General features: G+C 32.2%; 57 protein-coding genes and 1 other RNA gene (2 of these 58 cut by a window edge). 32 read left to right on the top strand and 26 right to left on the bottom strand.

The genetic code is table 11. The annotated features are described in order from the left end of the window. From AC2D8I_RS05505 to AC2D8I_RS05550, 10 genes are all read left to right on the top strand, one after another. Positions 1–180: the 3' end of an MBL fold metallo-hydrolase gene (locus AC2D8I_RS05505; RefSeq protein ID WP_484704989.1), read on the top strand. The gene continues 792 nt to the left of window position 1, outside the view; the window shows 180 of its 972 coding nt (coding positions 793–972); its start codon lies off the left edge, out of view; its stop codon occupies positions 178–180. A 59-nt stretch (positions 181–239) separates the two neighbouring features. Continuing rightward, positions 240–638, top strand: a complete 399-nt coding sequence (locus tag AC2D8I_RS05510) for a DoxX family protein (protein WP_484704990.1) — start codon at positions 240–242, stop codon at positions 636–638. Between the two features lie 160 nt (positions 639–798). Continuing rightward, a complete protein-coding gene (locus AC2D8I_RS05515) occupies positions 799–1,668 on the top strand; it encodes an MBL fold metallo-hydrolase (RefSeq protein WP_484704991.1) in 870 nt (289 codons plus the stop codon). A 358-nt stretch (positions 1,669–2,026) separates the two neighbouring features. After that, positions 2,027–2,587 (top strand): YceI family protein, encoded by a 561-nt coding sequence (locus tag AC2D8I_RS05520; protein WP_484704992.1) that lies wholly within the window; start codon positions 2,027–2,029, stop codon positions 2,585–2,587. Between the two features lie 560 nt (positions 2,588–3,147). Continuing rightward, the gene (locus AC2D8I_RS05525; RefSeq protein ID WP_484704993.1) at positions 3,148–3,954 is read left to right on the top strand and encodes a helix-turn-helix domain-containing protein; all 807 of its coding nucleotides are present in this window, start codon (positions 3,148–3,150) and stop codon (positions 3,952–3,954) included. A 114-nt stretch (positions 3,955–4,068) separates the two neighbouring features. Further along, entirely contained in the window at positions 4,069–5,238 is a 1,170-nt protein-coding gene (locus AC2D8I_RS05530) for an MBL fold metallo-hydrolase (protein ID WP_484704994.1), read from the top strand. Between the two features lie 212 nt (positions 5,239–5,450). Continuing rightward, entirely contained in the window at positions 5,451–6,641 is a 1,191-nt protein-coding gene (locus tag AC2D8I_RS05535; protein ID WP_484704995.1) for a metallophosphoesterase, read from the top strand. A 134-nt stretch (positions 6,642–6,775) separates the two neighbouring features. Then, positions 6,776–7,681, top strand: coding sequence for a hypothetical protein (locus tag AC2D8I_RS05540; RefSeq protein WP_484704996.1), 906 nt, complete (start codon positions 6,776–6,778; stop codon positions 7,679–7,681). A gap of 66 nt (positions 7,682–7,747) precedes the next feature. After that, positions 7,748–8,899, top strand: coding sequence for an MBL fold metallo-hydrolase (locus AC2D8I_RS05545; RefSeq protein WP_484704997.1), 1,152 nt, complete (start codon positions 7,748–7,750; stop codon positions 8,897–8,899). 204 nt (positions 8,900–9,103) lie between these two features. Then, entirely contained in the window at positions 9,104–9,967 is an 864-nt protein-coding gene (locus AC2D8I_RS05550; protein ID WP_484704998.1) for an AraC family transcriptional regulator, read from the top strand. 324 nt (positions 9,968–10,291) lie between these two features. Here the strand turns inward: AC2D8I_RS05550 and AC2D8I_RS05555 are convergent, their stop codons facing one another. After that, a complete protein-coding gene (locus tag AC2D8I_RS05555; RefSeq protein ID WP_484704999.1) occupies positions 10,292–10,432 on the bottom strand; it encodes a hypothetical protein in 141 nt (46 codons plus the stop codon). Positions 10,433–10,867: 435 nt separating this feature from the next. On the opposite strand from AC2D8I_RS05555, the gene AC2D8I_RS05560 reads away from it, so the two are divergent. After that, on the top strand, positions 10,868–12,832 hold the full coding sequence (locus AC2D8I_RS05560; RefSeq protein WP_484705000.1) for a YgiQ family radical SAM protein: 1,965 nt from the start codon (positions 10,868–10,870) through the stop codon (positions 12,830–12,832). A gap of 115 nt (positions 12,833–12,947) precedes the next feature. On the opposite strand, the gene AC2D8I_RS05565 is transcribed toward AC2D8I_RS05560, so the two are convergent. Together AC2D8I_RS05565 and AC2D8I_RS05570 are read right to left on the bottom strand one after the other, a co-directional pair. Continuing rightward, positions 12,948–13,889, bottom strand: a complete 942-nt coding sequence (locus AC2D8I_RS05565; protein WP_484705001.1) for a DUF4421 family protein — start codon at positions 13,887–13,889, stop codon at positions 12,948–12,950. 40 nt (positions 13,890–13,929) lie between these two features. Next, entirely contained in the window at positions 13,930–14,604 is a 675-nt protein-coding gene (locus tag AC2D8I_RS05570) for an SIR2 family NAD-dependent protein deacylase (protein ID WP_484705002.1), read from the bottom strand. A 128-nt stretch (positions 14,605–14,732) separates the two neighbouring features. Between AC2D8I_RS05570 and AC2D8I_RS05575 the strand changes: the two genes are divergently transcribed. Then, positions 14,733–15,386 (top strand): TrmH family RNA methyltransferase, encoded by a 654-nt coding sequence (locus tag AC2D8I_RS05575; protein WP_484705003.1) that lies wholly within the window; start codon positions 14,733–14,735, stop codon positions 15,384–15,386. Positions 15,387–15,409: 23 nt separating this feature from the next. Here AC2D8I_RS05575 and AC2D8I_RS05580 read toward each other — a convergent pair whose 3' ends face one another. The 4 genes from AC2D8I_RS05580 to AC2D8I_RS05595 all read right to left on the bottom strand — a co-directional run bounded on the left by AC2D8I_RS05580 (position 15,410) and on the right by AC2D8I_RS05595 (position 19,848). Continuing rightward, the gene (locus tag AC2D8I_RS05580; RefSeq protein WP_484705004.1) at positions 15,410–16,195 is read right to left on the bottom strand and encodes a carboxypeptidase-like regulatory domain-containing protein; all 786 of its coding nucleotides are present in this window, start codon (positions 16,193–16,195) and stop codon (positions 15,410–15,412) included. 88 nt (positions 16,196–16,283) lie between these two features. Then, entirely contained in the window at positions 16,284–18,092 is a 1,809-nt protein-coding gene (locus AC2D8I_RS05585; RefSeq protein WP_484705005.1) for a DEAD/DEAH box helicase, read from the bottom strand. Positions 18,093–18,404: 312 nt separating this feature from the next. After that, a complete protein-coding gene (locus AC2D8I_RS05590) occupies positions 18,405–18,980 on the bottom strand; it encodes a non-canonical purine NTP diphosphatase (protein ID WP_484705006.1) in 576 nt (191 codons plus the stop codon). A gap of 154 nt (positions 18,981–19,134) precedes the next feature. Next, positions 19,135–19,848, bottom strand: a complete 714-nt coding sequence (locus AC2D8I_RS05595) for a peptidylprolyl isomerase (RefSeq protein ID WP_484705007.1) — start codon at positions 19,846–19,848, stop codon at positions 19,135–19,137. A 37-nt stretch (positions 19,849–19,885) separates the two neighbouring features. Here AC2D8I_RS05595 and AC2D8I_RS05600 point away from each other — a divergent pair, with 37 nt between their 5' ends. Both AC2D8I_RS05600 and AC2D8I_RS05605 read left to right on the top strand, forming a co-directional pair. Next, positions 19,886–20,524, top strand: coding sequence for an NUDIX hydrolase (locus tag AC2D8I_RS05600; RefSeq protein ID WP_484705008.1), 639 nt, complete (start codon positions 19,886–19,888; stop codon positions 20,522–20,524). A gap of 49 nt (positions 20,525–20,573) precedes the next feature. Next, on the top strand, positions 20,574–21,377 hold the full coding sequence (locus AC2D8I_RS05605; protein ID WP_484705009.1) for a lysophospholipid acyltransferase family protein: 804 nt from the start codon (positions 20,574–20,576) through the stop codon (positions 21,375–21,377). Between the two features lie 400 nt (positions 21,378–21,777). Here AC2D8I_RS05605 and AC2D8I_RS05610 read toward each other — a convergent pair whose 3' ends face one another. From AC2D8I_RS05610 to AC2D8I_RS05620, 3 genes are all read right to left on the bottom strand, one after another. After that, the gene (locus tag AC2D8I_RS05610) at positions 21,778–22,413 is read right to left on the bottom strand and encodes a hypothetical protein (protein ID WP_484705010.1); all 636 of its coding nucleotides are present in this window, start codon (positions 22,411–22,413) and stop codon (positions 21,778–21,780) included. A 4-nt stretch (positions 22,414–22,417) separates the two neighbouring features. Then, entirely contained in the window at positions 22,418–22,912 is a 495-nt protein-coding gene (locus AC2D8I_RS05615; RefSeq protein WP_484705011.1) for an RNA polymerase sigma factor, read from the bottom strand. A gap of 366 nt (positions 22,913–23,278) precedes the next feature. Continuing rightward, positions 23,279–23,674, bottom strand: a complete 396-nt coding sequence (locus tag AC2D8I_RS05620; protein WP_484705012.1) for a DUF2721 domain-containing protein — start codon at positions 23,672–23,674, stop codon at positions 23,279–23,281. A gap of 606 nt (positions 23,675–24,280) precedes the next feature. On the opposite strand from AC2D8I_RS05620, the gene AC2D8I_RS05625 reads away from it, so the two are divergent. The 4 genes from AC2D8I_RS05625 to AC2D8I_RS05640 are packed head-to-tail and all read left to right on the top strand — an operon-like array spanning position 24,281 to position 29,242. Next, complete coding sequence (locus AC2D8I_RS05625; protein WP_484705013.1) at positions 24,281–25,414, top strand: alpha-xenorhabdolysin family binary toxin subunit A; 1,134 nt, start codon at positions 24,281–24,283, stop codon at positions 25,412–25,414. A gap of 10 nt (positions 25,415–25,424) precedes the next feature. After that, entirely contained in the window at positions 25,425–27,902 is a 2,478-nt protein-coding gene (locus AC2D8I_RS05630) for a hypothetical protein (RefSeq protein ID WP_484705014.1), read from the top strand. Next, a complete protein-coding gene (locus AC2D8I_RS05635) occupies positions 27,883–28,590 on the top strand; it encodes a hypothetical protein (RefSeq protein ID WP_484705015.1) in 708 nt (235 codons plus the stop codon). The genes AC2D8I_RS05630 and AC2D8I_RS05635 overlap by 20 nt, the downstream gene beginning before the upstream one ends. A gap of 10 nt (positions 28,591–28,600) precedes the next feature. Beyond that, positions 28,601–29,242: a hypothetical protein gene (locus AC2D8I_RS05640; protein WP_484705016.1), complete on the top strand. Its 642-nt coding sequence runs from the start codon at positions 28,601–28,603 to the stop codon at positions 29,240–29,242. A gap of 290 nt (positions 29,243–29,532) precedes the next feature. Here the strand turns inward: AC2D8I_RS05640 and AC2D8I_RS05645 are convergent, their stop codons facing one another. The 6 genes from AC2D8I_RS05645 to ssrA all read right to left on the bottom strand — a co-directional run bounded on the left by AC2D8I_RS05645 (position 29,533) and on the right by ssrA (position 33,466). Continuing rightward, a complete protein-coding gene (locus AC2D8I_RS05645; protein ID WP_484705017.1) occupies positions 29,533–29,982 on the bottom strand; it encodes a DUF1569 domain-containing protein in 450 nt (149 codons plus the stop codon). Between the two features lie 138 nt (positions 29,983–30,120). Further along, a complete protein-coding gene (gene arsB, locus AC2D8I_RS05650) occupies positions 30,121–31,155 on the bottom strand; it encodes an ACR3 family arsenite efflux transporter (RefSeq protein WP_484705018.1) in 1,035 nt (344 codons plus the stop codon). A gap of 3 nt (positions 31,156–31,158) precedes the next feature. Further along, positions 31,159–31,791, bottom strand: coding sequence for an arsenate-mycothiol transferase ArsC (locus AC2D8I_RS05655; RefSeq protein WP_484705019.1), 633 nt, complete (start codon positions 31,789–31,791; stop codon positions 31,159–31,161). Between the two features lie 22 nt (positions 31,792–31,813). After that, positions 31,814–32,296 carry a DUF6428 family protein gene (locus AC2D8I_RS05660; protein WP_484705020.1) on the bottom strand — a complete coding sequence of 161 codons (483 nt, stop codon included), beginning with the start codon at positions 32,294–32,296 and terminating at the stop codon, positions 31,814–31,816. Further along, positions 32,290–32,622, bottom strand: a complete 333-nt coding sequence (locus AC2D8I_RS05665; RefSeq protein WP_484705085.1) for an ArsR/SmtB family transcription factor — start codon at positions 32,620–32,622, stop codon at positions 32,290–32,292. Before AC2D8I_RS05665 ends, AC2D8I_RS05660 begins: the two co-directional genes overlap by 7 nt. Positions 32,623–33,069: 447 nt before the next feature. Beyond that, positions 33,070–33,466, bottom strand: a transfer-messenger RNA (tmRNA) gene (gene ssrA / locus AC2D8I_RS05670). Between the two features lie 185 nt (positions 33,467–33,651). Between ssrA and AC2D8I_RS05675 the strand changes: the two genes are divergently transcribed. Then, entirely contained in the window at positions 33,652–34,857 is a 1,206-nt protein-coding gene (locus AC2D8I_RS05675; protein WP_484705021.1) for an NAD(P)-dependent oxidoreductase, read from the top strand. Positions 34,858–34,929: 72 nt separating this feature from the next. Here AC2D8I_RS05675 and AC2D8I_RS05680 read toward each other — a convergent pair whose 3' ends face one another. From AC2D8I_RS05680 to AC2D8I_RS05720, 9 genes are all read right to left on the bottom strand, one after another. Beyond that, positions 34,930–36,813: a redoxin domain-containing protein gene (locus tag AC2D8I_RS05680; RefSeq protein WP_484705022.1), complete on the bottom strand. Its 1,884-nt coding sequence runs from the start codon at positions 36,811–36,813 to the stop codon at positions 34,930–34,932. Positions 36,814–36,886: 73 nt separating this feature from the next. Next, on the bottom strand, positions 36,887–37,552 hold the full coding sequence (locus tag AC2D8I_RS05685) for a DUF1361 domain-containing protein (RefSeq protein ID WP_484705023.1): 666 nt from the start codon (positions 37,550–37,552) through the stop codon (positions 36,887–36,889). Next, the gene (locus tag AC2D8I_RS05690; RefSeq protein ID WP_484705024.1) at positions 37,545–37,922 is read right to left on the bottom strand and encodes a ribosomal maturation YjgA family protein; all 378 of its coding nucleotides are present in this window, start codon (positions 37,920–37,922) and stop codon (positions 37,545–37,547) included. The genes AC2D8I_RS05685 and AC2D8I_RS05690 overlap by 8 nt, the downstream gene beginning before the upstream one ends. A 4-nt stretch (positions 37,923–37,926) precedes the next feature. Then, positions 37,927–38,568 carry a SanA/YdcF family protein gene (locus AC2D8I_RS05695; RefSeq protein ID WP_484705025.1) on the bottom strand — a complete coding sequence of 214 codons (642 nt, stop codon included), beginning with the start codon at positions 38,566–38,568 and terminating at the stop codon, positions 37,927–37,929. 3 nt (positions 38,569–38,571) lie between these two features. Further along, positions 38,572–38,859 carry a hypothetical protein gene (locus AC2D8I_RS05700; protein WP_484705026.1) on the bottom strand — a complete coding sequence of 96 codons (288 nt, stop codon included), beginning with the start codon at positions 38,857–38,859 and terminating at the stop codon, positions 38,572–38,574. Continuing rightward, the gene (locus AC2D8I_RS05705; protein ID WP_484705027.1) at positions 38,849–39,328 is read right to left on the bottom strand and encodes a Coq4 family protein; all 480 of its coding nucleotides are present in this window, start codon (positions 39,326–39,328) and stop codon (positions 38,849–38,851) included. Before AC2D8I_RS05705 ends, AC2D8I_RS05700 begins: the two co-directional genes overlap by 11 nt. A 362-nt stretch (positions 39,329–39,690) precedes the next feature. Beyond that, complete coding sequence (locus tag AC2D8I_RS05710; protein ID WP_484705028.1) at positions 39,691–41,070, bottom strand: DUF4153 domain-containing protein; 1,380 nt, start codon at positions 41,068–41,070, stop codon at positions 39,691–39,693. A gap of 51 nt (positions 41,071–41,121) precedes the next feature. Beyond that, a complete protein-coding gene (locus tag AC2D8I_RS05715; protein WP_484705029.1) occupies positions 41,122–41,415 on the bottom strand; it encodes a winged helix-turn-helix domain-containing protein in 294 nt (97 codons plus the stop codon). Between the two features lie 68 nt (positions 41,416–41,483). Continuing rightward, the gene (locus AC2D8I_RS05720) at positions 41,484–42,092 is read right to left on the bottom strand and encodes a hypothetical protein (RefSeq protein WP_484705030.1); all 609 of its coding nucleotides are present in this window, start codon (positions 42,090–42,092) and stop codon (positions 41,484–41,486) included. Positions 42,093–42,244: 152 nt separating this feature from the next. Here AC2D8I_RS05720 and AC2D8I_RS05725 point away from each other — a divergent pair, with 152 nt between their 5' ends. From AC2D8I_RS05725 to AC2D8I_RS05735, 3 genes are all read left to right on the top strand, one after another. Beyond that, the gene (locus AC2D8I_RS05725) at positions 42,245–42,604 is read left to right on the top strand and encodes a hypothetical protein (RefSeq protein WP_484705031.1); all 360 of its coding nucleotides are present in this window, start codon (positions 42,245–42,247) and stop codon (positions 42,602–42,604) included. A gap of 11 nt (positions 42,605–42,615) precedes the next feature. Beyond that, complete coding sequence (locus AC2D8I_RS05730) at positions 42,616–42,972, top strand: DUF1801 domain-containing protein (protein ID WP_484705032.1); 357 nt, start codon at positions 42,616–42,618, stop codon at positions 42,970–42,972. Between the two features lie 490 nt (positions 42,973–43,462). Beyond that, the gene (locus AC2D8I_RS05735) at positions 43,463–44,038 is read left to right on the top strand and encodes a hypothetical protein (RefSeq protein ID WP_484705033.1); all 576 of its coding nucleotides are present in this window, start codon (positions 43,463–43,465) and stop codon (positions 44,036–44,038) included. 111 nt (positions 44,039–44,149) lie between these two features. On the opposite strand, the gene pepT is transcribed toward AC2D8I_RS05735, so the two are convergent. Beyond that, positions 44,150–45,388, bottom strand: coding sequence for a peptidase T (gene pepT / locus AC2D8I_RS05740; RefSeq protein ID WP_484705034.1), 1,239 nt, complete (start codon positions 45,386–45,388; stop codon positions 44,150–44,152). Between the two features lie 137 nt (positions 45,389–45,525). On the opposite strand from pepT, the gene AC2D8I_RS05745 reads away from it, so the two are divergent. The 10 genes from AC2D8I_RS05745 to AC2D8I_RS05790 all read left to right on the top strand — a co-directional run. Beyond that, entirely contained in the window at positions 45,526–46,557 is a 1,032-nt protein-coding gene (locus AC2D8I_RS05745) for a quinone-dependent dihydroorotate dehydrogenase (protein WP_484705035.1), read from the top strand. A 99-nt stretch (positions 46,558–46,656) separates the two neighbouring features. Then, a complete protein-coding gene (locus AC2D8I_RS05750) occupies positions 46,657–47,274 on the top strand; it encodes a LysE family translocator (protein WP_484705036.1) in 618 nt (205 codons plus the stop codon). Positions 47,275–47,415: 141 nt separating this feature from the next. Then, on the top strand, positions 47,416–48,282 hold the full coding sequence (locus AC2D8I_RS05755; RefSeq protein ID WP_484705037.1) for a hydroxymethylglutaryl-CoA lyase: 867 nt from the start codon (positions 47,416–47,418) through the stop codon (positions 48,280–48,282). 156 nt (positions 48,283–48,438) lie between these two features. After that, positions 48,439–49,647, top strand: a complete 1,209-nt coding sequence (locus AC2D8I_RS05760) for a DUF4856 domain-containing protein (RefSeq protein WP_484705038.1) — start codon at positions 48,439–48,441, stop codon at positions 49,645–49,647. Positions 49,648–49,743: 96 nt separating this feature from the next. Continuing rightward, a complete protein-coding gene (locus AC2D8I_RS05765) occupies positions 49,744–50,847 on the top strand; it encodes an imelysin family protein (protein WP_484705039.1) in 1,104 nt (367 codons plus the stop codon). 30 nt (positions 50,848–50,877) lie between these two features. Beyond that, positions 50,878–52,680 carry a thrombospondin type 3 repeat-containing protein gene (locus AC2D8I_RS05770; RefSeq protein ID WP_484705040.1) on the top strand — a complete coding sequence of 601 codons (1,803 nt, stop codon included), beginning with the start codon at positions 50,878–50,880 and terminating at the stop codon, positions 52,678–52,680. Between the two features lie 80 nt (positions 52,681–52,760). Further along, complete coding sequence (locus tag AC2D8I_RS05775; protein WP_484705041.1) at positions 52,761–54,128, top strand: HTTM domain-containing protein; 1,368 nt, start codon at positions 52,761–52,763, stop codon at positions 54,126–54,128. Continuing rightward, on the top strand, positions 54,109–56,535 hold the full coding sequence (locus AC2D8I_RS05780) for a TonB-dependent receptor domain-containing protein (protein WP_484705042.1): 2,427 nt from the start codon (positions 54,109–54,111) through the stop codon (positions 56,533–56,535). The genes AC2D8I_RS05775 and AC2D8I_RS05780 overlap by 20 nt, the downstream gene beginning before the upstream one ends. A 4-nt stretch (positions 56,536–56,539) precedes the next feature. Further along, the gene (locus AC2D8I_RS05785; protein ID WP_484705043.1) at positions 56,540–57,595 is read left to right on the top strand and encodes a Fe(3+) ABC transporter substrate-binding protein; all 1,056 of its coding nucleotides are present in this window, start codon (positions 56,540–56,542) and stop codon (positions 57,593–57,595) included. 3 nt (positions 57,596–57,598) lie between these two features. Then, a protein-coding gene (locus AC2D8I_RS05790) for an ABC transporter permease (protein WP_484705044.1) crosses the window boundary here: on the top strand, positions 57,599–57,671 show its start. It continues 1,571 nt past the right edge of the window; 73 of the gene's 1,644 nt are visible here — the first part of the coding sequence; the start codon lies at positions 57,599–57,601; the stop codon falls past the right edge of the window.

The raw sequence follows: 57,671 nt of genomic DNA on the forward strand, positions 1-57,671 counted from the left end.
ACAGCTCAAGCTTTAATTTTGAAAACGCGAGGATTAACAAGTGGAGGTTTTGCTTCTACAGTTCAAGAGGTTGTTGATGAATTAGATTTACTTTACCCTAATTTGGCAATGGGGGCTTTAAGACTTTCTTTACCTGATGCCTTTTTTCCAGGTGATCCAGGAGCGGTTTGGTTTAACTAAAAACGGAGAGTAAAAATAAAATACATTTCTAATACTTATATAATATAAAATCAATAATGATGGATAAAAATAACGATGTAGGACTTCTAATTCTACGTATTACGCTCGGAGCATTAATGCTATTACACGGTTTTGCAAAACTTCAAGGAGTTTCTTTTATAGAAGGAATGCTGTCTAAAATAGGATTGCCATCTTTTTTAGCTTATGGTGTTTATTTTACTGAAATTATAGCGCCAGTATTAATTATATTAGGCTATCGAACACGCATAGCTGCTGCTTTATTTGCTGTCGGGATTCTGTTTGCTATATTATTAGCACATCCATCAGATATTTTTACATTGAATCCTTATGGTGGTTGGGCTATTGAGTTATTAGGATTGTATTTGTTTGGAGCTATAGTGTTATTTTATACGGGTTCTGGTAAATATGCAGCTTCCTCCACCGATAAATGGGATTAGTGCTAAAAGAGGCGTTATCGTTCTTCCTTTTTAGTCTCTTTTTTATATTTGGATGTGCTAAAATACTATTGAAATAACTTGACTAAAAGCAAAGGGGGGTATGTTTAATGCGTAGGAAGGCAGTCTTTTAAATTTATATTTTAATTAAAATTTTACATTTATGTATTCATTAGTATTCAAAGGACTCGTATTCTTTTTTTTTATGATTACTTATATTTCAGGTTATAGCCAAGAGGCAAAGGTTCAAAAAATATCAGAAAACGTATACGCTATTTTTATTAATTATTATAATTCTTTGGTTGTTATAGGAGATAAAGATGTGCTTTTAGTTGATCCTGCGAATACTCTACGGGCAGAGGAACTAAAAAAAGAAATAAGAAAACTAACAGCATTACCTGTTAGGAAGATTGTATTAAGTCATGAGCATTACGATCATATTGGAGGGACAGCAGTTTTTCCAGAAGCACAAATTTATGTGCAAAATAATGCGCGTTCTATTTTTAAATTAAATGTATTGGGAACAGCACCTCTAAGAATTACAAATTGGTTTGCTTCCCAAGCAACAATTATGATGGGGGAAACTAGAGTCGATTTAAAACATTATGCAGCTGGAGATGGAGTGGCATCAACAATCGTTTGGCTTCCCAATGAAAAAGTGACTTATGTAGCCGATATGTTTGAAACTGGAGCTCTTACGCATCAGGATTTTTTAGAAGACAGTAACTTATTAGGGATACGGCTAATATTAAATAAGTTAGTTGCTTTAAAACCTATATCTGTTGTAAACGCTCATTCATTAGACTTAGACCCTAAACACTTAATTAGAGCTTCTACATTTCATAATGATTTATATAATGCTGTTGCTCCTACAATAATTAAAGCGTCAATTAAAGGTAGCCTTGCTGTTAGTAAAGCAGCTGAAAAACTTATAAAAATGGTGAAATTAGAACATTATAATGATCTAAAAAATTATGACCATTTACCGACTCATATCCATAGGATGATAGCCGCAATTTTTCATGGAGGATAGAGTTCATTATTCTTTTTTAAAATTTTATACAAAGAAGATCTAAAAATAAAACGATGAGGGTAGAACTCCTGTCGTTCGCAGATTTTTTTTTCTAAAAGCGAGCTGAATATAGATTTTTGAACTCAATTTTGTTTTATTAATTTATGAGTTGTTAAGACTTTAAATTAACGTCTAGTTTAGTCTTTTTGAATTATTCCCTATAGTGTTAAGAGACCCTCGCTATGATACTAAGGAAATAGTTCAATGAGATGTTATTTGAGACGTATTAAGGAGCCCACTGTTTTATAGAAGGATTTGAAAAGATTTATTAAGACAAAAAAATAGTTAATAATATTAAACTTTAAACACTGAATAAATAATGAAAAAAGTAATAGCAACATTAATAATCCTATTATCATTAACCAATGTAGAGGCGCAAAAAAAATGGAAAGTAGATTTGTCTCATTCGTCTATTCGTTTTTCGGTAAGTCATATGCTTATATCTGAAACCACGGGGAATTTTAAAGACTTTCAAATTACCGCTCAAGCTAATGAAGCTTTTGATAATCCTAGTTTCACGGTAAGTATAAAGTCAGAAAGTATTGATACCGATAATAGCATGCGTGATGATCATCTTAAAAAAGAAGATTTTTTTGATGTAGAAACATACCCCGAAATTATTTTTAAAAGTAGTGCTTTTACACTGTTAGATAATGGAATGTTTGAAGTGACAGGAATTATTACTGTTAAAGGAATAAGTAAACCAGTTATATTTAATGGCAAATTGAATGGGGTAATAGATAATCCTAGAAATGGCGGTAAAAAAGCAGGATTAAAATTAAGTACTACCATACAAAGAGAGGATTTTAATATAGGAAAAGGAGTTAGTTCTATTGGTGATACTGTAGCAGTTCTTATAAATTTAGAAATGGATTTATAAACAATAAGCGTGTTAATTAGATGGTTTGTAAACCCTTTAGAGTAAATCCTAAGGGGTTTACTTCTTTTAGATTGCTAGTTGCCTAAGTAATAAAAAAACAAGAGTGGTCTTTTCTTTTTTTAAGAGCAGACCATATAAAAACCAATACGACTTGTTCTATATGTATGTTGTATTGGTTTTATTGTTTATTATCTTAAATGATTTTTTTACTTTTTTTGTGGTAAATACGGCGTTTTTAGTGATTTATAAACGTAAAACCCTAGCATGTTTCCCGACAACTTAAATGTATTAATAATTTTGCGGTGCATACAATCGCCTTAAACAAAAAGCTTTCAACTTTAAAGGAATATTTTTGATTGCGGTGTGTTTTAGTATTGTTGTGTAACATTTTATAGGTTGTGTGATGTTTTTAGTAAATAAGTAAAAAGGGATTGAGAATAGTAGTATTTATTATCATTTCTTAAACTACCTTAACTTTTATTCTTTTTAGGAGTCTCATTTTTGCATTAGTATTCATTACGATTTGAAACCATTAACCTAGCTTAACAATAAGCAAAAATATGTATGATATATTTAAGCCTAAATCTAAAATATTAAATCAATATGTATCCGATTTTACGGTAATAAATAAAGACCGATTTAAAACAGTTAATTATTTTGCTTTTCCACATAATAAAAGTGCTATCGCTTTTTTATCTCAGGCCAATATCGTTTATAAAGATTTTAAGGTAGAAGTAACCAAAAAAGACAAAGGATTGTATCCTATTGTTGTTTTGGGTAAATATTCTAAGCCATTATTGCTTAGTTATAAAGAGTGTATAGATGAGGTAGCCATAAATTTTACAAGCTTAGGACTGAATTATTTTTTTAAAGATAATTTTAACGCTATAGCGGGACAACCCTTTCAATTTCTTAAGGATACGGTGTGGGAATCCTTTGCAAGGAAAATGTTTAGTTTACAAGAAAGCCATAGAATTGAATTTTTGGAGCAGTTTCTATTATCGCAATTACATCATAAAGATTTAAGTGTAATAGAATATGTTATTAATAAAATGGAAAAGGACCTGTCTTTAAAAATAAAAGAAATTGCTGAGAGTTCTAAAATACCCGAAAGAACGATTAATAGACTTTTTCATAAGTATACTGGATGTTCTCCTATTCAATTTAAAAAAACATTAAGATTTAGAAACTCAATTAAAATGATACAAAAAGAAATGAGTTTAACCGAGCTCTGTTTAAACACAGATTATTACGATTCTTCACATTTTTCAAACGAATTCAGAGCCTTAACAGGGGAAAAACCTAAAGATTTTTTTAGTCGTTTATCTCAGGTGGGAATAAGCCAATATCCTTACATTTTTATATAATGTCTGTTTTTTACAAGTTTAAAAGTGTTCCAATTAAGACCTTTGAGGCTAATTTATTAGCTAAAGTTAGAATAATAAATCATACAAATAAGCTTAAATTAGAACCCATAAAATATGAAAAGAACTGCAGTATTATCACAAATTACGATATTAACGATAGCATTTTGTTTTTCAAATACTGTATTTGCTAAGGTTGCTACCTATTCAATTAAAAAAGTAAATGAAAATGTTTACATTTTTACAGAAATATGGGACGGATTTAATAATGGGAATCTAGGAGTTGTTATTGGTGATCAAGAGGTTTTACTTATTAATTCTATGATGCTTGGCAGTGCGGCTTCTTTAGAGTCGGAAGTAAAAAAAATAACAGATAAGCCTATAAAATATGTTATTAATGGGGACTCTGATCGCTATAATCATCATGCAAATAAATATTTTTCAGATCGTGGTGCTACTATTTTTTCACATGAAAACCTTAAATACTCGTCAGCTTATTGTGAAATACTTTTTGAGAACACAATTTCCATTCCAATAGGGAGTGAAATCGTAACAGCATATCACACACCAGCACACACTTTAGATCATATAGATGTTTTTCTTGAGAAAAGGAATGTGCTTTTTATGAGTGATGGTTTTAAAAGCCACTGGCTTACACCTACTGGACCCAATGGCCTTGATGGACATTTAAAAGGAATAGATAGTGCGCTCGCTTTTTCTAATGAAAGTACAATTATTGTTTCGGGTAATACCTCTAAAAATCCAAAACACTTCTTGAGTAATAAAAAAGAGCTTATTAAAATCAGCAAAATTCATATAGATTTTACAAAACGAATAAAGGAGTTAAGCGCTAAGGGAATGCCTGCTGAAGCAATTGCAAGAGATAAGGGGATTGATAGCATTATCAGTGGTTTAGAAGCTTATCCAAGGTTTAAAAAACACCTAATAGACTTGATTAGAGAGGTGTTAGAAGATGAGCTTGAGAGTTATTGTAACTTGTTAGATAATCAGTTAATGACCTATTTAGGGGTTTATGAATTAAAAGACAATAGTATTATAGAGATCATACTAAAAGACAATAGATTATTTGCAAGGAAAGAAGGTGCATTTCTCTTTCAGCTTAGCGCGCGCTCTAACGTTAAGTTTGCCTTGAAAGGTGCTGCAAACAATTACTTCGTTTTTAAATTTTCATCAAGAGAAGAAATAGAAAGTTTAACTCCCGTTATAGAAGAAAAGAGTGGGTGGACTAATAGTATTGAAGGCGGCGTCAAATACATTAAAAAATGATCTTTCAATTTAAAGGATAGAAAGCATAAGGAGAGTCAAAAAAGTATAAAAATAACATTGTTTTTTCAGCAAGAAAAAACAATGTTATTAAGGCTTAATTTTTGAGTTCATTAAATAGAGTTATTATAGCTACTGTTTTAAAGACTAAAAAGAGAGGTTTATTGACGATTTGTTTAATGATGATACAAGGTAAGTTAATAAAATAGAAAAGGATGAATAAAAGTATATTAAGGTATTTAAAACACATACTCCTAACTGTAATAATAGGAGGTTTTGTTTTTTCTGCAATTGGTTTATTTGCAGGGCACATTATAAATTACGATAAAAATACTCTAGTCCTAAATTTAGAAAATGAAGGCCCTTATGTTTTCTATATAAATGATAGTTTAGTTAGTGTTAACTATATTAAAGGAAACGATGAAAAGGGCTTTTACCTTGAACAGAAAAAACATTTTTTAGACTCAGTTACTTTTTTAAAATGTCAATACCCCATAGATGCTACCGAATTTACTTTCAGGCTAGATTCGAAATTTGAATCTCCTAAAACTATTTATAATGATAAAAATAAAATTTTAGCTATTTCTGATATTGAAAGCAATTATAAAACGTTTAGAGATTTTCTTATTAGCAATCGCGTTATTGACCATAACCTGAATTGGGTTTTTGGGAAAAATCATTTAGTATTAGTAGGCGATTTTATTGATAGGAGTTACTTTTCAACTCAAGTTTTATGGTTTATTTATAAGCTAGAACAAGAAGCTAAAAAAAGTGGCGGTAATGTGCATTATATTTTAGGGAATCATGAAATTATGAACATGCAAGGAAACCATACTTATGCTAAATTTAAATACAATAAGGTTGCTGCAATTTTAGGAAAAAAGCAATACGAATTCTATAGTAAGAATTCTATTTTAGGGCAATGGTTAGCTAGTAAAAATACGATAGAACTTATAAATGGGAATTTGTTTGTACATGCGGGAATACATCCAGAAATTTCAGAAACGGGACTTCATATTTCTCAAATTAATAAAATAATAAGGGATCATTATTACAAGCCTTATTATGCCAGTAAAAATAGAGATCAAACAACAGAGTTTTTAATCTCTCCAAAAACAGCTCCTTTTTGGTATCGTGGTTATTTTAAAGATAACCTAACACAGGAGGATGTAGATAAGGGACTTAAGTGTTTTAATGCCAAGACCGTAATTGTAGGGCACACTTTGCAATCAAAAGTAAATAGCCAATACCAAGGCAAAGTAATTGCTATAGATGTAAAGCACCCTCAAGATTATTATAAACACTTTCCTAAATTGAGCGCAGAAGGATTGTATATTGACGGGGATAACTATTTTAGGGCATTTGAAAATGGAGAGCATACAGTATTAGAAGAATACCTCTATTAGAAAATAAATATCTAATTACTTGACATAATCTAACAAAAACGTAAAAATAAATACAATAATTATTAATAAATATGAGGCATCAAATGTTGTTCAACTTTAATTATTTAAACCTAATAAAAACAATTTCTATATGCATGTTTTGCTCTTGTCTTTCTATGGCCTGTTCAAGTGATAATAGTGATAGTGTGCATAACAACGATAACAATAACAATAATAATAATAATACGGAAGGTATTTATCTAAACATTCCTGACCTGCAATTTGAAACAAAATTGATAAGCCTAGAAATAGATTCCGATGGTGTTATTAATCAAAAAATACTTAAAACAGATGCGGAAAAGGTTTCTGCTTTAATATTAGATAGTTACAATAATGAGGTTATCGAAGATTTATCAGGTATTGAAGGCTTTATAAATATAACAAAATTATCGGCTTCAGGAAATAATTTAACTACTGTTAATTTAATGTATAATACTTTTTTAGATACTTTAGATCTTTCAGGTAATCTAATTAAAAATATCGATGTTAGTTATAATACTCAATTAATCCAGTTGAATCTGAGGGTAAACGATCTTACTACTATTGAGGGATTAGATGAAGCCCCAGGTTTAAAATGGTTGAGTCTGTCTAATAACTTATTAAGTGAATTAAATATTCATAATACAGCTTTAGAAACACTATATGTAAAAAATAATCTTCTTACATCGTTAAATACACAAAACGCGGCAAGCTTAAAAACTGTTTTGGCGCAAACGAATAACCTCTTTGAGGTTAATTTTAATACAAATCCTCTGCTTGAAACGTTAGCCCTTTCCGGTAATACGATTCAGAATATTAATTTGGAGCTAAATACAAATTTAGAAACCCTTTATTTTTCTAATAACCAATTATCGTCTCTTGATGTAAGTGGGTTGAATAACTTAATTAATTTAACCATAAATGGGAACCCCGAATTAGTGTGTATTAAGATTTTTGGTGGTCAAAATATTCCAAGTCTTATAAAGTCTAATGATCAAGAATTAAATGTTATTTGCGATTAAATAAACCTCTAAACTATAGATTAATAGTTTTTCTCATAATAGTATTTTAAAATTATAACACTGTAAATGATGAAACATTGGAATTTTAAGCAGTTTTTATTGGGATTACATTTGTTAATGGCTTTTGTAGTATATGCAAATGAAACAGAAATTACCATAAAAAAAATAACAAATCAAGTGTATACCTTTAGTGGAAAAGGCTGTGGTGCTAATATCGGGATGGTTATAGGTAGCGAAGGGATATTACTAATTGACGCAATGAATAATAGGGCCTCTAAAAAATTACTCGCAGCAATTAGAACCATTTCTAAATTGCCTATTAAGTATGTTATTAATACGCATTATCATGGAGACCATAGCGGCGGGAATTCCTTTTTTTATAAAATGGGAGCAACTATTATTGCTCAAGAAAATGTACAGTTTAGTCCGACCTTTCATCAAGTTAAATTTAAGAAGCTCCTATCGATAATAATAGGGCATAATGAGGTTAAGGCATATCATGTGCTAAGTCACACTTTTGATTCTGTAATTATTTATTTGCCTAATAGTAATGTGCTATTTATGGGCGATAATTTTAGTAATGCAGAAATGACCTATACAGGGGCGCAAGGACAAAAGGGGAGAAGAGAAGCCTTAACAATGGCGCTTTCATTATCGAATGAAGAAACAGTTGTAGTGCCAGGTCATGGTGTTTCCTGTAAAATAGATGAGATAAAGCAATTAATGCAATTGAAAAGTGCAATAACAAAAAGGGTTAGGGTATTATATAATCAAGGTGTGCCAATACATAAGATTTCAAGTGATAATGAGTTTATAGAAATCTTAAAAACGTTTAAATCTAAAAATGATATAGAAGTAATTGCGAAACCCAATATTAAAGAAATCATTGAAACAGATATTCTTAAACCGTATAATATTTCCAGAAAACGGCTTCTGTCTTATATTGGAAAATATCGCTTTCATAATAATTCTATTATCGAAATCTATCTTGAAAATGAAAGGTTATATGCCAGAGAGTCTGGGCGTTTTATTGCAGCGCTAACCCCATTGTCTAACTATCGTTTTGACCTTAAGGGCTTTCCTTTTTTAAGAGGAGAGGAGATCCGTTTCAAGATTAATACTTTGGGTAAAGTAGAATCACTTATTCTTGATATTAAACATAAGTTTGTAATGACGAAAGTTATAGAATCTGGAATGCGAATTAGAATTAATCCCTAATTCTATAATTAAGATTTAGTTGCAATATGAAGGTGATGTTTCCTGTAATTAATCTAAGGAAGTGTTACCGTATTATATATAATGATGAAGCTGAAAAATGAACGTTTTAATATTAATCCCAATAAAATAGAAAGTCATAAGATTATTATAAACCAACTGTCCTTATTTTTAGCTAAATTTGAAGTATTCTAGTTCAAATTTAATATGGAATGCATACCAATAAGACATATAAGTTCCTCTACAATAACACCAAACATAAAGGGGTGTTTTAATATAAAAAGCCTTCAAGAACTGTTAGATGGTAACGATATGATTCATGCGTTACACAGACATGATTTTTATTTTATTTTAGTGTTAAAAAAAGGATATGGAACTCATGAGATAGATTTTGTAAACTATAAGGTTTCCAGTGAGAGTATTTTTATTATCCGTCCAGGGCAAGTTCATCAGTTAGAATTAAGAAAGGATAGTGCTGGTTTTATGATTCAATTTAGCACAGATTTCTATACGCCTTTTGAAAAAGAGACGAATGCTTTACTTCAAAACGTAAGTAGTGAAAATTTTTATCAGTTAGAAGCAGTTCATTTTTCACAATTAAATGTATTGTTAACCTCCATTTTTAACGAGTACCAGAATAAACCAGATGAATATAAAGACGTGATACGCGCTTATCTTCGGATTTTATTTATAGAATTACTAAGGTTACAAAAAAATAGTAATGGTATATTAGAAAAAAAAACACTCTATGCTCAAGAACGTCTCGAAGATTTTTTGCTGCTTTTAGAGCAAAACATTTCAAGTAAAAAACAAGTATCACAATATGCCGAGATCTTAAATTTGTCTAACTACCAGTTAAATGCAATAACAAAACAAACTTTAGGAAAAACAGTTTCAGAACTTATAAATGCACAGATTGTATTAGAATCAAAACGGTGTCTTTTGGCAACAACTAACCAGATCAGTCAGATAGCAGATTATTTGGGGTATGCCGATGTTTCCTATTTTATTAGATTTTTTAAAAAGCATACAGGGTTTTCTCCAGAAGTATTTAGGCAAAAATTTAAATAGTTTTCATTGTTTTGATTACTAAGTGTTTGTAGAAGGGTGTTTTAATATAGCATTACAAATTGTTATTCAGCCATAGTTATTAATACAAGATCAAGCAGCAGCACTAAAATAGTCTGTTTTTACCGCACTCCGTTTACACTTGTTTCCCCAGCGTTAATTGTTTCAAAACGCTTCGTTTTATTTGTATTGATATTTTATGGTTTCCATTGTGTAATACCTTAATAAGAATGGCTTTCAATAGCGAGATCATAGAGTATTATTTTTTTAATCCAATCGTTAACCAAGGCATGATATCATACTTGGTGTGACTTTATAGATTGCTTTTTATTCATAAACGACATAATTAACCTTATCCACTCCTGTATTTCCACTTTTAGCATTGTAGGCATAAATAATGATTTCATATTGTCCAGCTGAGGTGAGTTCTATATCACCTTCAAAAAGGTTTGTTTCCGTAATCGACATTTCAACATCTTTTAAGTATTTGTTCGTTAAGGGACATAGTTTACACAAGTTAAAGACTAGCCTATGCAAATTTAGAAAATACAAAACCAAATAGAAAATTCATGAGGATTATGTAAGTAGATTAACTCTAGTAATTAATTTTAGATGGTGTTTAAAAATTGATATTTGATGTTAAAACCTAGTGTTTAATGAAAAGAAATTAGAGCTTTTGTTTAGTTTTTTATTGTAAACGGTTTTTTATACTAACAGTATATAGCTATAAGAAACGGATTAAAATGCGCTTAAATTAGTTGCGAAAATAACAGAAAAATGTATGCTGTAAGGATGGGGTTTATTGTAATACCCTTGTAATCAAAGGGTAGTGTTTGTTGTGTGAAAAAGAAGGATAACCTATAAAATAGGTGAAAAGAGCTATAAATACAGTATTTTTGCAAAATGAAGGAGAAAAAGGAACAACATAGACTGTCAGATTGGTTACCCACGACTAATAAAGAAGTTAAGATTAGAGGCTGGGAGGAGCTAGACGTTATTCTATTTAGTGGTGATGCCTATGTGGATCACCCATCCTTTGGTCCTGCAGTAATAGGACGTATTTTAGAAAGTTATGGATTACGGGTTGCTATAGTACCACAACCTAGTGTTACCGATAATCTTCAAGATTTTACAAAATTAGGAGTGCCAAGACTCTTTTTTGGAATTACCGGAGGGTGTATGGATCCTATGGTAAGTAACTATACAGCAAGTAAAAAACGTAGAGATAAAGATGCTTACACTCCAAATGGGGATATTGGCTTTCGTCCAGATTATGCTACAACGGTGTATTCTAATATTTTAAAAGAAAAGTTTCCAGACGTACCTGTTTTAATAGGAGGGATCGAGGCTTCTTTACGTCGTGTTACGCATTACGATTATTGGTCGGATAAATTAATGCCTTCTATATTAGAGAGTTCCAAAGCAGACATGCTAGTCTATGGTATGGGGGAACAACCCCTACGAGAGATCGTAGAATTACTGCAAAAAGGCGTGCCTTTTTCGAGCTTAAAAACCATAAAACAAACAGCTGTTTTAATAGATAAAGCAGATAAAGTACCTAAAAATGCCAATTGGGAGGATATTAGTATTAATTCTCACGATTTATGCTTAAAAGATAAAAAGAAGTTTGCTGCAAATTTTAAAGTCATAGAGCAAGAGTCTAATAAATTGAGGGCTCGGCGTATTTTTCAAGAGATTGGAGCGCGCCTATTAATGATTAATCCGCCCTATCCAACGATGACGGAAAATGAAATTGATGCTTCTTTTGATTTGCCATATACCCGTTTGCCACACCCTAAATACAATAAACGAGGGCCAATTCCAGCATTCGAGATGATTAAATTCTCAATAAACATTCATCGAGGCTGTTTTGGAGGCTGTAGTTTTTGTACTATTTCTGCCCATCAAGGAAAATTTATTGCCAGTAGAAGCCAAGACTCTGTACTAAAGGAAGTTGATAAAGTTGCGAATATGCCAGATTTTAAAGGCTATTTATCAGACATTGGAGGGCCATCTGCCAATATGTATAAAATGAAAGGGAAAATACAGTCTATTTGCGACAAATGTGTGGCACCATCTTGTATTTCGCCTGTAATTTGTAGCAATTTAGATACGTCTCACAAGCCATTAACCCAATTATATCAAGCGGTAGATAAACACCCAAAGATTAAAAAATCGTTTATAGGAAGTGGTATTCGTCATGATATGTTAGTGCCAGAATTTAATAAAAATGCAGATGCTAAAGAATTAGACGCTTATACTGAAGAGGTTATGACCAAGCATGTTTCTGGACGATTAAAGGTGGCTCCAGAACATACTTCAGACCCAGTATTAAAATTAATGCGTAAACCCTCTTTTTCCTATTTTCATAAATTTAAGGAACGTTTCGATAAAATAAATATCAAGAAAGGATTAAAACTTCAGTTAATACCCTACTTTATTTCGAACCACCCAGCATGTGAGGTTGAAGATATGGCAAATTTAGCAGCCGAGACTAAAGATATGGGGTTTCAATTAGAACAGGTACAAGGATTTACACCAACACCAATGACGGTAGCTACCGTTATTTATTATAGTGGTTATCACCCTTATACCTTAAAACCAACACGAACACCAAAAACAAAAAAAGAAAAAGACGAGCAGCACCGTTTTTTCTTTTGGTATCGACAAGAAAATAAGGATTGGATAAATAAGACTTTAAATAAACTAGGGCGGAAAGACCTTTTGAATGTATTACTTCCAGAAGGTGACGGTTGGAGAACAAATAAAAGTAAAAATAAACCCAAGCACACATTTGATGATGCTATACCTTTTAACCAACGTAAGCATAAGACGAAATTTAAATCCAATAAGAAAAAGAGACGTTAAATAAGAAGAAAAAAGGATTTAAATTGGAGTCGTATCTCAGCTGTAAATCATATTAGATAGAAAACTTTATATACGATACCTTTCTATAGGAGTAAAAATGGAGGTTTCAGAAAACTTAAAGTCCCAGTTTTCTATTTATCCATTCTACTTTTTCTTCTAAATATCTAGGTGGAGTAAATCTAAAGCCAACATAAAGACTCGCGTAACTTTTGTCGTTGATAACATTGCGTTTTACAGATTCATTTACGGAACTAGAGTCAAAATTAAAACGCGCGCCGGCACTTATTTTGCTAGAGGTGTAACCAAATTGAAGACTTAAATCTATTGCTTTAGTAATGTGGGTACTTTTTATATTGCTATCATTAGATTTATCGGTGCTAAACCTTAAGCCAATGGCAGGTGATAAGGAGGAGGAAATAAACCAATTTGAATTTACAATCCAAGTGTAGTAATAGCTAGGAGTAATGGCTATATCAAAATTATTTTGAACGCTATCGCCATCTTCTAATTTGTCTGAAAGTCTATTGAAGCCATATCTAACCGTAGGAATAAAACTGCCCGTACTTTCCCTTTGCCATTCAGTAAGATATAAAAGATGTCTTAGAGAAAACTCTGGATTTATAACAAAGGAGGTTGCGCCACCCCAAAAAGTGGTTTTTAAATGGGGGAATTGTAAATCTAAATCATTAGGATTAATACCTTCATCATAAAAGCCCTGAACTTTTCGGTATTGAAAATTCTGAATCCATTGTCCTAAAAAAAGACGCAATTGATAATCGCGAAAAGAGGACTTAAAGTCAGTCCCTTTATTACTGGGAGAAAAACCAATACTCAAGCCTAAAAACTTATAATTGGCAGAAATTTGAACTCTATAAACATTATTGGCGTTAATAGTAAAATTATCTTCAGCGCTGTCTTGTATCGAAAACGATTCATTCTGTGTATTCATGTTAAATTTTACCAATAACTTATCGGAAAATGAAATAATAGAATTATGCTCTTGACTGTATAGTATGTTTAAAAATAAGAGAAAAAGTAGGTGAAAGAATAGTTTCATTGAAAAGGGGCTAGGTTTAATAGAGGCTTTTAATGGTATATTATTGTATAAAATTAATAAAAGACTTCATGCCTTGGGTTGCAGGTTTAGCAATTAGAGTTACATTTTCTTTTGCCGTTAATGCGGGGTTGGGATCAATAACATAAATAGGCGTATTTTCGGGGACGTAGTGAATTAAACTTGCCGCAGGGTAAACTTGCATACTCGTGCCTATAACCAGAAAAATATCTGCAGTATTACAAACATCTACAGCTTTATTTAGCATTGGGACAGCTTCCCCAAACCATACAATATGTGGGCGTAGCTGATTTCCTTTAGCATCCAAATCCCCAAGATTAAGAGGTTTAGGCCACTTATAGATCTTGTTTTCATTTTTTACAGAGCGTACTTTAAGTAATTCGCCGTGTAAATGTAAAATATTGGTACTACCAGCACGCTCGTGTAAATCGTCTACATTTTGAGTGATTATGGTTACGTTAAATTCTTTTTCAAGATTAGCGAGATCCAAATGAGCAGAGTTGGGAGCTGCTTCTAAAAGTTGTTTACGGCGTTGATTATAAAAATCGAAAACTAATTTAGGGTTGGCAGCAAACCCTTCTGGAGAAGCGACTTCCATTACATTATGCCCTTCCCATAGGCCATTGTCATCTCTAAATGTTTTTATTCCGCTTTCCGCACTTATACCAGCGCCTGTTAATACAACGATGTGTTTCATAATAATACTCCATAAAAATGGAATATACTTTAAATTTATTTAATTTCATAAATGTAAGGATTATTGTGCAGCTTACGAGGCTAAGAATTCATACAATTTTATTACATTCGATAAACTTTAATTAGCAAATGATAGATAGAGCACTTTTAGAGCATTTAGAAACGTACCTTACAGCACACCGTTTGGAGCGTTTTCAAAAGGTTATAAAACAACGAACCAAGCATTTTACAGTAGCCACAGAAGATGTGTACCAGTTGCATAATACTAGTGCTGTTATTAGAAGTTGTGATGTGTTTGGTGTGCAAGAAGTGAATATCGTAGAGGAACGAAATTCTAAGCGTATAGATAGAGAGATTGCTATGGGAGCTCAGAAATGGGTGGATTTGAATCGTTATCATACAATAAAAGACTGTATACAAGCCGTTAGAGCGGATGGTTATCAAATTGTAGCGACGACACCACATACAAATGAGTGTATGTTACATGAATTTGATGTTTCTAAGAAATCTTGTTTTTTCTTCGGGAGAGAAACAGCTGGATTATCTCAGGATGTATTGGATGAAGCAGATGTCTTTTTAAAAATACCAATGGCGGGGTTTACAGAAAGTTTGAACATATCTGTTTCTGCGGCAATTATTTTACAAGATGTTACTGCTAAATTAAAACAAACAGATATAGATTGGAGGCTAACTGAAGCTGAACAGCTTGAAAAGCGATTGGATTGGTGTAAGAAAACGATTAAGAGTTATGATGAAATTGTAGAACGTTTCTATAATGGATAATATTACTCCTTAAGCAATACTTTTTATAAGCGCTTTTTTTTGTTTCTGCTTAATATTTTGTACTCTTCATAGCATTCGCTTATGGCATCTAATATTTGAAGATCGTTTGCTGTAGTTATAAATTCTTTTGAGTAATTACATTGTGCTACAATTTCGTCTAAGTCAACTTTACTTACTTGTAGGAGTACCATTAACATTTCTCTATCAAAACGGGACGCTAAGATGTTTCTAATTTCATCATCTTGCTTCATTTGTTTAAGTTTACGCAGCTCTTTACCTTTTTTTCCAAAGGTGTTATATAAAAAATCCAAAGGATTGAATATTGAGCCTAAAACTTTGGTTACTGCGTTTGGCGAGTTATCGCCAGCTTCATAACCAGTAGATAGTCCAGAGATACTATAGCGGTAATTGGTATTTACTGCAACTTGTTTAATGTCTACTTCTAGATATCCAGTTAATCTTAGATTGGAAACAACAACTTCTTCTAAGGCTAAGGCTAGTTCTGTTAGTGTAATTTTAGAGTTCCCAAATTTTATCCAGTCATTGGTTACTCTAACTTTAATAGATTTATAACCTAAGTACGACAAATGCAAGGTATCGTTAGTTTTAGCCCTTAATTTAAACTCACCATCCTTATTCGTAGAAGTCCCAATAACTTGATTAATATTTACAATATTAACCCCTTCTAGTATTTTATCTGTAGAAGCATCTACAATCGTACCTTTTACTACTGTGTTTTCATTTTCATCCTGCGCATGACAAAATGTAGTACCAATAAGTAAAGAGAGTAAGATTAAAAAATGCTTCATATTTATATGTAATAAGTTATAAAAGTACTAAACAAAACGTTATTTAGTACTTTTATCTTACTAATTTGACTTAAAATTAACAAAAAGGTTAACGTCTAGAACGTCTAGGTCTTGATGTTCCTGAGTTTCCAGAGCCTGAATCAGAACGTCTAGAACGGGATTCTGTATATTCCCCATTGCGTTTTCTATCTCCTCTTGGGCTTCCAGAGCGTTTATCATTACGTCTTCTGTCTCCACCATTTCTTTTGTCATCGCGTCTTCTGTTTCCGCCACGACCTCTACCACCGCGATTAGGTCTGTCTTCAGTTATTTCAACATTTACAAATCTGCCGTTGTGTTTAAAGTCGGTAAAGAAACTTAATACTTTCTCTTGGTGTTCTTTTTCTGTATTAAAGAAAGAGAAGGTGTCTTTTGTATCGACTTTAAATACATCATCACGACCTAAGGCCAGTTGTTCCTTTAAGAAATCTTTCAGTTTCATCCAATCGAACCCGTCTTTTTCTCCAACGTTAATAAAGAAACGTGCGGCACTACCATTTGTTTTGTGTTCTCTTCCAGAATCGCGACTTCCCGCTTTTACATTAAGGTCTTTAGCTTTTTGATAATAATTAAAGAAACGTGTAAATTCTACAGAGAAAAACTTTTTAATCAATTCCTCTTTACTAGTATCGCTAAATAAAGCATTAATATCTTCTAAGTATTTGTCTATTTCGTGATTAATTTCTGTATTATGAATTTTATTTGCTAAAGACATTAATTGCACTTCGCAAATTTCCATTCCGTTAGGAATTTCCTTTAGCTCAAATTTTTTGTTTATAATACGTTCAATGCTTTTAAGTCTACGGACCTCACTTTTTGAAACAATAACCATAGAGACCCCTGTTTTTCCAGCGCGACCTGTTCTTCCAGAACGGTGTGTATAGGTTTCTACTTCATCACTTAATTGGTAATTAATAACGTGTGTAATATTATCGACATCAATACCTCGAGCTGCAACATCTGTTGCTACCAACATTTGTATTTGTTTGGTTCTAAATTGTTTCATTACAATGTCGCGTTGATTTTGACTTAAATCCCCGTGTAATGCTCCAGCACTGTAACCGTCTTCAATTAATTGTTCGGCTACTTTTTGAGTGTCTCGTTTTGTACGACAAAAAATAACAGAGAAGATGTCTGGATTGGCATCGGCTAAGCGTTTTAATGCTTGGTAACGATCACGTGCATTCACCAAATAGTATTCATGCGATACATTATTTGTACTTTGGTTTTTATGACCAACCGTAATCTCTTGTGGGTTGTACATAAAGTTTTTAGCAATGGCAGCAACTTCTCTAGGCATTGTTGCAGAGAATAACCAGGTATTTTTATCTTCAGGAGTATGGGAAAGAATATCTGTGATATCTTCTTTAAATCCCATATTCAGCATTTCATCGGCTTCATCTAAAACCGAAAATTGAATTTTAGAAATATCTACCAAACGGCGACTAATCATATCTTTCATACGACCAGGGGTTGCTACAATAATTTGTGCGCCTCGCTTTACCTCTCGTGCTTGATCTGTAATACTAGAGCCACCATAGATTGCAACTACATTTAACCCTTTACAATACTTACCATATTGTTTCATCTCATTAGCAATTTGTAAGCAAAGCTCACGTGTAGGCGAGAGGATTAAACCTTGTGTGGTTCGGCTATTTACATCTATTTTTTGTAGCATTGGGAAACCAAATGCAGCAGTTTTACCTGTTCCCGTTTGTGCCAAAGCAACCAAATCGGTATCTTCTTCTAATAGAATAGGAATGGCTTTGTCTTGGACTTCACTTGGTTTTTCGAAACCTAAATCTGTAATGGCTTTTAATAGGTCTTCGTTAAGACCTAAATCTTGGAATGTGTTCATTCTTGTAATAAGTATTCAATGGCATTATATTATGTTGGTGTTACATAAAGAAGCGCATCGAACATACTTAACCTAAAACTTCTAGTAACACATCCTCACTCTGAGGAATAAAAAATAAAGCCCTTAAGCTTTCAGCCTGCAAATGTACGCATTTATTTTTAACTCTATAAAAAGTTTCTTTTTTATAGAGTTAAAATAGCTCAAAATATTAAACCTTAATTTTTGGTTAGGCCTAAAAAGTATAATTTATAATAACTATATAGAAATAAAATAACGAAGCATTATCATTGGAAAAAACTTTTCAAAATAAAATTATAAGCTATTTAAAAAGGCTACCAGTTGCGTTACAGCTTTTCCTCGATGCCCAATTTTGTTTTTAATCTCTAAATCCATTTCTGCAAATGTTTTTGTATATCCATTGGGTTTAAAAATGGGATCGTATCCAAAGCCTTTCTCACCAAATTTACGGGACGTTATTTCTCCTTCACAATGCCCTGTAAATGTTTCTATTTTAGTATTTAAATGTAGTGCTATTACAGTTGTAAATTGAGCTTTTCTATTGGTTTTGGTTTTTAAATTATGTAATAACAAATCCATATTGTCTGTCGCATTACGTTGTGCTCCAGCATAGCGGGCAGAAAAAACACCAGGAGCTCCGTTTAAGGCATCGACTTCTAAACCTGTGTCGTCTGCAAAACAATTGTAACCATAGTTTGTGTGTATGTATTTTGCTTTTTGTATGGCATTACCTTTTATTGTTAGTTGCGTTTCAGGAACATCTTCTAGGCATTCTATATCTTTTAAACTCAATAATTTTATGTGTGATGGCACTAAGCTTTGAACTTCTTTTAATTTATTGAGGTTGTTGGTCGCGAAAACGAGTTGCATAAGAGCGGTTTTTTAATTTGTATAAATTTGATATTCAAAAAATAATTTTAATGAACTATTTAAGTGTTTTTATTTACAAATGCATAAGTGCGTATTTTTATGTTGATGTAAAACAAAATATAGCTTCACGAATGTTTAAAAACAACAGGTTGGGTTATTCAATAATTTCAACTTTAGTAATATAAATATTATGTATAGGCCAATCTCCAGAATCTGTTTCTTGATTTGCAATGGTATCTACAACATCCATCCCTTTTATTACTTTACCAAAAATAGTGTAGTTTTTATCTAAATGATATTGATTGGATTGCGTAATAAAAAACTCAAAAGGCGAGGCAAGCTTATACGCTTTTTCAATTTCGCTACTCGGAATAGAAATAACACCTCTATGGTGTTTGTAACCACGTTTGGCGTCTGGAGGTAATAAATATTTGCCTATTTTTTTTCTCCTTTTTATAACCTTTTTACTGTCTGAATTTCCGCCTTGAATAACAAAATCTTTAACAACCCGATGAAATTGAGTACCATCAAATACTTTATTTTTGACTAAGAAAATGAAATTTGCTCTATGGAATTTAATTTTATCAAAAAGTAAAATGTCTATATTACCAAAAGAGGTATAGAGGCGGACTTTATTTTCTTTATTTTCTTTTTCATATTCTAAAAAGAAATCCATTGCATTTTTATCGTTTAGAGGTAAAAAACGTTCCTCTAAAGTGAGTTTAGAACTATCTATTTCAATGTTTTTTGTTTCTTTTTTTATAACAGTTACTTTAGGTTTTTTTAGCGTTACTTTTTTAGGTTGAGATTGTTTATCTTCACAACCGATAAAAAATAAAAGCGAACAAAGCAATAGTATTTGTTTCATTAAAATATAATTAAATGCCCATTAATGGTTTTGTAAAATGAATTTCGACACATTTATTGAATCAGTGGTAAAAATAAAAAAAATACCGCTCCCAGCTGAAGCTTCCCAATTTAAAATGTCGCCTCCTTATAGGGAAAAGCTTATAGCAGCTCAAAAGGAGAAAATAAAGACTGCAAAACAGTCTGCTGTTTTGGCTTTGTTTTATCCTAGTAAAACCCGTAAAACCCATTTGGTTTTAATATTGCGTAAAACTTATAAAGGTGTTCACTCTGCTCAAGTAGGGTTTCCTGGAGGTAAACTGGAAGGGAATGAAACATTTAAAGCAGCTGCTTTAAGAGAGACTAATGAAGAGGTTGGAGTTGCTCTTGATAAAATAGAGGTTTTAAAGGAAATGACACAAATTTATATTCCTCCAAGTAATTTTTTTGTGCAACCGTTTATAGGGATTTCTAAAGACACCCTAAGTTTTGTGAAGCAAGAAGAAGAGGTAGAAGCTATTTTGGAAGTTAGTTTGGATGATTTTTTAGATGACGTTAACGTTGTTTCAAAAAGAGTAAATACAAGTTATGGTTCTGATATAGAGGTTCCTGCGTATGATTTGGGAGGGCATTTAGTATGGGGTGCAACAGCAATGATGCTTAGTGAAGTAAAAGACTTGTTAAAAACTATCCTTTAATCTAATTCTGTTTTTTTACATTTGTATCTTAAAATACAATATTGAATTTATGGGATTGTTTACAAAAAATCCTTTTGGACATAACCTTTTTATTAAAAAATGGCTTATTAGAATTCTTGGAGGATTGTCGCATAGACGATTTCGAGGATTTAATGAATTGCAAATAGAAGGTTCTGAGATTATAAAAGAATTACCAGATACTAATGTGTTGTTTATTTCTAATCATCAAACATATTTTGCAGATGTAGTAGCTATGTTTCATGTTTTTAATGCGAGTTTAAGTGGTAGAAATGATTCTATTAAAAATGTGGGTTACTTATGGCAACCCAAACTGAATATGTATTACATTGCTGCTAAAGAGACGATGAGATCTGGTATTTTACCAAAAATTATGGCGTATGTAGGTTCTATAAGTATTGAAAGAACATGGCGCAGTAAAGGACAAGATGTTAACAGACAAGTGAAAATGAGCGATATTTCTAATATAAGAAAAGCTTTGGACGATGGCTGGGTTATTACTTTTCCGCAAGGAACAACCACACCTTTTAAGCCTATTCGCAAAGGAACAGCTCATATAATAAAGCATTATAAGCCTATAGTTGTTCCTATTGTAATTGATGGGTTTAGACGTTCGTTTGATAAAAAGGGCTTACGAATTAAAAAGAAAAATGTATATCAAACGTTCGAAATAAAGAAACCTTTGGAAATTGATTATGAAAATGAAACGACTGCAGATATCGTTGAGAAGATTGAATATGCGATAGAACAACATCCCTCATTTTTAAAAGTAATTTCAAAAGAAGAATTAGCTGCTCGCGAGGAATTAAATAAACAAAGAGAGTGGTTGGACTAGGCTTCTTCAATAGCACTTTTGTTTTATTTCAATTAGTATTTTAAGTTCTTGGCTGCTTTCTTCTTTAGGAAGACTAAAACAAAATGTTGTTAATGAGTTTTAATGAGGTTAAAAAACTTGAAGAACTCAATAATAATTAATTAATATTTAAGGTTTTATTAGAAATCAAAAACTATTATATATTCATATGATAGTTTTTTTTGTGCCGTTTATGTTTGTTTTAATTCACAATTAGAATGTATTCTGATGCGATCTTATGGTCTCATTAATTTAGCGTTATAACCCGACTAAACTTATGAAGACTACTTGTTTTACCTATAGTAATTTATTTGTTTATTTCCAGACCTGTAATTGTTACAGGATATTTTCAACAGAAAAAGTAATAACATTTTCTTTTGAATTATGCTTCTAGCTTTTGTAATTCTTTATAATTTTTATTTAAACGCTTTAATAAAATACCATAGAGTAATTTATAAAACAACCATATAATTAGTACAAAAGCAGCCGTTAAGGCTATTATAATAATATAAAAAATTAATAGCTGAGCATTATTTAGTGGTTCTAATACGGCGGTGAGGTTTTGAGCATTCTTGGAGGCATAGTAAAAACCACAGAGCATAGAAAAAGATCCTATTACAAGATTATAAATAACATAGTATTTAATAACTCTTCGGGTTTTTAAAATATTTTTGATAAGCATTTTTGCATTGTCGGTTACCGAAATAGATTTATAAGATTTATAAAGCAAATACACAAATATTACTGTAATACCATAGGTTATAAAAGATAAAATGGGGAAGATAAGACTGTCTCCATATAGCGTTTCTAGATTCTCATTGTAAGACTTTGACATGAATTTGGGTAATGCATTGATCAAAATCCAAAACAAAAGTTCTCCCACACTAATATAAAATAGTGTTTTTATAATAGAAGATGATTTTTTTAATAGCATAGGGTAAATTTGCTTGGAGGTTAATTGCCTCTCTTTAGCACCATCCTTTTGCCAATGCTTTTTTAATAATTCTAATTCATCCATATGATTACGGATTTAATATGGTTCTTAGTTTGGTTTTTACTCGGTTCATTTTTACACGAGCATTTACAGGACTAATTCCCATTGTTTCACTTATTTCTTTATAGTTTTTATCCTCCAAATAAAGGAAGATAAGCGCTTTTTCTATGTCATTTAATTGGTGTACAGCTTTGTATAATAATTTTAGCTGTTCTTCTTCGGTGTCATCATAATCTTCAGAAGAAATTTTAAACTGAACGGAGTCAAATCCTTGAGTATTAATCGTTCGTTTAGATTTTCGGTAAAGAGTAATAGCTGTATTTAAACCAACACGATACATCCAGGTACTAAATTTTGAATCTCCTCGAAATTTCGGAAACGCTTTCCACAGCTGTATCGTAATTTCTTGAAACAAATCATTATGAGCATCGTAATTGTTTGTATACAACCGGCAAACCTTATGTATAATGTTTTGATGTTTCTCTAATAATTTTACAAAATTATGTTCTAATTCTTTATTCAATGTTGATAGTTAGGTTACTATAGTAAGTAGTATAAAGATAAAATATGTTACATTAATTTCGTAAAATTTTAAGTGATAGTTTTTAATTATCTGAAAAATAGTTGTTTGTGTGTTTTGTGTGTTGTAGGGATTAGAAAGCGTTTAGTTTTTATTTTATAAAGCAAGCTAAAGATTACATAACATTGGTGTAATAATTTTGAGGCGTTGCTTCACGGTATCATTTTGTTTTCTATGTAATGCTCCCTATTTCTTAAAGGTATTTAGAATTCTTTCAATAATAGCTATTCAGCATGTTTAGATTATTATGAGATAAGAGTCGTATTTTCAATATTAAAACTGTAAATAGTTTTTTAGAGGCAAATGAGTTTACCCTTTCTCAATATCGTTTATGTGGTGCTCTAAAGCTTTTACTGAAATTTGAATTTCCCAAATTAAAAATGCTAATGATAATATTAATGCAATAAGAGCTATACCAAATACCCAAATGGCAATAGTCTGTTGTTGTATGTATATTAAGAACATTGTAAGTACACAAAGTAATAAACTAGTAATGCCAAGAATTTGCATAGACCTAGTTAAATATAACCGGTGTTTTATATTTTTTATTTGAGCTATTAAAACAGTGTTTTTTTCTTTTTGATTCTTATCATGTAAGCTTCGTATTATAGTCGCGTAAGCTAAAAATCTATTAGTATAAGCTAACATGATTAATGAGATTGCCGAAAATAATAGTGCAGGAGTTGCTAAGTTAAGTTCTTCCATAAATATTAAGTTTAGTAAACTTAACTAAGTTATTAATTCCTTTTTACAATAACATGATTTCCTTACGCTTTTTTGCGAGCTTACAATAAAAAAGAGGCAACTACTTGAGGGATTAAGGTGTTTCTATTAACGAATTCTAGTACACAAATTCCATTATCGCTACTATAAATAAATATTGTTTTAAAGTTGTAAACGCGTTTAATAGAATGAAGTCTTTTTAGAATTAAAACAACAAAATTGATAGCATTAGAAATTTATACAGTTCGTTAAGGAAGTCCTACAATATTACTTGTTATTTAGACCTCTTTTATTGCTTTTAGTACCATGTCTATGCTTTCATTTAAATACTAAATGCTCGTGTTTTTATCGAAATTAAAAGGTTAATTGTTGACTTTTAATATGTTAAATATTGTTGAAGAATACAGAAAAGTATAAATGCTTATTTCAAAAAATAAGTATTTATACGCTAGTAAAATTTAGGGTTTCATCAGACATTTACAATACAATAAAACACAAGGTTGAGTAGCTACTATCTGTTTTTGTTAATGAGGGCGGAATCCGAAAAGCCTGTTTAAATAGAGTAGGGGAACTTATAATAAGAATGAAATGTCAAATATAACTACGAAAGAAGATATAAAAACTACAGATATAGGACCAGGAGCAATTGCAACACCTTCTGAAACAGGAGGACCAGCATTTGCACTTTCCTCATCCGAATGGTATGCCATTCAGACCTATGTGCTGAATGCCCAGAGTAACGATATTATGCCGCGTACTGAAGCTGATTTTAAAGCATTCTTGGGAGATGGTGCTCCGTCTGATATGTCGCCTTTTACACCGCTTATAACAGCATATAAAGATATTTACGATCATGTGACTGTATGGCAAGAAGACACTTTTCCTGCGAGTGTCTCATTGGCTTCTGATGTTGTTTCTTATGCATTACAAGCACCTACATATTATGCCCCAATATTGCCTTTAGCAGAAAAATTAGTAACAGATCCTACTGATGAGGAAACAAAAGATAAGTTAAAAGCAATTTTGGATGTATTAATTAAAAGTGCAGATGATTATCACGGAAAAGCGGAAGCCGTTAGTGCCAAAATTCAAACTTTTGCAGAGCAAACTCAAAGTGATAAAACCGTATTAGCAGGGACAGACGGTAATGGAGGATTATACAAGAAATATGAGGATAAATATGGGGATACAAGTGATGAGGTAAAGGAGTTAACAAAAGAACTTGCTGCGCAACAAATTATTCTTGATGCAGCAAATAAAGAATATGAACATGATGTCATTGTTGCAGCCACAACTCCAACTTATGCTTGGATATTTCCTGTTGGAACAATAGCAGGGGCTGTTGTAGCAGGGGTTTATGGTAAAAAAGCGACAGATGCTTTAGATAGAGCGCATGCCGCTACAGCAAAAATTAAATCCTTAAATGCTGAAAAAGAAGCCGATGCAAATCTAATGATGTCTTTACATACAGCAGAACTAGGCCTATCAGGAAATATTCAGTCGATTACGGCAGCCTTGCCTATCATTCAAAAAATACAAGGCGTATGGAGTGCAATATCCGATGATTTAAGTAATATCTCTAAGTTGATTGAAACGAATATCGCAGAAGCACTTCCTATTATTATGGATCTAGGTGTAGATTCGGCTATTGAAGCATGGACAGCAGTAGGTGAGGAAGCACAAGCGTATAGAGTAAATGCATATGTGACTAAAACGAGCTAAAGAGAACTTTATGAATATTGATAATTTAACAATGCCTCAGTCTACACAAGATGTAGACTGGGCTACTTATTATGCTGATCTGGAAAAAAAAGGGAATGTTCCAGATGCATCATGCCAGATAATAGATGAGAATAGCGCAGTATTTCGTGATATGGCTCAAGATCTATCAGAAATAAAGGAAGAAATTCTAAAATCAGGTATCACTCCAAAAATGACAACCATCTTTGCAGATGTGTTAATTATTCCAGAAAACACAACCTGGGTTATTGATAAGCAAGGGTTAATTATTTACGCACGTCAAATTATCGTAAAAGGCAATGCTTCTATTGTATTGAATTACGAGGAAGATACGATGAGTAAATTAATTATGTTTGGAAGTGAATTTTCAGGAAGTCTCTCAGTAAAAGCCGTTTTTAATTCTACTGTTACACCGCAAGTATTCGAGGTGTCTCAAGTAAATGTTTTTCCAGGTTTAATGGTTAGTGCGGCAGAATCGATGGCGACATTGTCTTCCATTGATTTAAAGAATGGTTTTGCGCTACAGTTGCGTGATGATATGAAGTTATATCTCGATAATTTATTTATTTTCGGGGCGTTATTATACGATCAAAATGCAGCTTTGGCAGTGTCTATATTTATATGGGTAAAAGGCTGGGCAGCTCAAAATAGCGAGCTACAAGAATTATTTTACAGAAGTGCCAGTTTGGCAACACTATTGAATTCAGAATTGAACGCGAAAGAAAATGGGGCTAAGTTTGTTTCGTATTTAACGTCAAGTATTTATACCGAATTAGTAACAGCATTTGCCGCAGAAGCATCGAAGTACGAAAGTGATTATATTGCATTAAGCACTCAAGAGGCGCTTACAGAGGAAAATATTGCAATGGCGAAGACGATGGTAGAGAATTCTCAAAGTGAGATAGACTATGTAAATGCACTTTTAGATCAAGCTAATGAAAACTATAATAATGCTGAAACAGCTGCTAAACAAGCGAAATATAATTTCGATACACAACAGCGGGCTGTTGATATGGTTGCAATTGACTTTAAAGAGATCGGTATTCCCGCATATCAAAGAAAAGTAATTATTGAAGGTGTTTTAGATCTTGTAAAAGCTGTTGTTACATTTGGAAGTGCAATAGCGCTTATGGCGGTTGGAGATGAAGCAGCTGCGCCAACGGCAGCAGAAGGAGCTGTTGAAGGGGTAGAAGCCGTTTCTAAAGCAGCAACAACAGCTGAAGAAACAGCAAAACTAGCTACTGATTTGGCAGAAACAATGAAGACGCTAAAAAAGCTGGTTGAGGGATTACAAAAAGTATATGAATTAGCCAAAGCTATTAAAGATGTAGCAGATAATATTAGTACTGCTGAAAGCAAAACGGATATTATTCAGAAAATGGAAGATACTACAGATGGAGCAGATTTGAGTGCTGCCGATGGGTGGCGTATTTTTCAAATCCAGGCAGACAACGCAATGGAAGACCCTATAAATTTAGATATTGAATACGCTAAAGATTATAAAGAAGCTATGGATATCTTAGTTGTTTATGGACAATCGCTTTCTGCAGCTCAGTTGGCAGTGATTAAAACAAGCCAAGCTGTTGCTGCACTTACTTTTCAATTGCACTATGCAGAAGAGAAACAAGAAAACTTTAAAAAACTTGTTGAAGACTTGAAAGAAGGTGATAGTACATCATTACAATTAATGCAAACATTCTATCAGAAATACCTTAATAGTAAAAGTGCTATGTTTGCTGCGTTAAAATCGTATCAAGACTCATATTTTTATTGGGCATTTAAAGAATCTACTGTTCAGCCTAAAATTATTGATTCTGTTGATGATCTTAATTCGGGAATTCAAAACCTTACCGCAATTGCAATGGACGAGGCGAGTGCTTTAGAAGAGTTTAATCCACCACCACAGAAAATGAAAAACATGACGTTTGAAATTACCAACGAGAATGTTTTGGAATCGTTAAAGACCTCAAATGAAGCAAGCTGGACACTTCCTTTGGATAATCAAGAGTTTGCAGGTTTGGATCGTGTGCGATTGAATGATATGCGCGTGTGGATAGAAGGAACAGCGTTTACAGGGAATAATTCTTCAGTATTTATAACTATTACTAATACAGGAAATTATTTAGATCATTATAAAGGCTTAGATTATCAATTCAACTCAAAAGAACTAATACGAACGTTTGAATATAAAGTTTCAGAAGAGAGTAGAGATGCCGATTGGACTTTTGAAAACGGCAAATACGGGATTGTACAAATTGATGGAGAAGTAGATGATGAGGTTGCTTATGCTTATTTTCGACCAACGCCTTTTTCTGAATGGAAAATTTCTTTAAAAACAAATAATACTAATGTAGATTTTTCTAAAGTGACAAAGATTACAATGTATTTCGCTGGCTCGGCGATAGGGACTACCTCTGCCGTTCAAAATTTACTAACTAAAAAAACAGAGGGTGTCAAAATTAGTAAATGATTCAGTTACAAGTCTGTTTACAATTTCTACTAGTAAATGGACGACAATTAATCAGCGAGTAGGCGTTGTATTAGCAGTAGAAACAATCGCGCCTATTATTTCATCTGATTTGCCTTCGTATCCAGCGTTGTTAAAAAGCAGTAAACTATGGGAGTCTAATACTTTTAATGGTTTAATTGCAGAGTCTAAAGTGATTTCTACATATGCCGATACTGCAATTACAAATTTTATGCGTATTAGTGAGGCGGTAAATAAAGTAGAGGACAATGTTGTTCCTGAAGCACTTCAAAATCAAGTGAAAGCATCTTTAAACCAATTGGTTGTCGATACTGAACCAATAGTAACGACGAGTACAGGCTTATCAATAGAACTCAATGCTTTTTTAACAGACAATCAGCTTGTAGATAATGAAATTGCTTTAAATAAAGATGTGCTGGGTAGTTTTTGGGCGCCTATAGGTGCTAGTATTGATGCTCTTGAATCTGCTGCTGGTGCGGTAACTGGTACTTGGAAGGCAATTATAGACGATCTAAATAATACGGTAGCAAAAGATATAAATGTTACTATGCCATTTATAGAATCGTTAGAAATTGATGCTGCGATTATTTCTTGGCAGAATATTAAAACCGAGGCGGCAGCTTTTCCTTCTAAAGTGGCTGGACAAGAAAATTATTGGCATAACAGTTAAAATTAAATGAATGACAACAATTAATAATAATAGTTTAATTGAGCTACTAAAATCAAGTGACACGGGACCTTTTATGCAGGCTGAAATTTTTTCGTTAAACGGATTAGGGAAGCTTCGTGCGCAATGTAAATGGTTATATTCTGCTTTAAATGTAGATCCTGGCACTACAGGCACGTTTTTGTGGACTTTTAATAAAATTGATGACAATCATATTTCTTTATCGCCTCCTAGTGGCACATGTATTTCGAATACGTTGTATGCCAGTGCTAGAGATGATAACCAGTTTTTTTTGCAACTACAAGCTCCTTTTTCCTCAGATTGGATCACTGCAGCTAGAAGAGATGAAATATTTTATTTTGATATTCAAGACTTAAATATAGCCGTATTTAAAGGGTTTAACGGAAAGTATCTACAAGTTGATGGCTCCGAAACAATTCATAATAATTGGAAAGCCTATAGAATTCGTAGTATTGGTACAGCATTGGATGAAAATACCCAATGGTATATTAAAATTAAAAGAACGTTTCAAAAAGAAGATCATCGTATTGGAGGAGACCACTCTCCTAAGGCTGTAAGAAGTCATTTAGCACAGTGTGGGATCAATTTTGAAGCTTCTGTTTTAGAGAAGCTTGTAAGTCAAATAAGTGATTAAATAATTTAGTTAATATTGTAGCCTTCCCTTTTTTTGGGAAGGTTATATTTTTACTTGTTTTTTCACAATCCTCTTAACCTTTTCGAATAGTCCTTGATAGACTTACCTTATTAGGTTTTTACAGTCAATAGGAATGAGTTTATGATCTAAATTTAGGGGAATTAGCAACAATAAATGGGAGCAGTGCCGTTTTTATATACGTGATAAGGCAACGCTTTTTATTAGAAGATAATATTAAAAATTAATATAATTTAAATGATAAGTCATTACTATTGTTATAAAATGAATTATCAATTACCAAATTGTTTTAAATGATGGTGAAGGTGTTTGTAAATTAATCTCATCCATTCTTTCTTGTTTAGTTCTCCAAAAAAAGGATGTGCTTTTAATGCCTTATGAGTTCTTACTTTTTCTAAGTAATTGAGTAATTCGTTTTTTTCCGTTTCAAAATCGACAAGCGAAAAAGAGGCTTTTTTTTTGTTCATTTTAGCGGGAGTATTTGCGCCTTTTGGCCAAGGAATAGTTGAGAATAAAAGCCATTTTCCTAACTTAGATTGTAGGAATGAAGCCCCTTCTTTATTAGATGAAATTTCACCCAAAGCTAATTTTAACTGTCTTGTACAATGAACAAGCATTTCCTGTATTTCCATTTCACCCCAGAGTCGAGTATTTGTTTCAGAAAGCTCATGGATTCTTTTTTTTATTTCGAAATAATCCTTTTCATTTAAAATATTTTTCATGGTTTACGGATTTTACTTTGCTCTTTTAGGAGGTTATAAGAGAATCGTTTAATTAACGAATTTAGTTTTATCTAAAGTTTTAAATGTTTGTAATGGTGGTTTTCATTATGTTAGTTTCTAACCTTGTTGAAGTTTTATTTAGACATAATATTTTTTCTTTAACCAAAAAGAAACGCGAACCAACAAAATTAAAGCAGGAACTTCTACTAATGGTCCAATAACTCCTACAAATGCTTGTCCAGAATTTAATCCAAAAACAGCAATGGCAACAGCAATTGCTAATTCAAAATTATTTCCAGCTGCTGTAAATGCAACCGCTGTTGTTTTATCATAATGTGCTCCTGTTGCTTTGGTAAAGAAAAAACCTACAATAAACATTAGTGCAAAATAGATAAGTAAGGGAACGGCAATAATAAGAACGTCCATTGGAATTTCTACAATTAATTCTCCTTTTAACGAAAACATTATAACGATAGTAAACAAAAGTGCGATTAAGGTTATTGGTGAAATTGTTGGAATAAATTTATTTACATACCAAGCCTCGCCTTTAAGTTTTACTAAAATTAATCTGCTAAAAATGCCCATTGCGAAAGGAATGCCTAAATAAATAGCCACACTTTCTGCAATTGTACCGATTGAAATATCCACAATAGCACCTTCAAAACCGAAATAAGGGGGAAGTACTGTTATAAACAGCCAAGCATAAAAACTATATGCGAACACTTGAAAAATACTATTTAAAGCAACTAAACCAGCCCCATATTCACTACTCCCTTCCGCAAGGTCATTCCAAACTAAAACCATTGCGATACAACGCGCCAATCCAATTAGAATGAGACCAACCATATATTCGGGATATTCGGATAAAAACGTAATTGCCAAAATAAACATTAGAACAGGGCCAATTATCCAATTTAGAATAAGCGAAATAGAAAGGATTTTTGTGTTTTTAAATACTTTTGGTAATAGTGAATAATTAACTTTTGCTAAAGGAGGATACATCATTAAAATTAACCCAATCGCAATAGGAATGTTTGTTGTTCCATTATTGAATGAGTTTATAATATTAGGAAATGTTGGAATAAAGTAACCAAGACTAACCCCAAGAGCCATTGCGACAAATATCCATAGCGTTAGATTTTTGTCAATAAAACTTAATTTTTCTGTTGGCATTTTTTAAGAATTAATTTGTGAAAAAATGAAAAATAATTCGGTTGCAATTTGCAGACTTCTTTCATTATATTTTTCTGCTTGTTGCGGTGTATTATCAAATGCTTTTGGGTCTTCAAAAGTTATTGGAATACGTTTTTCAGCACCCACAATAAAAGGGCAACCGCCATCTGCTTGAGAACAAGTCATAACTGCAGCAAATCTGTTTTTTGGATTAAAATCATCATCCAGTTTTTTAGAAAACCCAATAATTGGATGTTCGTTTTCTGCATATTTAATGCTGTAAACGGGATTGTTTCCTTTTGAAAGCGTTTTAACTTTAAATCCAGAAGTTTTTAGCGTTTCTGAAACTAAAGGGAAAAGGGCTGTGTTTTCTGTGCCTCCCGAGTAACAAAACACGTTTTTGATCTTGAAATGGTAAGCCATAGTTTGCGCCCATACTTGCGATAAATGACTTCTTCGGGAATTGTGTGTACAAATAAAATTGATACGAATCTCCTGATTGTTTAAAACTTTTGATTGAATAAATTCGATTAGCGGTTGTAAAACAGCTTTTCGTTCATTTGAAATTGTTTCGGGTTTTAGCGTTTTGATTAAGTTTTCTATTCCTTGGAATAATGTAGATTGCGTTTCTATCATGTTTTTAAAGCTTAATGTTTATTTAGCAACAGTTGCCATCTGGGGAACAGTAAAGTGCATCATTTAGAGCGGTTAATTGTAGTTTCGTTTTTTCTGCAGGAATACTACATTGGTTTTTTGTTAAACAATCGGTTTGTTTGTTGGTCAAAAGAAAGTTTGTTCCGTCAAAGTTAAGTCCATATTTACCAATGGTATCTGCTTGATACTCGACTTCTATTTCTAAATCTTCGCTATTTAATACTTTCTCTGAAAGTGCGATAATAGTCATTAATTTTTCGGGATGCAACCTATGATCGTAATCGTTTGCATTCCAAAGTTGAAAGTTTATCACTTCCTCGTGACGTACTGTTCCGCCACAATCAATAAAATGTTTCGTGATTTTACCTATTTCGGTAACATGGAAATGATTTGGTACTAATTGCCCATTTGGTAATTTAAAAGCGATCGTTTCCAATTTTTTTAATGCGAGTTTTATTTGAGATAATGTATTTAAATTTTTTAACAACAATCTTCTTTTTGGGAGAGGTCTTGGTTCATAAACTTAAACAGAACCGTTTTCATTGCAAACCAATTTTTTTTGTTAATACAATAACAAACACTTGTTCCAGTCACACTTCCTTTAATTAATCCTAAATGTTTCAATTCTTTTAAATGTTGTAAAATAGTAGATTGAGCCAGCCCAATCTTGGTTACTAACTCTCCGTATGCGCAAGAGTTAATTTTAAACAAGTATTGTAAAATAGAAACTCTTGCAGGATGTGAAAAAGCTTTTGCAAAAAAAGAAATTTCATTTTGTTGATCAGTAAATATTTCAGTTTTTGCTAATCCCACTCTTCTTTTATTATTATATCGCAATATTACGATTAATATTTTAATGTTCAAAATTTTACAAGCATTTTAATAGGCAATTCATTCTTAGTGAGTGGAGTTGTGATTTAACTTCTATATAGATCGGAGTGATATCCCCAAAAAAGAACTTATAATAAGGCAGTTGAAAGAACAAAATGTGACTCTAAAAGTTAATGAGTAGATTAAAATAAAAAAAAGGATGTTCAAAGCCCTCTTTTATTTTGTTCATATGTTAGGTAAATAACAATGCTTACCTAAGGTAAATATAATCAATTTCTAAAATATAAACTCTCTACTATGAAAACAGAATTCAATGCTAGGATTTGGTAAGGATAAAATATATATAAATGTGTTATTTATTGATTAATGGTTGACTAGAATAGTGAAAAAACCGTAAAACACTGTTTATGAGTGAATTACGGTTTTTGAATGTGGAGTCGGAGGGAATCGAACCCTCGTCCAAACAAGTAATCAAAGGGCTTTCTACACGTTTATTCTTTACTTAGGTTTTCGATAATAGGCTGGCTAGAGACAACCTACCTATTACTTATCTTTTTTTAGTTTCGAAGGCATACCAAAGCGTTATGCGATCTATATTGACATTTACGATGCCTCAAAATGGAACGCCGTCAATCAAGGCTTTCCGGAGACATAAAGCTTGTACACCTTGTGTACCGAGGCTTAATCCTACTATAATTCAGATTAGGCAGCTAAAGCGTAGTTATTCTCGCCGTTTAAAAAGTTGACTTAATGTTTAACGAGTACAATGTCATTACTCGACGTGCTTACCGTTTCATTAATCTCGCTGTCAAAACCAGTCGACCCCATTTTTATAATTAATGAATTTAATAAGTAGACTGCAAAACTACTAAAAAGTTTGTATAAGCCTACAAATCCTCTTATTTTCGTGCAAAAATTATTCCGTTGTATTGCTTTGGTGTTCTCTGTCAGTGATTTAGGAATAAATAATAAGAATAATCCGCAATTGCGGAACTGAAAAAAGTATCCCCTATGAAATTTGCATTAATAAAAGAGCGTAAAAACCCACCAGATCGCCGCGTAGTATTTTCTCCAGAAGGCTTAAGTAAAATGCAGTCTGATTTTCCAGAAGCAGAAATGATAGTTGAATCTTCAAACATTCGTGTATTTGATGATACCGAATATTCTAATTTAGGTTTTAAGGTTTTAGAAAATATTGAAACCGCAGATGTGATGTTGGGTGTAAAAGAAGTCCCTATTGATGCATTAATACCAAATAAATCGTATTTTTTCTTTAGTCATACTATAAAAAAACAATCTTATAATCGTGACTTATTGCGAGCAATTCTGAATAAGAATATTACATTATATGACCATGAAACTATCGTTAGCGAAAAAAATAACAGACTCATCGGTTTTGGGTATTACGCTGGTGTAGTAGGCGCATACAATGGGTTTAGAGCTTATGGTTTAAAGTCTGGTGATTTTAATTTACCTAAAGCAGAAACATTTAAAGATAGGGCGGCTTTGAATGCCGCTTTAGATGCAATTGTTGTACCTAAAATGAAAATCATTTTAACAGGAAACGGAAAAGTAGGAACAGGGGCAAAGGAGATTCTCGATCATTTAAAAATAAAGGAGGTTTCTGTAGCAGAATATTTGTTAAATACCTATGATGAGGCTGTATATGTTCAGATTGATGTATTAGATTATAATGAAAGAAAGGATGGACAAGATTTAGGTAAATATGATTTCTATGAAAATCCAGAGGACTACAAATCTAATTTTATGAGATTTGCCAAAGTAAGTGATGTATTTATTGCAGGACACTTTTTTGGAGACGGTTCTCCTTATTTATATACGCGTGAAGATGCTAAATCACCAGAGTTTAAAATTAAATTAGTTGCCGATATTAGTTGTGATATTGACGGTCCTGTTGCCTCAACACTTAGAGCATCTACTATTGCAGAGCCTATTTATGGTTACAATGCACAAACGGAAAAAGAAGTAGATTATAGGGCTGAAGAGGCTATTGTTGTTATGGCTGTAGATAATCTACCTTGTGAATTACCAAATGATGCAAGTCAAGGTTTTGGAACAATGTTTTTAAAATTTGTAATACCTGCTTTTTTTAATGGTGATGAAAGTGGGGTTTTAGAAAGAGCAAAAATGACAGAAAATGGTGCGTTAACCGAACGTTTTAGTTATTTACAAGATTATGTAGAAGGGAAAGAGTAAGGAGGTAACTCTATAAAAATAAAAAGCCACTTTTATTAAATAGTGGCTTTTTTTTGAAAAACACAATGGGAATTATGGGTTTAATAAGTCAATCATTAAATCAATTTCCTGTATTAATTTGTCGTTTTGACCATTGAATCCAACAGATTTGAAATTTATTTTTCCTGAAGGCCCTATAATGACCTTGGTTGGAATACCGCTTACATTATAATTGGATGCCACATCAAATTGATCTGTTTCTTCATTTTTGGTGTCAAAAATAACATTGAAATCATAGTTATTGTCTTTTATAAATTTAGCGACATTTTTTTCTCTACTTTTACCATCCTCAAAGGTATCTACAAAAAGCAATACAACGTTATCATTATTTTTGTATTTTTCAACAACTTGTTGCATCCCAGGGAATGATGCTTTACAGGGACCACACCAAGTAGCCCAGAAATCTAAAATTACTGTTTTACCTTTTAAAGCGGCTAAAGTAATGTCTTCTCCATCAAGATTTTTTAAAGTAAAAGGGGGCGCAGTTTCATCGAGCATTGCTTTTTTTAGGGCAATTACTTCTTTTTCATGTACTTCTTTTTCTATTGCAGCAATGATGCTGTTAAAATCACCATTTGGATTAGTCTGTGTAAACGCATCCTTGTATAATGCGATCATTTTTTGAGAACCTTTACCATTGCTTAAAAAGGCATTGGCTTTGGTGTTCGCTAATTTGTATTGTTTGTCTGTAACTAAAAATTCAATATAGCGCTCATTCATCTCTGCATTATTACCTTTTCCTACAGCTTGAGCTTGATAAGTAATCGCTTCTTTTAGCTTGTCTTGTTTAAATAGTATGAAAGCATAAGTATCTGCATACATATTGTAGCTATCCTCCATACGCTCTTTGTATTGATTTACTGTAAGGTAGCTTGGTTTTTTATTGTTTTGAGCCAATTTTATAAGCTCTAAAGAGCGTTTAGATATTTGGGAAGCAAAGGCTAAATCCTTTCCTTTTTCAGCTAAATTCCAGGCAATATTATTGTACAAGCTAGCCTTAGTTTCAGGGGCTTTAATTGTATTGGCGTATTCTTCAAAAGCTTCAACGTGACCTGCATTATAGTTTAATAAGGCTAAATTATTTTTTAAATAAGGAAGGTTTTGGTTTGTTGGAGCAATGGTATTTAACTCTGTGAATATCTTTTCTTTTTCAGCCAAATCTTTAGACCTGTAGAATTGATCGGTAAGGCGATTAACTTTCATTTCTCCATTAGGGTATTTTTCAATGGCTATTTTTGAAATGGAGTCGGCAAGTGTTTTTTGTTTTGTTATGTTGTAAAATTTAGAGAGTTTTAGATACTCTTTTTCATTTAGATGCTCTTTGGAAGTCAGTGTTTTTATAGCAGTTTCAGAAAGACGTTTTCCTTGGGCTTTATCGTTTCTGTAAATAATATTGAAATAAGAGTCTCCCCATTTCTCTTTTAATTCTGGAAATGCTTTAAGGTCTTCTTCTATAGCAATCAATAATTGTTTTTTGTCGCCTTCTAATCCGTACTCTGCGCCGTAATATGTAGGATAATATAGTGTATTGGAATTGCTACCTTTTACCGTATTTCCAGAAGCATCATAAATAGGGAGTATATATCCTTTTTTGTTATTAGTGTCATACTCTCCATCTATTTTAAAATTAAAGGCAATCGCAGAAATAGAATCTGGAATCGTTAGAGTCGCAGTATTGTTAACAAAATTGATATCGTATGGATAAGCTTCAAAATTGTTTAATTGGCTGTAGATGCTTTCCATATTGGGGGCATCGCCATTATATTTAATAGTAAACGAGACATTTTGTATAATCTTATCGGTAGAGATTTCAAAATCGCCTAAAGTAAGTGGGGTTAAAATAGGGGGCTGCTTTTCTTGCTTACAAGCGAAAAAGGCAAAAATAGAAATTAATGTAAAAATCGAGATTTTTTTCATTTTAATTGAAAGTTTATGGGTTAACGCATTAAAATTAACAAAACCTTTTCTATTGGACTAATTTTAGAGGGTATTATCTAGTGGAATTATTTAGGCGTAATCTATTGAATACGAGATACCCAATAGCTAAGTATAAGCCAAAACAAATGGTGAATAACCAGGCATTATAATGTTGTTTAGGTTGTGTTACGATATTGAAAACGTCTAAAATTAAATACTGAGGGTTACTTAGGATTTCCCAAGAGTTGTAGCGTAAAAAACGTCCAAGATACATCCCAAAACTTGTGCTAAACATTACGAACACTGTTACAACCTTTATTGCGGTATTGCTGAGTTGTGTGCTTAGTACTATTTTAAAATCTTGTACCGAAAAATAAAAAAGAAGCAAGCCGTTTATAGCGAACGATAAAATTAGTAAAACGTCTAGCCATAATAAGGTGCTTCTACTAGTTTTGATGTGTATTAAGTCTGTAATAATATACGGAGCATTAGGGAGAAATAAAAGCCAGAAACAAAATAGAACCCCTAGTCTTAACCTTCCCAAACGGTCCAACCTTATTAAATAAGCACTTATTGCATATGGAACTATTGCAAGTATTAAGTTCCATACTAAAAATAGAAAATGCGGAGATCTTGTGAGTAGCATTCTAATAGCTAATAGTGCCATAGAAAAAAGGATGAGTACTGTTAAAAGCGAAAGTACTTTCTTTTTTCGTATTAATGTGTTTATGTTAAGCATTGCTGTTTATGTTTTTATCTATCCATATCGCAGAGATTGCTCCCAATAAATAGGCTATGAGATCTTGTACACTAAAATGGCTGCCAAAAATTAATGTGGCTATAGGGTGGTGTTTTAAGTTTAGGTAATCTAGAAGGTTAAAGTACTGTAAGAATTCTACCGTGTAGGCTACAAATAGTACAAATAGAGCCACTTTTATAGAGCTAATTTTAAATACACTCTTAAAAAAACAATATAGCATGATTACGACCAGATAATCCCCAAAAGTATGCCTTATGAAGCCGCTTTTTAAGAAGATAGCTATAAGTAGTTCTATTATAAAAAGGCCTAAGAAGGCAGAAAAATAATTTTTATTAAATTGTAAGAACATTTGCTTATTTTATTTCGATAGTTTTTCCAAGAAATTTTGGGGTAACGTTGCACATAATGTCTATAACGGCTTTAGCTTTTGCAAAATGTTCTCGTATTTTTGTTTTAAAACTGTAAGGCCCTTTTATAGCTTTTGCATTAAAGCCTATGGCTTCTATATTATGCTGTTTTGCTAGGTATATGGCGCGCTCATTATGAAACTTCTGAGAGATTACAATAAATTTAGAAAGGCCAAAAATCTTTTTTGCTCTAATAATGGAGTCTAAGGTTCTAAAACCAGCATAATCTAAGTAAATTCTATTTTCAGGAATACCATGTTTAATAAGGTCTTCTTTAAAAGTAGAAGGCTCGTCATAGGTTGTTGTACTATTATCTCCGCTAATAAGCAGGTATTCAATTTTATGCGCTTTAAATAGCGTTAGGGCTGCTTCTAGTCTGTATTTATAATACAAGTTTTGTGTGCCATCGGGTAATGTTTTAATTGTACCCAATAATAATCCTACCCTGTATTTAGGAATTTTTAAAACCGATTGATATGTTTTTCCTTTGGCGGCATCTGCTATTAAATAGCTAGACATAATCATATAGCCAATACAAAGTATAAATAGTATGAATAACCGTTTTAAGTATTTTATTAAATAGTTCATTTTTTATAATGTTTTTATTACAAGGAGAAAGTATAATAGGGCTATAGGAATATTTAAAAGGAGGACTCCAATAGCTTTAAGAGATTCTATTTTGTTCTTATCTATAATAAGTGCAATTAGTAACACAATTAAAATAATGCTATTCACAAAAGCCGCGAGTAAAACATATAGGTAACCTAACTCTACTATAAACTCTACCGATTTGAAGATAAAATGTAGTATTAATAAGAGTGTCCCTATTAAGAACGAAATAAGAGCAATCCTGGAAGTTGTTTTTAGTCTATTTATCATAATTTTGGGTTGTGAAAATTTCAGATCTAAAATCAGTTAATGAAACGTTTAAAAGGTTTTTGAAATCTAGATTATGAAAAACATTGGCTTTTTTTCCAATACAATAAGACTTCAGATAGTAGTTTAAATAGTCTGGCAGTAGAGCTGTACCTAAAATAATGGCTCCAAATAAATAGAAGCTTTTTTTACCATTACCTAAACTTAAATATTGTAAGGCAATTTCATCTTCAACATTGGTTCCATAACCCGTTAACACATGGTAAGCATCATGACGCTCCACTTTAGGGATTAATTCAAAATGGTTTCTTTTTAAGAACAAGCCAAGGTGTTTTCCAAAGGAGGCTTCTGGGTATGTTAAGAGCTCCGTTTTGTATATGCCCCAGGGCTTATGTTTTTTAAAAATACGCGTATATAGCGTTTTGGAAATTTCGAATAGCCATATAATGAGATGTTTTCTATAAGCTTTCATTATTAATGTTTTTTAAAGGTCCATATCCATACTTGCATTAGCGTAAAAAAAGCAGCAGTAAAAAAGGCTATAACGTGTATCTCGTAGTTAGACTTATAAATGCATAAAAAACAAATCGTAAAAGCAACACTAGCATAATAAGGAAAAATTGTTTTAAAGACTGTATTGTTGTTTTCTAGAAACCAAAAAAAAGGAAATATAGTTGTGCCTATGGTGATAAGACAGCATAAGAATATAGGAATTATAGAAAACACTATTAATGCCAATGATAATTCTGTGTGATACTCGGTAAGTATTACTAGCCAAAATATTATGCTTGCGCGTAATGTTGCTTTTATAGTGAGATTGCCTAGTTTCATGATTTATTTTTTAATTGTAAGATTATCGTATTGTAGTTCTTGCCATGAGTTATTATTGAGTGCTTTTAAATAATTATTGTATTTGTTAAGTATTTTGTGCTTGTGTACTTTATTCAAATTGTTTTTGTCTGCATAGGTTTTAAGTATAAACGTGTTGTTGTTTGAAAGCTGAATTAAATATTCTAGATCTGTTTCTTTTGCGTAATTAAGATTGTAATTAGTAATGGTTTTATCCCAATTAATTAAACTTGCAACAATTAAAACGGCGAAAACTATATTTATGTTTACCCGTAATAAATACCATAGGTTTTTAATAGCGTACACCTTTATTAAAGTGCTAATTAGTCCAATAAAAGCTAGGAATAAGTAAAGGTTAACCCCGATTCTTTTATAGGTTATGCCAAAGGAATAGATGTATAAGTAGTTTTTAAATGCAATTACAAGTATGAGAAGTACATTTAGTGCAATCCAATTATAGCTTAAGTATTTTAACGGCTTAGAGCGTTTGTAGAAGTTAAGGTTTCCTCTAAAAAAATACAGTATAATAATTATGGCAAGGACTATGGAGATTATAAGAGTGTTTATACCATTATGCACTTGATGCGATAATTCTATGGCGTTAAATGATTTTTGATTAAATAGGTAGAGGATGTCCGTAATTAAAAAAATAGTAATTAAAATATTTAGTAACCACATTAAAACAACCCCTAGTTGCTTTTCGTTTTCTAATTTTTTTACTAAAAAATCTTTGGGCTTACTCAGTCTATTTTTTGTAGCAACATCTACATTTGTAATTGGGTTAACCACAATGGGGGCAGCAATATTACTAAACAAGTAATAGCCTAGAAAACTAAATAAAACCCATTGAAAATTTACGAAGCTAAAATCTATTTTTGAGGTTAACGCGTAAAACATAGGGTTTCCATTTTTATAAAGACTCAAAAACACAATTAACACTATTAATGGAATGCCTATAATTTTTAACCAATATAGGTAGTCTATTTTTTCATACTTATTTGGTGTTTTGGTTTGATCCTTTTCGTATAAACGATGAAAAAAAGCAGCACTTGTAGTGTAGCATCCATTAAGCCAGTTTATATATAGTGATGCTCTGTGCTCTGAAATGCTCCCTATGACTATAAAAAAAGCGACTATGTTTGCTGTGATTGCTAAATCCGATTTATATAAGAAAGCTGCAAAGCCAGTAATGAGGTAACTTAGTGACTTAATAAGTGTGATTTTATTTTTAAAGGCGTTAGGGCTATTTATAACTAAAATAATAAGTGTTAATAGGCTAAAAAGCGAAAGGTTTAAACCGATGTTTTGTTTGTAAAATAATGTGCTAAACAAAAGTGCAGCAATAATGTTAAAGATATTTCTCATGTTAAATATTGTAAAGTACTTTGAATTTCAAAGTTTAATGATAAAAAAATATTATGTTTTATTAATTAGTTTTTCAAGCGCATTAATGTGTTTTTTAAATTCTGCTTTTCCCAATAGCGTAGTGCTGTAACGGGTATTCGGTTTTCTGCCTATAAATTGCTTTTCAATAGTAATATATTCTGCTTTTTCTAAGGCTTTGGTATGACTCGCTAAATTTCCATCTGTAGCTTCTAATAGCGTTTTTAAAGTTTTAAAATCGGCAGATTCATTAACCATTAAAATAGACATAATACCCAAGCGAATACGATGATCAAATACCTTGTTTATGTTGTTTATTATACTCATATTGGTTTCTGAGAAAACAGAAATCTTTGTTTTTTTAATATCTCCTTTTAAGCCTTAAAGTACATTTTTTATTTTACATCGTATTTAAAATGCATCCACGTTCCATAAATAATATGCATTACACCAAAACCAAGTACCCAAAGCCAAAACCCATAACCTGGATAAAGGGCACAAATTAAGCCTAAAATAATTTGTATGAAACCGAGATAACGAATATCTCCAATGCTATGCTTAGAGGCATTAACCAAAGCCAAACCATAAAAAATAAGCATTAGCGCGCCCGTTTGTCCGTATTTGTTTTGATTTAAAATAATCATAATATAAATGCCACCCGTAATAAGAGGTGTTATAAAGCTTAAAATAAGGCGTTTAGATGAGGTGTCCCAAAAGGGTTCTCCATTTTTCTTAGCCTTTCGTGTGGTTAAATAGATGCCTGTTATAACACTAAAAAAGGCAATTAAAAATAAGTCTAAGAGTATTAAGTTGAATATTTTACCGTCTAAAAGGAGCTTGCCATAGCTATATTCTATAACCAGCCAATACGCAATAGTAGCTCCAATTAATGCATAGATTCCGGCTAAAATACCAGACAATCCACTAAGCGAAATAAAACGAGAGGATTTGTTCATTAAACTTTTTATCTCGCTTATATCTTTTAAATAATCTTTATCACTCATAACTAAAGTACTTTGAATTACAAAGTAAATAAAATCAATTAAGAACGACAAGTTTTAATAATGATTTTTTTAATTTCATATAAGTAAGAAATCATTTGTTAAATATTGTAAAAGTTCTTAAATTAGGGTCTAATCAATTAAAATACAGTGATATGGTGGCATTATTGTTAAACGTGATAAAAGTAGCTGGTGGTATTTTGCTTGGATTAGCAACCTTAGATAAATGGGATGGAAATAGTAATTTCTTTACTAAAGTAGCAGGTGTTTTAACTCCGTTTCAAACCATTATAGGAGGAGTGTTAACCATCTTTGGTGTTATAGGACTTTTAGGAACCAATAATATACTGCTTAATATAGTAAGTACATTAGGAGGGTTTTTGTTACTCACACACGTTACAGTAAAGGCCCCAGGAATAGGAGATGCATTAAAAAAATTTTCAGATAGTTTAATGCCTTTTAAAGCTATTATAGGTGTTATATTAATTATATTAGGTATAATGGGGATATTCTAAAGCTGTATAAAATGAACCCTGCTGAAAGTTATATTCTTAATCAAATTGAACCGTACAAATCTATTTTAATGCATTTACAATTAATAATAGAGCAAACAATACCAGAAATAGAGTTAAAATATAAATATAAAATCCCTTTCTATTATATAAAAGGGAAACCGTTATGCTATCTTAATGCAAGTCATAAAAAGAAATTTGTAGATCTTGGATTTTGTAATGCAAATCAAATACAATCGTATAAAGAACATCATATTACAGAAAAGCGTAAAAAAATGTTTTCATTGCGATATAAATCTTTAAAGGTTGTAGACGGTATTGTATTGGTAAAAGTGTTACGGGAAGCGGCTTCCCTATATGTTAATGCGTAAGATTACAAAATGTAGTGTACTTATACATTTATTAATGGTTTAAAGAGAATAAAGACATGAGCTGTAAATAAAATGATCCTTATTACGTGTCTCTTTTATTTAAAACAGGGTTATTATATTAAAATATAGTAATTGTGTTGTTTTGAATAAAGTTAGTGTTGAAGCAAAATAGTGATGTGAATCAATATTTTTTTTACAAGTGTAGTTGTTGATAATATAAAGATTTTAATGCCCCCTTATTTAATAGCGCTTATCAAGATGCAATTATATATGGGGGTTTTTATGTAAGAATAAAGTATAATCGAAGAATTACCATATTTTTTAAAAAGCATAAGAATCGTAAAATAGACAAAACGAACAGTAATATTGTTAAAGCGGTCTAATTTGACGAGTGGAGTAAAATACGTTCTGAATTTTTTGAAAGCTAAGTTTTTAATACAACTATAAAAGCAATACGTGTATATGTATAATAATCTAAAACAGTGATAAAATGAAGCAGCTATTAATTATTGTAATAACTTTAAGTTGCCTAACCAGTAGCTCACAAACAACCTTTGAACTTTTAAATCCATTCGTGTCATTTGGTTTTGATCCTAAAATGGCTATTGACGGTCCTGGAGAAGATTGGGGTAATTCATCATCTTTTGACTGGGAGGCTAGAATAGGCTATTATCCGACCAAAAATGACGATATAAGAATCTCTCATGCATATAAACTGCACGACCGTATTGGGTTTCAAAAATGGACGTATTTAAGTGTTGATAAGCGTATAAATCTTATTAAGAACATAAAGGGGTTTGTGGGATTAGAAATGTCTGGGATAACAAGAGAGAGTTTTACATATACATACGATAATCCAGATGATTATGAAAAGTATAGTACCAATCCATTACAGTTTGGAGCTAATGCAGAACTTCAATATACGCCTAAAAACAGTCGGTTTTCAATAGCTCTAAGAGGAAGTTATTATCAAGCTGAAGATAAGCAAAAGGAATATGAGGATTTTAGAAAAGAAGTTACGTTATCATTATATTTTCACTTATTTAAACAAGTCAAATCAGAATGATAAATGCATTTTAGTCTTGTTTTTACTTAAATGAGGTGGTTATGACACCAAAAAAAAACAGCCCAAAACAATTATTGTTTTGGGCTGTTACCTTTGTATAAGAAAAGGAAATTATTTTTTTTCGGCTACAATTTCTGCAATCTTACAAATAACCTCAGTGGCTTTGATCATGCTTTCTACAGGAACGTATTCATAACGTCCGTGAAAATTATGTCCACCGGCAAAAATATTAGGACAAGGCAAGCCCATATAACTTAATTGTGAACCATCGGTACCACCGCGTATCGCCTTTATAAGTGGTTTTATGTTTAGCTGCTTCATGGCCGTTTCAGCAACATCCACAATATGCATTACAGGCTCTACTTTTTCCTTCATATTAAAATATTGATCTGTAATTTCTATAGCAATGACATCTCTACCATATTGCGCATTTAGCTCATCGGTTAGATTTTGCATGACCGCTTTACGTGCTTCAAAATGTTCGCGATCATGGTCGCGAATAATATATTGTAATACAGTGTCTTCAACTTCACCATTCATAGCATATAAATGGAAAAAACCTTCATAGTCTTCTGTATGTTCAGGGGTTTCCATACGCGGAAGAGAATTAATAAATTCTGTAGCGATGTACATAGAGTTTATCATTTTACCTTTGGCATAGCCTGGGTGTACAATTTTTCCTTTTATCCTTACTTTAGCACCAGCAGCATTAAAATTTTCATATTCTAATTCTCCTATTTGACTACCATCCATTGTGTAAGCCCAATCTGCACCAAATTTTTCAACATCAAACTTGTGAGCACCACGACCTATTTCTTCGTCTGGCGTAAAGCCTACTTTTATGTTACCGTGTTTAATGTCTGGGTTTTGGATAAGATATTCCATTGCCGATATAATTTCACATATTCCAGCCTTGTCATCTGCTCCTAAAAGAGTTGTACCATCTGTAGTAATTAAGGTCTGCCCTTTATATAATAGCAAATCTTCAAAATAATCTGGAGATAATACAATGTTCTCTGCTTTGTTTAATACAATATCCTTTCCATCATAATCATTAATAATTTGAGGTTTTACGTTAGCTCCTGTAAAATCCGGAGTCGTATCAAAATGCGATATAAAACCAATTGTAGGAAGGTCATAATCAACATTACTAGGTAAGGTTGCCATTATATAAGCATTATCGTCTATAGAAACATCATGCATACCAATAGCTTTTAACTCCTCGACCAAGGCATTGGCTAAGTCCCATTGTTTTGCTGTGCTTGGTGTCGTCTTACTTTCTGGGTCCGATTCGGTATCTACAGTAACATAGCTTACAAATCGTTTGATTATATCTTCTTTAGAAATCATTTTAAATCTGGTTTTGTTTGCATTTAAATAAAACAATAAATATTTATTGCGGGGTTAAAGTTACGATTTATAACTTTTTTGTCTTTTAGAATTGCGCAATTTTTTATTTAGAAGTACTTTTGTGCAAACATTGATAGATGTACAAATTACTTTTAAGACCATTATTTTTTCTTTTCGATCCAGAAAAGGTTCACCATTTTACGTTTTCTTTAATTAAAAGCATTTCCAAAATTCCTGGAATGGCATTTGTATTAAAAAGGGTATACCTTATAAGTGATGAGCGATTAGAACGCAAACTTTTTGGATTAACATTTAAAAACCCAGTGGGATTAGCTGCTGGTTTCGATAAAAATGCAGTGTTGTATAATGAGTTAGCAAATTTTGGCTTTGGCTTTATAGAAATAGGTACCGTTACACCAAAGGCTCAAGAAGGAAATCCTAAAAAACGATTATTTAGGTTAAAAGAGGATAATGGTATTATTAATCGTATGGGGTTTAATAATAATGGATTGGAATCAGCAATTGCTCAGCTGAAAAAAAATAAAGGAAAACTTATAATAGGTGGAAATATTGGTAAAAATACCCAAACAAAACCTGAAAATTATACCAAGGATTATTTGGAGTGTTTTAACGCATTACATCCTTATGTCGATTATTTTGTTTTGAATGTTAGCTGTCCGAACGTGGGAAGCCATGCAAAGTTAAATGATAAAGATTATTTACTAGAATTAATAGGTACAGTACAAAACGCGAATGAAACATTCTCAAAGAAAAAACCTATTCTTTTAAAAATAGCTCCAGACTTGAACGCGACTCAATTGGATGAAATAATAGCATTAATTGCCGAAACCAATCTAGATGGTGTTATTGCTAGTAATACATCTGTAGATAGAGCCGGTTTAAAAGCTTCTAAAACGCATTTAGAAACAATAGGTAATGGCGGGTTAAGTGGTCAGCCCATAAAGGAAAAGTCGACGGAGGTTATTAAATATCTTTCCAGTAAAAGTAATAAAGCATTTCCTATTATTGGAGTAGGAGGGATACACTCTGCTAAAGATGCTATAGAAAAAATAGAGGCAGGGGCCGATTTAGTACAAATTTATACAGGTTTTATTTACGAAGGGCCAGCATTAATTAAAACCATAAACAAGGCATTGTTAGCGAACTAGTAGTTACACTTTAATTAACAATGTAAATAAACCACAAAAAGATTATAAGTAGCTTATTTTTTCTTTGTGAATGCTTTATTTTTATTCAAAAATCGCTTTATGAATTACGACCTTATATTATCATTTGTTTTGGCTACTTCTATTTTGGCGCTTTCTCCTGGACCAGATAATATTTATGTATTAATGCAAAGTATTACTAATGGAAAAGTTTTTGGAATAGCTACTGTTAGCGGATTAATTTCTGGTTGTTTAGTACACACTTCTCTGGTTGCTTTTGGAGTTTCTGCGATTATTAAAGCAAACACAACGTTGTTTTTTGCGATTAAGCTTTTAGGCGCATTGTATTTGTTATATTTAGCTTATAAAGTGTTTAAAAGCGACTCTAAGGTTACTTTGTCGAATAAAAATGTACCTCAAAAAAGTTTAGTACAACTTTTTAAACAAGGGTTTATAATGAATGTTTTAAACCCTAAAGTGTCTGTTTTTTTTCTAGCTTTTTTTCCAGGGTTTTTATTTAGTGATACTTTGAGTACAGTAACACAATTTTATGTGTTGGGGGGCGTGTTTATGGTTATTTCATTTATTATATTTTCTGCTATAGCTTTATTAGCAGGTTCTATTTCTAATTATTTAAAACAAAATAATAAAGTAGGTCTGGTTTTAAAATGGTTGCAAATCGTTGTTTTTATAGGAATCGCAGTTTTAATATTAATCTAAAAGCGAAAGCAGATCTTGTTTAATACATTAGAGGAATTTGTGTTTTACAAAACAAACGCTTTTTTGGATTTGTTTTTATGAAATAATCTGTAATGAATAATAGTTTTGTAACTACTAATCTTTTTTATCTTTGATTTTTAAATGAAGAATGCTAAAGTAAAAGTTATCGAATGTCCACGAGACGCTATGCAAGGAATAAAGCAATTTATCCCTACAGCACAGAAAGTACAATATATTCAATCTATTTTACGTGTTGGTTTTGATACCATCGATTTTGGAAGTTTTGTGTCTCCAAAGGCAATACCACAAATGGTAGACACTGCAGAGGTGTTGGCGCAGTTAGATTTAAGTAAAACAACAAGTAAATTACTAGCCATCGTAGCCAATGTGAGAGGTGCTCAAGCGGCTTCTGTACACCCAGAAATAGATTACTTAGGCTATCCTTTTTCAATTTCTGAAAACTTTCAAATGCGTAATACGCACAAGACTATAGCACAATCTGTAATTACTTTAGACCAAATTTTAAATATAGCAGTCCAATCTAATAAAGAATTAGTAGTCTATATTTCAATGGGCTTCGGAAACCCTTATGGCGATCCATGGAATGTTGATATCGTAGGCGAATGGACCGAACGCTTAAATAAAATGGGTGTTAAAATTCTTTCACTTAGCGATACCATAGGAAGTTCAAACCCCGAGAATATAGAATACCTTTTTTCTAATCTTATTCCTCAATATGAAAATATAGAGTTTGGAGCACATTTACATACCACACCAACAACATGGTTTGAAAAGGTAGATGCAGCATACCAAGCAGGTTGTCGTCGTTTCGATGGTGCCATACAAGGCTTTGGAGGCTGCCCAATGGCTAAAGATGAGCTTACAGGTAATATGCCAACCGAAAAAGTATTGTCGTATTTAACCTCTCAAAAAGCAAGCGATTTAAATGCGATTGCTTTTGAGAGCGCTTATAATGAAGCTTCAAAAATTTTTACTGTTTACCATTGATTTTTAGATTAATGGATGGCGTTGTCTTGATATGTTAAAATAGTGTTTTTATTTAAATTAAGTCTAAATAAATTTGCGGGAATTGTTTTTCGTTTTTATTTTTGCTCTCTTAAAATATAATTTATTTATAGTCAGTCTAAATAAAAATAAAAAGAAATGAACAAATTTGTATTAGGATTAGTCTCAATAGCAGCTCTAGGGCTTACATCTTGTAGTGATGACGATGATGGCACAGGAACACCACCAGTAACTAATGAAGTAACCGCTCCAGATACTTACGTATTTGAGAGAAGTGGGAATACAACAGTAAGCTTTGGAGGGCAAACAACGCGAATCCTAATGGCAGAAGAGCTCGTTACTGCCTTAAAAAATAGAGAAAAACAAGAGGTTGAATTAGATGCTATGTTTGCTCATGAAGAAGGCGCTAACGACTTTAGTGATGCCGATTTAAATGCTTCAAGTAAAAATGTGCGTAGTAAAACCGCAGCATCTTCAGATTTCTTCTCAGCAAATACAACAGATGCAAATGCTATAAAAGCCGATTTTGATACATACATAGCAGACCAAGTAAACGATGTGTTTTCAAATTGGGATAATGACGCTTCTGCTGGCAACGCAGGAGAACTGCAAGTAGGAGGCGGTACCTCTCGTTATGTAAACGAAAAAGGCTTGGAATTAAATCAAGCCTTTGCCAAATCTTTAATAGGGGCATTAATGACCGATCAAATATTGAATAACTACTTGAGCCCTTCTGTTTTAGATGCAGGAGATAATAGGGCCAATAATGATGCAGGCGTATTAGATGATGATAAAAACTATACCACTATGGAACATAAGTGGGATGAAGCTTATGGGTATCTATATGGTAACGAAGAAAATACTGCTGTTCCAGTTTTAGGCGCAGATAGTTTTTTAAATAAGTATGTGTCTAGAGTAGAGGATGATGCCGATTTCCAGGGGATCGCAATGGAAATTTATAATGCTTTTAAATTAGGAAGAGCAGCCATAGTTGCTAAGAATTATGAAGTACGCGACGCACAAGCTGAAATTATTAGAGAAAAAATATCTGAGGTTATAGGTGTTAGAGCCGTGTACTATCTACAACAAGGTAAAAATAGCTTAAATACAAATAACGCAGTGGCATTTCATGATTTATCTGAAGGGTTTGGATTTGTTTATAGTTTACAGTTCACGAGAAAACCAGGAACAAATACAGCGTACTTTACAAAATCTGAAGTAGATGGCTTTATTTCAACATTAATGGATGGGAATGGTTTTTGGGACCTTACCCCAGAAACATTAGATACAATGTCTGATACTATTTCTGAAGAATTTAACTTTACAACGACACAAGCAGGCAGTTAAGAAAACATAATTATAACTAAAATAGTAGCTACTAATAAGTAGCTGCTATTTTATTATTTTTGAGAATTGAAAAGGAAAGAATAAAATTTAGAATTTATGATAAAAAGAATTTTAGTAGTAACAGGTATAGTCTTAGCTGTTTTTGCATGTTCATCAGACGATGGTAACTCTGGAAATACTGGAACAAACGATACTTTTGATAGAGGTGCAATGTTAACCAATATTGCAGATAATATTATTATTCCTGCTTATCAAGACTTAAGTTTGAAATTAAATACTTTGGTTACGTCAAAAGATGCTTTTGTAGTATCTCCTAATCAAGAAAATTTAGAACAATTAAGAACGGATTGGTTTGAAGCGTACAAAGTATATCAATCAGTAGAAATGTTTGAAATAGGAAAAGCTGAAGAACTATTTTTTAGAAATAGAATGAATGTTTTTCCAACAGATATAGTAAACATTGAAAATAATGTTTCCAATGGTAATTATGATTTATCAAGTGGAAATAATAATGATGCAGTAGGGTTTCCTGCTGTGGATTATTTGTTGTTTGGTATGGCAGATAGTGATGTCGCTATTTTAAATATGTATTCAAACATAAGTTACTTAAATTATCTTTCAGATTTAATTAACGAAATGAAATCGCTGACTAATAATGTGTTGGAAGATTGGACAACTAATTATAGAGACGCATTTATTATTAATACAGAGAATACTGCAACAGGTTCTGTAAATGTATTAATAAATACTTATATCTTCTATTTCGAAAAACGATTTAGAACTCAAAAAATAGGATTACCAGCTGGAATATTTACTACAGACCCTAGGTCCGATTTAGTAGAAGCACTTTATAAAGAAGATGATTCTAGAACTTTAGCATTGGAAGCCTTAAATGCTACACAGGATTTATTTAATGGAAAAGCATATGCAGGTACTAGTGAAGGTGAAAGTATTAAGGCGTACTTAATAGCTTTAAATAGAAATGACTTGGTTGAAGTTATAAATACACGTATAGACGATTCAAGACTAAAGGTGGAAGTGTTGAATACTAATTTTAAAAATCAAGTAGAAATAGATAATACTAAAATGACCGAGGCTTATGATGCTATACAGTTAGTCGTTTCATCTTTTAAATCAGATATGCTTTCTGCATTAAATATTAGTTATAACCCGTCTGAGCAAGATAATGACGGAGATTAATTATTCTAAATAAAACCATAAACAAAACAAATGAAAAAAAACATCCTATTAATTTTTATTTTATCTGTATTAAATTACACCTATTCACAAGTTTCAACTCAAGTATGTGGGAACTTAAACTCTGTAGGTATTTATATACCTAATAGTGGTCAACAATTTGATTTTGAGGGCTATAGATTCGAGCGTTATGTGCATCACGGATTTACAGTAGATCTTCCTGATAACCAAGGAATATCTTATAACGGTAGGCCAATGATAGCAAAAAATCATATAGAAAAAATACGAGACAAAGTTTGGTTTGATAGTAATTACCCCTCAAACAGTAATATTAATACGGGAGAGTATTTAAATGGTTACGGTCGAACTATCCTTCCATCTAATTTCAATTCGGGTGATGATGATTATAGTATTTATGCTACTTTTGATCAATCTTCACTATTTCACCCCTCTAATATCGAATTGTTCTTAGGTGGAGCAAATAATTTTCCCTCAAATAACGTGTTTAGAAAGTTAAGATATAGTGTATATATATATGTGAAACAAGAATTTGCTCATTTATATCCAGGAGGAGTTAATAATAGAATTTACCAATCAGGAACTGGTTTAACCGATTCTAATGGAAATAACTACAGAGAGGTCGATTTTAGTGTTAATTACGATTACGATAATGATGGTGTTTTAAATGAAAATGATAATTGCCCTAATACTCATAATTTAAATCAAGAAGATGCTGATAATGATGGTGTAGGAGATGTATGTGATAATTGTATTAATGATTCAAATCCTAACCAGCTGGATTCAGATGGCGATGGAATAGGTAATGAATGTGATGATGACGCAGATAATGATGGTGTTTTAAATGAGAATGATAATTGTCCTCTTAGGGCTAATTTAGATCAAGCAGATACAGATGGAGATGGTATAGGAGATGTGTGTGATAATTGCGTTAACATTTCAAATATTAATCAGTTGGATTCTGATGGAGATGGAGTAGGTGATGTTTGTGATGATGATGCTGATAATGATGATGTTATAGATGACGCTGATAACTGTCCATATACGTACAATCCATACCAAGAAGATGGGGACGGAGATAATATAGGAGATGTGTGTGACCCTATTGATAATAATGCTATGCCAAATTTAGCATTAGAAGAGCTTGATGTAGAGGTTGGTGGCCAAGGTAATTTTAATGTTTTCCCTGGAGGAGAGGTGATTACATTTAGAGATAGTGAATTGGCTGAGTTTAAAATAAAAATAAAAAATAATGATGCAGGTCAAGCAGAGAATTTTGCTTGCTATTTGCTTGTTTCAGGTTCTAATAACGCCTACCCTAATACTAATGGGTTTCCTGTATATAATTTTCGGATAGCTAATTTTGGGAGTATAGCAGCAGGAGCTTCAAGGACAGTTGAAATATCTCAGACAATATACGATTACATCGGAGGATTGAATTTGTCGGAAGGCCAAACTTATTTTATGTATTTACACATAGATTATTACGGTAGTGTAGATGAAACTAATGAAACAGATTCAGATAATATAAAGATTTTTTCTTTTAAATATTATAACCCAAATGCGAAAGCTTATCTTAACATTGGCGGAAGTGTTGTAGAGGTTCATGTTAGCGGAAGTGATTCAAATTTAAAGATTTATAGTCTTAATAGTTTTGATTTCCCATTAGTTAATCAAAGTATTTCGGAAGATGATAATGTAAATATCTCTCTTCCACATGATGGTTTATATGCCGTACATATAAATGATAGGTATGTAAAGAAAATTAAAATAAAAAAGCCTATTATTCTACCTGACCCTCTTTTTAGAAGGAAATAAAATAATAAAAACAAAATCAAGATTTTATTTATTATAATCTTGATTTTGTTTTTATTATTAGTAATGTAGTTTTTTGTATTATGAAATGGAATCTAAGCACATACCTGTCTAAAACAACTAGCGCAGCACCTCTTGCTGTATTTCGTGTGGGTTTTGGGTTAATGATGCTTTACGGTATGATTCGCTATTGGGCTAAGGGCTGGATAGAATCGGTTTATATTGTACCACAATTTCATTTTAAATATTATGGCTTCGAATGGGTACAGACTTTAGGTCTATACACTTATATTCTGTTCTTTATCTGTGGCCTGTCTGCTCTTTTTGTAGCGATAGGGTTTAAGTACAGATGGGCAATTGTTACTTTTTTTCTCAGTTTTACCTACATAGAACTAATGGAAAAAACAACGTACTTAAATCATTATTACTTTATCAGTCTCCTTAGTTTTTTAATGATTTTTTTACCCGCAGCGCAATACTTTTCTATAGACGCTTACAAGGCAAAAAGAGAGTGTTTAAAGGTGCCCAATTGGACTATCGATAGTGTGAAATTACTCCTTTCAATAGTCTATTTTTATGCTGGTCTAGCTAAACTTAATTCAGATTGGTTGTTTCGGGCAATGCCGTTAAAAATCTGGCTGCCTTCAAAATATGACTTACCTATTATAGGAGATACTTTAATGCAGCAAAATTGGTTTCATTTTGCAATGAGTTGGTCTGGAATGTTGTACGATTTACTAATTCCATTCTTTTTGTTGTATAGAAAAACAAGAGCTGTTGCATTCTTCTTTGTCGTGTTTTTTCATGTTTTTACACGGGCATTATTCCCTATAGGGCTCTTTCCGTATGTGATGATAGTGAGTGGATTGATTTTCTTTGATTCAAAACTTCATCATAATATAATTCAGATTATAAAAAAGATTTTAAAACGATTTAGATTAAAAACTAAAACGATTCACACATACGATACTTTTAAATTTAAAAATCAAAAGGCCAGAATCTTTATTATTAGTGTGTTCTTTATATTACAAATACTTATTCCATTTAGGTACCTAATGTATAAGAACGAATTATTTTGGACCGAAGAAGGCTTTCGCTTTTCTTGGCGTGTTATGTTAATTGAGAAAATGGGCTACACTAATTTTAAAATAGTAGACGGAGAAACAAAAGCCTCTTTCTATGTAGATAATACAGATTTTTTAACTCCTTTACAGGAAAAACAAATGAGTTTTCAACCAGACTTTATTCTGGAATACGCACATTATTTAGGCGACCATTTTAAAAGCCAAGGACATAAAAATGTAGAGGTATATGTTAAAAGTTATGTGGCACTTAATGGACGATTAAGTCAGCCGTTTATAAATGAAACCGTAAATTTGTACGCCGAAAAAGAATCATTTAAACCCAAACATTGGATATTACCATTTAACGATGAAATTAAAGGACTTTAAACCATTTATTATTTGTTTTCTATTCACTTATTTGGGCATGGCTCAAAATAAGATTTCAGGGATTGTTACTCTAGCTGAAACAAATGCGCCATTAGAGCTGGTAGAAATTTACGATAAGGAGACGGGCTTACTTGCAATAACAAACGCTTCTGGTTTTTATGAATTCGAAATCGAAAAAAAAGAGCTAACCTTAATCTTTTTTTCATACGAACATAAAGTTGTAGAAAAAAAGCTTAGCATTTCTGGTAACCAAACGATTAATATTACATTGGAAGCCATATCAGAAACATTATCAGAAGTCCAAATAACAAGCCGAAGGGCAAAAGTCTTTAGTTTAAAACACTTAAAAGATGTCGAAGAGACAGCGATTTATGCAGGAAAAAAAACAGAAGTCGTTTTAGTAGAGCAATCTATGGCTAATTTAGCCTCTAATAATGCGCGCCAGATATACAGCCAGGTGGCTGGGTTGAATATTTATGAAAACGACGATGCAGGCTTACAACTTAATATAGGAGGCCGTGGTTTAGATCCTAATCGAACGGCTAATTTCAATACCAGACAAAATGGTTATGATATTAGTGCCGATGTTTTAGGATATCCAGAAAGTTATTATACGCCCGCAGCAGAAGGATTAAAAGAAGTGCAGATTATAAGAGGTGCAGCTTCTTTGCAATATGGGACACAATTTGGAGGTTTAGTCAATTTTAAAATGAAAACACCAAACCCTTCAAAACCCTTAGAGGTAATTACAAGAAATACTCTTGGAAGTAATGGGCTTTATACCAATTTTACGAGTATAGGAGGAACCACAGGTAAATTAAGTTATTATTCTTTTTTTAATTATAAAAAAGGAGATGGTTTTAGACCGAATTCGCAGTTTGAGTCCAAAAATGTTTATGGCCATGTGGGCTATAAGTTTAACGACAAAACAAAAATAACAGGAGAAGTAACTTATCTAAGGTATTTAGCTAAACAAGCTGGCGGATTAAGTGACGCTGCTTTTAACGAAGATCCTTATCAAAGTAATAGAGAAAGAAATTGGTTTCAAGTAGATTGGTTATTGTATAATTTAAAATTGTCGCATAAATTTTCAGAAAAGACTCATTTTACCTTTAATGCTTTCGGATTGAATGCATCAAGAGAGGCTTTAGGATTTAGAACGAATCGCGTAGATCAAATAGACTCAAACGAAGAGCGAGACCTGATCAAGGGAGTATTCAAAAATTTTGGTTTTGAGACAAGAATATTAACTAATTATAAGTTGTTAACTAAGAAAGCAACAGGCCTATTAGGAGCAAAATTTTATAAGGCTAATAATACTGGGGAACAAGGGCCAGGGTCTAATGGAAGTGATCCCAATTTTAATTTTCAATATGAGGATTACCCTAATTACCCTAATCAATCTAGTTATACTTATCCTAATATGAACATTGCTCTATTTGGAGAGAATATTTTATACCTTAACCCGAAGTTATCTATAACACCGGGGTTCCGATTTGAATACATTAAAACAGAAAGCGATGGGTTTTTCAGGAGAATTAATACAGATGGCGCAGGTAATGTTATTCTAAATGAAGTAATAGATGAAGATTTTTTAAGAGAACGTTCGTTTGTGTTATTAGGGCTAGGAGCGAGCTATAAAACAGCTGAAACTTTAGAAATATATGGTAATATTTCACAAAATTACCGTTCTGTAACATTTTCAGATATTAGTATAATCAATCCCGCATTTGTTATTAGCCCAGATATTAGTGACGAAAAAGGCTTTACTGCAGATGTCGGTTTGCGAGGGAACCTCAATAATAAAATTTCATATGATGCAAATGTTTTTAGCCTTTTTTATAATGATAGAATAGGTTTTGTACAAAAAACATTTCCTGGTTCAATAATAAAAAGTGAACGCGGAAATGTTGGAGATGCTGTAATCTATGGGGTAGAAGCTTTGGTAGATTTTAATTTAGAAGATATTTTTATAGGTAATAATGATTATATTTTAAATTATTATATCAATGGATCTTATGTGAATTCTGAATATACAAACTCTGATGAGAATGGCGTTAAAGGTAATAAGGTTGAGTTTGTTCCCGATTTAAATTTAAAAACGGGAATCCGTTTTGGTTATAAAAATATACTCTCTAGTATTCAATATACTTATTTATCTTCCCAGTTTACAGATGCTTCAAATGCTAAAGAAGCAAGTGCGAGTGGTGTTATTGGAGAAATTCCTGCTTATAATGTCTTAGACGCTTCAGTATCCTATGCTTATAAACAGTTTAAGTTAGAAGCAGGAGTTAATAATATTCTAGATAAAGCTTATTTTACAAGGCGTGCTACTGGGTATCCAGGGCCAGGAATTATACCGTCTGCAAACAGGAACTTTTATACAACACTTCAAATTAAATTTTAAAACAATGAAAAACGCATATTTATTAGTTATAGTTGCAATTTTGTTTAGCGCTTGTAAAAGCGAGAACAAAGAAACACCCTTAAAAGGAAACCAGCTTAAAGAAACACCTAAAACGGTAAATGTTTACACACACAGGCATTATCCTGCCGATCAAGAACTTTTTGCAGATTTTGAAAAGCAAACAGGAATAACAGTAAATGTTGTAAATGCAAAAGCCGATGAGCTTATTCAAAAAATGACTGAAGAAGGCGAGCACTCACCAGCCGATGTATTAATTACAGTAGATGCAGGACGATTGGTAAGGGCAAAAAATAAAGGCCTATTGCAAACAGTAAATTCTAAAGTGTTAGATACAACGATTCCTGTTAATTTAAGAGACAAGGATAAGCAATGGTTTGCTTTAACCAAGCGAGCAAGAGTTATTGCATATGCAAAAGATAGAGTAAAACCAGAGCAACTATCAACATACGAGAATCTAGCATCAGAGGTTTGGAATAAAAAAATATTAGTACGCTCATCAAGTAATATTTATAACCAGTCATTAATGGCATCTATTATAGCAAATGATGGTGAAGCATTCGCGAAAGCTTGGGCAGAAAAAGTTGTGAAAAATATGTCACGTTCCCCTCAAGGAAATGATAGAGATCAAGTAAAAGCGGTCGTTGCAGGCGAAGGCGATATTGCTATTGTAAATACCTATTATGTAGGGAAATTATTAAACTCTAAAAATCCTGAAGAAGTTAAAGCTGGGCAAGGCGTGGGCATCTTTTTCCCTAATCAAGCAGATAGAGGTACACATATTAACATAAGTGGCGCTGGTGTTGCAAAATATGCGCCTAATAAAGAAAATGCTATTAAATTTATTGAATTTTTAGCAAGTAAGGAAGCGCAAGAAATTTTTGCTAAGGCTAATTATGAATACCCTGTAAATAGAGCTGTAGCTCCTTCAGATTTATTAAAATCGTGGGGAGCGTTTAAAGCCGATTCCTTAAGGCTGTCTGTATTAGGTGAGAATAATAAAAAAGCAGTGATTATCTTTGACGAAGCTGGCTGGAAATAAAATTTGAAAACGATTAGATTTACATATTTAAAACGAGATTTTAATAAATGGTCAATATTTACATTGGCCATTGTTC

The sequence above is a fragment of the Lacinutrix sp. YIN62 genome, from assembly GCF_057219185.1.

Bases quoted from the DNA above. Each gene is read 5' to 3' on its own strand.
- AC2D8I_RS05780 (WP_484705042.1), top strand. From the start codon at position 54,109: ATGAAATTAAAGGACTTTAAACCATTTATTATTTGTTTTCTATTCACT.
- AC2D8I_RS05720 (WP_484705030.1), bottom strand. From the start codon at position 42,092: ATGAGTGATAAAGATTATTTAAAAGATATAAGCGAGATAAAAAGTTTA.
- AC2D8I_RS05785 (WP_484705043.1), top strand. From the start codon at position 56,540: ATGAAAAACGCATATTTATTAGTTATAGTTGCAATTTTGTTTAGCGCT.
- AC2D8I_RS05715 (WP_484705029.1), bottom strand. From the start codon at position 41,415: ATGAGTATAATAAACAACATAAACAAGGTATTTGATCATCGTATTCGC.
- AC2D8I_RS05690 (WP_484705024.1), bottom strand. From the start codon at position 37,922: ATGTTCTTACAATTTAATAAAAATTATTTTTCTGCCTTCTTAGGCCTT.
- AC2D8I_RS05540 (WP_484704996.1), top strand. From the start codon at position 6,776: ATGTTTTGCTCTTGTCTTTCTATGGCCTGTTCAAGTGATAATAGTGAT.
- AC2D8I_RS05525 (WP_484704993.1), top strand. From the start codon at position 3,148: ATGTATGATATATTTAAGCCTAAATCTAAAATATTAAATCAATATGTA.
- arsB (WP_484705018.1), bottom strand. From the start codon at position 31,155: ATGCCAACAGAAAAATTAAGTTTTATTGACAAAAATCTAACGCTATGG.
- AC2D8I_RS05750 (WP_484705036.1), top strand. From the start codon at position 46,657: ATGAATTACGACCTTATATTATCATTTGTTTTGGCTACTTCTATTTTG.
- pepT (WP_484705034.1), bottom strand. From the start codon at position 45,388: ATGATTTCTAAAGAAGATATAATCAAACGATTTGTAAGCTATGTTACT.
- AC2D8I_RS05675 (WP_484705021.1), top strand. From the start codon at position 33,652: ATGAAATTTGCATTAATAAAAGAGCGTAAAAACCCACCAGATCGCCGC.
- AC2D8I_RS05545 (WP_484704997.1), top strand. From the start codon at position 7,748: ATGATGAAACATTGGAATTTTAAGCAGTTTTTATTGGGATTACATTTG.
- AC2D8I_RS05730 (WP_484705032.1), top strand. From the start codon at position 42,616: ATGAACCCTGCTGAAAGTTATATTCTTAATCAAATTGAACCGTACAAA.
- AC2D8I_RS05725 (WP_484705031.1), top strand. From the start codon at position 42,245: ATGGTGGCATTATTGTTAAACGTGATAAAAGTAGCTGGTGGTATTTTG.
- AC2D8I_RS05585 (WP_484705005.1), bottom strand. From the start codon at position 18,092: ATGAACACATTCCAAGATTTAGGTCTTAACGAAGACCTATTAAAAGCC.
- AC2D8I_RS05555 (WP_484704999.1), bottom strand. From the start codon at position 10,432: ATGTCGATTACGGAAACAAACCTTTTTGAAGGTGATATAGAACTCACC.
- AC2D8I_RS05700 (WP_484705026.1), bottom strand. From the start codon at position 38,859: ATGATAAATAGACTAAAAACAACTTCCAGGATTGCTCTTATTTCGTTC.
- AC2D8I_RS05535 (WP_484704995.1), top strand. From the start codon at position 5,451: ATGAATAAAAGTATATTAAGGTATTTAAAACACATACTCCTAACTGTA.
- AC2D8I_RS05590 (WP_484705006.1), bottom strand. From the start codon at position 18,980: ATGCAACTCGTTTTCGCGACCAACAACCTCAATAAATTAAAAGAAGTT.
- AC2D8I_RS05755 (WP_484705037.1), top strand. From the start codon at position 47,416: ATGAAGAATGCTAAAGTAAAAGTTATCGAATGTCCACGAGACGCTATG.
- AC2D8I_RS05710 (WP_484705028.1), bottom strand. From the start codon at position 41,070: ATGAGAAATATCTTTAACATTATTGCTGCACTTTTGTTTAGCACATTA.
- AC2D8I_RS05705 (WP_484705027.1), bottom strand. From the start codon at position 39,328: ATGAAAGCTTATAGAAAACATCTCATTATATGGCTATTCGAAATTTCC.
- AC2D8I_RS05685 (WP_484705023.1), bottom strand. From the start codon at position 37,552: ATGCTTAACATAAACACATTAATACGAAAAAAGAAAGTACTTTCGCTT.
- AC2D8I_RS05510 (WP_484704990.1), top strand. From the start codon at position 240: ATGGATAAAAATAACGATGTAGGACTTCTAATTCTACGTATTACGCTC.
- AC2D8I_RS05735 (WP_484705033.1), top strand. From the start codon at position 43,463: ATGAAGCAGCTATTAATTATTGTAATAACTTTAAGTTGCCTAACCAGT.
- AC2D8I_RS05760 (WP_484705038.1), top strand. From the start codon at position 48,439: ATGAACAAATTTGTATTAGGATTAGTCTCAATAGCAGCTCTAGGGCTT.
- AC2D8I_RS05765 (WP_484705039.1), top strand. From the start codon at position 49,744: ATGATAAAAAGAATTTTAGTAGTAACAGGTATAGTCTTAGCTGTTTTT.
- AC2D8I_RS05745 (WP_484705035.1), top strand. From the start codon at position 45,526: ATGTACAAATTACTTTTAAGACCATTATTTTTTCTTTTCGATCCAGAA.
- AC2D8I_RS05645 (WP_484705017.1), bottom strand. From the start codon at position 29,982: ATGAAAAATATTTTAAATGAAAAGGATTATTTCGAAATAAAAAAAAGA.
- AC2D8I_RS05695 (WP_484705025.1), bottom strand. From the start codon at position 38,568: ATGAACTATTTAATAAAATACTTAAAACGGTTATTCATACTATTTATA.
- AC2D8I_RS05575 (WP_484705003.1), top strand. From the start codon at position 14,733: ATGATAGATAGAGCACTTTTAGAGCATTTAGAAACGTACCTTACAGCA.
- AC2D8I_RS05565 (WP_484705001.1), bottom strand. From the start codon at position 13,889: ATGAAACTATTCTTTCACCTACTTTTTCTCTTATTTTTAAACATACTA.
- AC2D8I_RS05530 (WP_484704994.1), top strand. From the start codon at position 4,069: ATGAAAAGAACTGCAGTATTATCACAAATTACGATATTAACGATAGCA.
- AC2D8I_RS05550 (WP_484704998.1), top strand. From the start codon at position 9,104: ATGGAATGCATACCAATAAGACATATAAGTTCCTCTACAATAACACCA.
- AC2D8I_RS05600 (WP_484705008.1), top strand. From the start codon at position 19,886: ATGAATTTCGACACATTTATTGAATCAGTGGTAAAAATAAAAAAAATA.
- AC2D8I_RS05520 (WP_484704992.1), top strand. From the start codon at position 2,027: ATGAAAAAAGTAATAGCAACATTAATAATCCTATTATCATTAACCAAT.
- AC2D8I_RS05515 (WP_484704991.1), top strand. From the start codon at position 799: ATGTATTCATTAGTATTCAAAGGACTCGTATTCTTTTTTTTTATGATT.
- AC2D8I_RS05770 (WP_484705040.1), top strand. From the start codon at position 50,878: ATGAAAAAAAACATCCTATTAATTTTTATTTTATCTGTATTAAATTAC.
- AC2D8I_RS05560 (WP_484705000.1), top strand. From the start codon at position 10,868: ATGAAGGAGAAAAAGGAACAACATAGACTGTCAGATTGGTTACCCACG.
- AC2D8I_RS05630 (WP_484705014.1), top strand. From the start codon at position 25,425: ATGAATATTGATAATTTAACAATGCCTCAGTCTACACAAGATGTAGAC.
- AC2D8I_RS05775 (WP_484705041.1), top strand. From the start codon at position 52,761: ATGAAATGGAATCTAAGCACATACCTGTCTAAAACAACTAGCGCAGCA.
- AC2D8I_RS05680 (WP_484705022.1), bottom strand. From the start codon at position 36,813: ATGAAAAAAATCTCGATTTTTACATTAATTTCTATTTTTGCCTTTTTC.
- AC2D8I_RS05580 (WP_484705004.1), bottom strand. From the start codon at position 16,195: ATGAAGCATTTTTTAATCTTACTCTCTTTACTTATTGGTACTACATTT.
- AC2D8I_RS05605 (WP_484705009.1), top strand. From the start codon at position 20,574: ATGGGATTGTTTACAAAAAATCCTTTTGGACATAACCTTTTTATTAAA.
- AC2D8I_RS05655 (WP_484705019.1), bottom strand. From the start codon at position 31,791: ATGATAGAAACGCAATCTACATTATTCCAAGGAATAGAAAACTTAATC.
- AC2D8I_RS05570 (WP_484705002.1), bottom strand. From the start codon at position 14,604: ATGAAACACATCGTTGTATTAACAGGCGCTGGTATAAGTGCGGAAAGC.
- AC2D8I_RS05610 (WP_484705010.1), bottom strand. From the start codon at position 22,413: ATGGATGAATTAGAATTATTAAAAAAGCATTGGCAAAAGGATGGTGCT.
- AC2D8I_RS05595 (WP_484705007.1), bottom strand. From the start codon at position 19,848: ATGAAACAAATACTATTGCTTTGTTCGCTTTTATTTTTTATCGGTTGT.
- AC2D8I_RS05640 (WP_484705016.1), top strand. From the start codon at position 28,601: ATGACAACAATTAATAATAATAGTTTAATTGAGCTACTAAAATCAAGT.
- AC2D8I_RS05625 (WP_484705013.1), top strand. From the start codon at position 24,281: ATGTCAAATATAACTACGAAAGAAGATATAAAAACTACAGATATAGGA.
- AC2D8I_RS05620 (WP_484705012.1), bottom strand. From the start codon at position 23,674: ATGGAAGAACTTAACTTAGCAACTCCTGCACTATTATTTTCGGCAATC.